We start from the raw sequence: 57,671 nt of genomic DNA, 5'->3' as shown, positions 1-57,671 counted from the left end.
CCGCTGTAAAGGACTTTTAGTCATATCGACAAATCAATGTATTGGATTCTGTGAGGGTCTTGAGTTGTGTAAAGCGACAAGGAGGTTACTATGCGCCTGCACTCAGCTGTCATTATTGGATCACTTATTTTTTCCATGGAGGCCATAGCTGCTGACTATGGTAGTCTAGAAAACCCGTGGGGATTTCGTCCATATATTTCACTGAATGGTGGAGTTAATAGGCTGGAGGTTAAGCAGGATTATCGTACTGTGGGTGTATTTTATGACCCATATTTCTACTACGATTATTTTTACGAATATAGTTACTACAAAACCTCAAGTTCAGGAAGTGAGCCTTGGGGCAGCGTCGATATCGGGATCGACTTCAATGGCTACCCGTTTGAACTTCGCTTTAGCTATGGCAGAACAAATTTAGGGCGATCGATATCGGTAGAAAATATCGATTATATTGATGACGAAGTTACAGTTGTTGAGCGATACCAGGTCAATCAAAAACATCGTTTGGATGTATTTTCAATTACAGGAACTCTGGATTTATCTTGGTATTGCGACAGGTCCTGTATGTATTTGTTGTTGGGCTATAGTTTTGCGCAGCTGGACTGGTCATATACCATGGATGAATTTTACGCTGGTGGTAACTATTATGGGTCAAATGAATTCAGTAAAAGCTATTTCCATGTAGGTCTAGGTGCGCGATACAACTTTAATAACTCTTTCCGTATAAGTGCCGAATACATGCTGCATAATGTTGGTAAGGTGGGGGAGTATTATATAAATGACTTTGACCATATAGAATTTGATTTAAGGAACCTTAATGTGTTGCAAGTTGGTATATCCTTTATATTCTGATTTATACTTCTTGTTCATTTAAAATGAAAGTATGGGTTAAAGCCATACTTTCATGAATATGGGAGCTCAATCTCTCAAATAGTACTAATCGATAAGCTCTAAGAGCTTCCTCTTATCAACTTTCCCGACTGCGGTAACCGGCAGACGAGCTAATACTTTTAGCTGCTCAGGTAGCTTAAAGCTGGCCAGGCCCCTTTCGGTTAAAAAGTCGCGCAACGTTTGCAAGCTTGGCGCTTTATCTGCACATACGATAGTCGCTCCAACTTGCTCTCCCATCTCTTGGTCTGGCAAGGGAATGATAGCTGCTTGTTGAATGCTGGGATGGGCGAGTAGATGCTCTTCAATTTCGTCACATGCAAAAGTTTCCCCGCCCCGATTTACAACATCTTTGAGTCGTCCAGTAACTACAATATTGCCGTTATCTAGAATGCGTACACGATCCCCGCTGCGATAGAAACCATCTGGGGTAAAAGCGCGTCGGTTATGTTCTTCTGCACGGTAATAGCCTCTCAGTGTATAGGGGCCGCGAGTAAGCAGCTCTCCTTCTTCTCCGGCTTTCACTTCCTGTCCGTACTCATCAACCACTTTTAGAGTATCGAGGGAACTCATAGGTCTTCCTTGAGTATTGGTGATGGTTTCATTGTTATCTTCGCGATGGGTGTAACAAATCAACCCTTCGGCCATACCGAATACCTGCTGCAGTGCACCGGGAAAAGCATCTATCGCAGCATAGGCGTCAGTTGGACTCAGCTTTGAGCCACCAACTTGAAGTAAGTGGAGAGAGCTTAAATCAGCATCTTCCCATTCTGTCGCTGCAGTCCAGACTTGAGCCAGTGCTGGGACCAGGGCTGTGGCGGTTACGCCGTAACGCTCTATCAGCTCGAAGCAGTAGTCCGGGCTTGCATCATTGGTAAATATTACCTGCCCACCCATGGATAGCGTGCCCAGAATGCCGGGGCAACCCAATGGAAAATTATGGGCGGCGGGGAGTACTGCCAGATAGATTTCATCTTTTCCTAAATTACAAGCAGCCGTAGCGCAGGTAATGTTGTAGCGATAGTCATTGTGGGAGCGTGGAATAAGTTTCGGAAGTCCTGTAGTGCCACCGGAAACGAGGAATAGAGCTGGGGCGTTGGGGTCTACGGGAACAGGGGTGAAGCCTTGGCATTCTCTTCTGGGCAGGGAGGGGAATGTGTCATTTTCATCAGAACTGTATATGCCTCGCAAAGTCGGAGATTGCGAAGCAATTTGTTCTATCATGCTGTGACGGCTTGCATCACTTTCTGCTCCTGAAGTGATATAGATACTGGCACCCGAGACCTGTGCAAAATGGCATATTTCATTTTGGCGATGTGCTGGCAAAGCTAATACAGGAACCATTCCCGCTCGAAATAAACCGAGCAGGGCTGTGATGAAACTGACTTGATTGCTCCACTGGAGTATTGCCCGCTCCCCAACTTTGTAGCCTTGCTCCACCAGGCCTGCGGCAATGCTATCGGCCTCATTAACCAATTCGGCATAAGTTAATTGATCCGATAGGTCCCGAACTGCGCATTGATTGGGAAAGTTTTTCGCATTACGCGTGATCAGCTCCCAAATAGGTTGGTTATCCCAAATTCCTTGTTGCTGATAGAAAGCCTCTAGTTCCTTTGGGTGAGGCGTGTAACCATTAAGTAAATTATTTTCCATGCTGGTCTCCTGAAATGTTTGGGTGGAGCAGGGGAGTGTTTTTTTGAATCTTCTTCAGATTTCTAAATTAAGAATTAACAGCTAGTATTCACGGCTTCAAATTTCTTATTGAGATAAATCTATGTCCGGCGCTTGGCTACAAATCCCTCGCCCTCAACCTAAAGCGGCTATCCGACTTTTGTGTTTGCCTCATGCTGGTGGTACAGCATCACTTTATCGACCCTGGGTGAAATTATTGCCAGATTCCATAGAATTGGTTCTCGTATGTTTACCGGGTAGGGAGCAACGCTGTAATGAAGCTATGCCCGCAGATATGCAAACTTTAATCACTTTGTTAAGTAGGGCTATCAAACCTGTCATCGATAAACCCTGGGCAGTATTTGGGCACAGTATGGGAGCTACAGTTGCTCATGAATTGGCTCTCTCCTTGTATCGCGAAAAATTGTGCGGTCCTGAACACATATTTGTCTCTGCGCGCGAAGCGCCACAATTTCAAAAGAGTGGAAACGTACACCAGTTGAGTGATGAATCTCTGTGCCAACAACTCATTGAGCTTGGTGGCACCTCTCCTGAATTATTGGAAATTCCTGAGTTAAGGGCTCTACTACTTCCTGCTATACGCCAGGATTATCGATTGATCGAAACCAGCAAGATATCCTCGGACCATCTTCTAGATTGCCCCATCACCGCGATGCTAGGACGGGATGATCCTGAGTTGAGCACCGATGAAGCTCGGGGTTGGCAGCAGTGGACCAATGGTGAGTTCCAATTGAAAGAATACGCAGGTAACCATTTTTATCTGTCAGATTGTCCTGATCTGGTGGTTGGCCATATTGTTCAGAAGCTCCGTTTGGCCTAACTGCATGTAAAGTTAAGTTGGCCGTATAAAATCTTTCTGTTTCTTGTAACGCTATCGAAATTAATTGTCGGGAGAATAGGGCTGTTGAGCGGCCCTATATTCTCCATCGTTCAATAGATAGCGGATCTCTGCCTCGATTAATCCGGGATCATTATTTTTGATGATGTTCGAATTATTTCTCTTTAGTAACAAGTAGCACACACTCTCTCCACCCTGACGCCCAAATCCAAAACAAACATCCCGTTGATTTCGAAAATGATATGTTATAACGTTTCATTATCGATGGGAAGATGAACAGCTTAGGTGATGGAGTTTCTATGCAAGCAACGAAGCTACCAATGGAGTGTGAAAATCTGAATGAGATCCGCCAAGGTATCGATTCCATTGATCGTGAGATCATCAGGCTGTTGCAGCGGCGTATGGGGTATGTTTTGTCAGCAGCCCAGTTCAAGCCGGATGAAACGAGTATTCCTGCTCCAGACCGGGTTGCGGAGATGTTGATTGACCGCCGTCGTTGGGCTGAGAAAGAACAACTTTCCGCAGATTATATAGAGCAGCTTTTTACCGGGATTATTCGCTGGTTTATCACTCAGCAAAAGCTGCATTGGCGCGCTGAGCGCGGCTTGCCAGTTGAGGAAGATGTATGAAGGGCCGCTCTAAATATGCTGGCCTGGAAGCCTGTTTGCAGGAAGCCAAGTCCAGGGTAAGCCAGGGACAGCCAGAGGTTCTGGCATCGTTTTCATCTCCATGTCATAGACGCAACCCAATAGGGTTGTTTGCCTCCGGCTATCAGCATGAAAGGTTCGCGTCTCTGTGGGGTGTGCCCTCTAGAGATGAATATGCTGTGACCTTTGGCTCTGCCTGTGAATTTAGTTGTGCCCCAGGGGAATCTTGGTCTGAAATCCAAGCCAATTGGCAAAAATTGATGTCCTCCGCTGTGGTAAGCGGGGGGCATCGGCCGGTTTTGTGTGGTGGGTTTGCTTTTGATAGCCAAAAAGATTCCTCATCCTTGTGGCAAGACTTTCCCGCAGGGGCGCTTACGTTGCCCGAGTTGGCCCTTTACTGTGAAGGGGATCGCAGTTATCTGGTAATGAATTTTATCGTTACCGATCAAACAAAATGCAATCAGACTGCGGAGCGGCTGAAGGCGCGGTGGCAGCATATTTTGTCTCGTAGCTCTGACCTTTCTGCGAATGACAATTTGTTTTCGATGGAGTCTGATTTTAGCCAAAATTATGCAGGCCAAATGGCTTGGCAGCAGCGTGTAGTAGGCGCGGTCGAATCAATCAAGCGCAACGAATTTCAAAAAGTAGTTCTCGCTCGTTCTGAATCACTGAGCGCGGATTGCTGCCCGGGAAGTATTCTCGGATATTTACAAGAATCTTACCCCGATGCCTATTTATTTGCCTTTTCCCGCGGAAAAAGTTGCTTTCTTGGGGCTTCGCCTGAGCGCTTAGCGGCTGGTAAAGACGGGCGTATTAGCACAGTGGCTTTGGCCGGTAGCGCACCTCGGGGAAAAGATCCGGCAATTGATTATAAATTGGGGATATCTCTGCTTGACAGCGATAAGGACCGATTTGAACACGACCTGGTTGTCCAACATCTCCTTTCTATTTTGCGCAAATACTGCCACAGCGTAGCGGAACCAGAACCGCCCCAACTCTGTAAATTAAAACAAATTCAGCATTTGCTGACGCCTCTAGAGGGCTTGGTGAAAGATGGCGTAAATCTGTTGGATATCTTATCGGATTTACACCCCAGTGCTGCGGTGGGAGGCCTGCCGAGGAAAAAAGCACTGAAGTATATCCGTGAAAATGAAGGCCTGGATCGCGGTTGGTATGCCGGACCTGTTGGTTGGCTCAATGCCGAGGGGGAAGGGGAGTTTGCTGTTGCACTGCGTTCTGCACTTATTACTCCGGGCACGGTAACACTATTTGCCGGTTGCGGCCTGGTTGAGGCTTCCCTTCCTACCCACGAGTATCGTGAAAGTTGCATCAAAATGCGTGTTATCCGAGACGCAATAAGGAGCGTATCTCTTGTCGCCGAAGCCGCAGAATAAATTAGAGCCAATCAGCCCGGCCAGCTTGTTAAAGGATTTAGTTTGTCAGGCTATTGATGCCGATATTAATGGTATTCATCCGCAGGCTGACTTAATTGCACTGGGGCTCAACTCAGTACAAATCATGAAGATAGCTGGTCAATTAAGGCAGAAAAAGATCAAAGTAAAATTTGCTGATCTTATTGCAGTGCCTCAATTGGAAGCCTGGCTTTCTCTACCTCAGTTGGCTACTGGAACTGAAGAAAGTACCAGTGAACATTTATCTGTGCCGGGAGCCTTTGATGAAGGCACTCCCTTTGATTTGGCACCGATGCAACATGCCTATTGGATTGGACGAGACCCGAATCAATATTTAGGGGGCGTTGCCGCACATTTTTATCATGAGTTTGATGGTCAGGATGTAGTACCTGATCGATTGGAACAGGCTGTGCGCTCCCTATTCGAGCGGCATGGGATGCTGCGTGTTCAAATCCTCGATGATGGTCGACAGCAGATTCCCGCAGAAGTGAGCTGGCCCGGTTTAAAGGTTCATGATTTCAGGCATCAGGCTGCCGCAGAAGCGAAGCAGAGTCTTATCGCTGTTAGGGAGCAACTCTCCCATCGGCAGCTGGATATATCGCAGGGCGAGGTTTTTGATGTACAGCTCTCAATGTTACCTGCTGAATTAAAAGCTGGCGGCACACGCCTACATATTAATCTGGATATGGTAGCTGCAGATGCCTTTAGTCTGCGCGTGTTACTGAATGACTTGGCCAAGCTCTACCTGGAACCAGAACAGTCTCTGGTTCCGCTTAATTACAGTTATCCGCGCTACCAGGCTGACCGCAGCGCTCTTCACTCAAAGGAAGAGCGCCGAGCTGAGAAGCAGCAGGCCAAAGAACACTGGCAGGATCGCCTGGCAGATTTGACTGGTGCTCCTCAATTACCCACTGCAATAGGTATTGAGTCTAAAGACACTCGTCGCGTTGTTCGTCGCCACTATAGTCTGTCTGCTGATCGGAAAAACCAGCTAGCGGAATTTGCGAGTCGTCACGGTATTACTTTATCCATGACCTTGGCAGCGGCGCTTGCGGAAGTGCTTACGGCCTATAGCGAAGAGTCAGATTTCCTGCTGAATCTCCCCCTGTTCGACCGGGAATCCCTGCACCGGGATGTCAACTCTCTGGTAGGAGACTTTACTTCTTCGATCTTGCTTGCCTGGCAGGGCAGCCAGAGTGGAACCTTTGTTGAGCGTGCACAGCGTTTACAACACAACTTCCGTCAGGATGTAGCGCACGGGAGTTATTCCGGCGTAGAGGTGCTGCGTGACCTCAGCAGGCAACAGGGACAAACGGTGTTTGCGCCGGTTGTTTTTACCAGTGCGCTTGGGTTGGGAGAATTATTTGGCGAGTCAGTTCGGAGTGCCTTTGGAGATGTCAATTGGATTATCTCCCAAGGGCCACAAGTGTGGCTGGACGTACAGGTTATGGAACTCAAAGGTGGCCTGTCCGTAAACTGGGATGCGCGGGAAGCTGCTTTTGCTCCCGGCGTCCTGGATGGCATGTTTGCCGCCTTTACGCAGTTACTGGAATGCCTGATCGGCAGCCCGGAATTCTGGGCCCAGCCGATACCATCGCTGCTGCCAGCGGAACAAAAGCAGCAGCGCCAGCAGGTAAATTCCACAGCCAAGCCATACCAGCCTCACCAATTACACGAACATTTTTTTAGCAATGCCAAAAACTGCCCAGAAGCAGTGGCTCTCTATTGGAGCGGTGATCAAATCCGTTACGGGGAGTTGGCCCACAGTGCTTTGGCGATGGCCGCGTATTTACAGCTTCAAGGCGTTGAGCCCGGTGATTTGGTCGGTATTTTATTACCCAAGGGACCGGAGCAGATTATTGCAGCCTTGGGCGTATTAGCGGCAGGAGCGGCATATCTGCCGCTGGGTATAGACCAGCCACCGCTACGTAGAGAGCGCGTGATAAAGCTTGCTGGAGCCAAGCTGGTTATAGATAACTTGTCTGTGCTCTCCGGTGTCGCGCCTTTATCCAAGCCTGTCGTGGGAGAGGCCAAAGGTCTCGCCTATACCATTTTCACCTCCGGCTCTACCGGTGAACCCAAGGGCGTAGAAATTAGTCACGGGAGTGCCTGGAACACAATAGCGGACATTAACACGCGCTTTTCGGTTAACGAAAATGATCGAGTGCTCGCCGTATCAGCATTGGATTTCGACCTTTCCGTTTACGATATTTTTGGGCTCTTGTCCGCCGGCGGTGCATTGGTATTGGTTGAAGAGGAATCCCGGCGGGATGCTGAGCGCTGGCATCAGCTGGTGTGCCAGCATGGCGTTACTGTGTGGAATACGGTGCCGGCGCTTTTGGATATGCTGCTGACCACGGGTGGTAATACCCCAGCTGGGGAGCTGCGCCTGGTATTAAATTCTGGCGACTGGATCAGCCTTGACCTGCCGGAACGATTAAAGCGCGTAAACCCAGGTTGCCGCTTTATCGCTTTGGGCGGGGCCACCGAAGCTTCTATTTGGTCGAACAATTTTGAAGTCAAAGAAGTTGATTCCTCTTGGCGATCTATTCCCTATGGTTACCCTTTGGCCAACCAGCAATTCAGAGTGGTGGATGCCCAGGGGCGTGATTGCCCTGACTGGGTGACAGGGGAGTTATGGATCGGTGGTGCTGGCGTTGCTTTGGGGTATCGCGGTGCTCCCGATATCACCGCAGCCCGTTTTGTGACAGACGAAGGCGAGCGCTGGTACCGCACCGGAGACTTGGGCCGCTATTGGCCGAACGGGTGCCTGGAGTTTTTGGGCCGCGCCGATAATCAGGTCAAGGTGCGCGGACACCGCATTGAACTCGGCGAGATTGAAGCGGCACTGACTGCGCACAAAGGGATTGCGCAAGCGGTCGCACTGCTGACTCAGCGAGGTGTGGTTGCGGTTGTCGTTCTGGAATCCAAATTATCGCAAGGGAATATAAATCCAGAAAAGTGCTTTGTTGATTTGCAGCAGTTGCAGGAACCTTTGAACGATTTGCGGGAGTTCCTGAGTCAACGATTGACCAGCGCCATGTTGCCCAGTGAGCTTTGGTGTCTCACTGAAATACCGCTTACCGCCAATGGCAAAGTTGATCGCGGCGGTTTACAGCAGTTTGCCGATGAATCCCTGTCGCAGTACCAGACAAAGCAGAACCCACCGCAAGGTAAATTAGAGCAGCAGGTGGCTGCCGCCTGGTGCAAATTCCTCGATGTTAATGATATAGCCCGGGACGATAACTTCTTCGCACTTGGAGGTGACTCCCTGTTAGCAACCCGTGTTGTGCGAGATCTGCGCGAGTCTGGCTTTGAAGGTGTCACACTGTCGGAATTATTTAGCCAGCCCAGCTTGGCCGACTTTGCTGCGACATTAGTTCAAGATCCAACTGAGAACCCACAGCGAAATAAAGACACTACCGAAATTACTGTTACACCCTGGCAATCGGATAAGGCCAATCGGTACGCCGCTTTTGAACCTACCGATGTCCAGCGGGCCTATTGGCTGGGAAGGGACCCGGAATTTGTTTTGGGTGGTATCGGTTGTCATTTTTATCGCGAATACGACGTTGTTGATCTCGATCTGGAGCGTTTGGAGTCTGCACTAAATGCGATGATTGCCCGCCATGAAATGCTGCGGGCTGTATTCGACAGTGAAGGTCGTCAGCGCATCCTTGCCGATGTGCCGAGATTTTCCATTGATGTTACAGAGGTAGACCGCGATCCAGCTTCTGCTTTTGCTCAACTGCGACAGGAGTGCGCTGAGCAGGTGTTTGAGCCCAGCCGGTGGCCACTGTTTGATGTCCGTGCTGTGCGCTGTGGGCGCAATACCCGATTGGCTATCGGTTTGGATAATTTGATTCTCGATGCCTTCAGTATTCTGCTGTTTTATCGTGAGTTAAATATTCTTTATCAAAGCCCTGAAACCCATCTACCTTCTATCGAACTCTCTTTCCGCGACTATGTGCGCAATGTATTGCCGCAAACTACCGCAGTATTTGATAGTGATCTTGCCGAAGGTCCCCTGGCTGCCGCAAAAACATTTTGGCAACACAAATTATCGGAGCTGCCTCCCGCGCCTCAGCTGCCCATAGTGCGGGAGCCGGCATCCATTGAGCGCCCGCACTTTGTGCGCCATCAACAGCATATTGATAAGCGGACCTGGCAAAACCTGGTTGCGCGCGCGGCTGAGCAGGGAATCACTCCATCAAGTCTGCTTCTAACAGCTTTTGCCGAGGTGCTTAGTCGTTGGAGCAGTCGCCCTGACCTGAGTTTGAACCTTACCCTGTTTGATCGCCGTGAAGTTCATCCAGATATCTATCGGGTAATGGGGGATTTCACCTCCCTGACCCTGGTGGGTTACCGACCTGAGGCCGGTGACAGCTGGTTGGTGCGAGCGAAAAAAATACAAGGGGAAGTTGGCGCGGCCCTGGAACATCGCGATATTTCCAGTGTTAGCCTGATGCGGGAATTAGCCCGCCGACAGAGCGACGCGGAAGCCACAATGCCCGTGGTCTTCACCAGTGCACTGGGTATTCCCGGTGGCACAGCGGCACCGGAGGATGGGCCTCTGCGGGAACCCATCTGGGCCCTGACACAAACGCCGCAAGTCTGGTTGGATCACCAGGTGGTCGAAGTCGAGGGAGGCGTTTTCTTAAATTGGGATGTGGTCGAAGCGCTTTTCCCTGAGGGGATGTGCGCGGAAATGTTCCAGGCCTATATCGGCTTGCTCCAATGGACGGGTGACGCTGAATGGGATTCCACACCGCCTGATTTATTACCCAAGTCTCAACGGGAATTGAGAACCCAGCTTGAAAAGCGTACCGCAATTGACCCAACAGATAATTTGTCGCAGCGATTTTTCCAGCAAGCAAAAGCGAATCCCGACAATATCGCCTTATATTGGGGTGACGATAATTCCCTGAGTTATGGCGTCCTGGCAGAGCGTGCTTTGCGTATCGCTGCCTGGTTATTGGAAAGTCAGGTTTCATCTGCCGAGGTGGTGGCCGTTAACCTGCCGAAAGGACCCGACCAGATTGCCGCTGTTTTGGGGGTACTCGCAGCGGGAGCTGCTTATTTGCCTGTTGGTATCGATCAACCGAAGGCCAGGCGCGAGTCAATGTTGCGCCGTGCCGATGTAAAAGTGGTACTCGACCAAAGTGCAATTCATCAGGCCGAACAGTTCACTCCTATTGGTGAACCGATTTCTGAGCCTATTGCAACAGAACCTGAGCAACTGGCTTATATCATTTTCACTTCCGGCTCCACGGGCGAACCCAAGGGCGTCGAAGTCAGTCACAGTGCCGCCTGGAATACCATTGCGGATATCAACGAACGTTTCTCTGTTGATGAAAATGATCGTGTACTGGCCATTTCAGCCCTGGATTTTGACCTCTCTGTTTTCGATATTTTCGGACTGCTATCTGTCGGTGGTGCGCTGGTATTGATTGATGAAGAGGACCGGCGGGATGCCGAGTGCTGGCATCAACGGGTATGTCACTACGGCATCACCATCTGGAATACGGTACCGGCGCTACTGGATATGTTACTCACTGTCGGTGCAGGTACACCGCCTGGCAAATTGCGTTTGGTATTAAATTCCGGCGATTGGATTGGCCTGGATTTACCCCAGCGCTTAAAACAAGTACAGCCCGAATGCCGTTTTATCGCACTGGGTGGCGCCACGGAAGCTTCTATTTGGTCCAACAGTTTTGAAGTTATAGACGTTGCCCCAAGCTGGCACTCGATCCCGTACGGATACCCCCTGGCTAACCAGAAATTCAGGGTGGTGGATGCCCAGGGGCGCGACTGCCCTGACTGGACAACGGGTGAGCTGTGGATCGGTGGTGATGGTGTCGCCATGGGCTATCGCGCGGCTCCCGAGTTGACCGAAGCGCGCTTTGTTACGGTCGATGGTGAGCGCTGGTATCGCACAGGGGATCTTGGACGCTACTGGCCGAATGGATGCTTGGAATTTTTGGGGCGCGCCGATAGCCAGGTGAAGGTCCGTGGCCATCGCATAGAGCTGGGTGAAATCGAAACCGTATTTAATCGTCAGATGTTTGTGCAGCGCGCGCTGGTGCTAACCACAGAAGAACAACAGCTGGTCGCTGCCGTTGTGCTCGCACCCGAATGCCCACCAACTTTTAGTACTGATGACTTGCGCGAGTACCTTCGCCACCATCTTCCGTCTTATATGGTCCCGGATTTCATTGTGACCTTGCCGGAAATGCCCTTGAGTGCAAACGGCAAATTGGATCGGGCTTCAGTATTAAAGCTCGTGCATGCGGTGGAAAAACCGCAACAGGAAAAAGCGGCTGAGCTGGCAACAGATAACGAGCGCCTGGTCGCACTGATCTGGCAGGAACTTCTTAACCTGCCAGCGATAAACCGCGATCAAAATTTCTTTGAATTGGGTGGCGATAGTTTATTGGCCACCCGGTTTATCGACCGCTTAAAACAGCAACACCGCTTGCTGCTTCCCCTCAGACGTTTATTCGCCTCTCCGAGACTGGCAGATGTTGCCGGTGCCCTAAGTGCAATGAAACCGCTAGTGGATGTTGATCCCGGTACGGTGGAAGAGGGTGTGATATGAGCTTGTTGGCAATTTTATTTTTCAGCGATTGGACGGAGTTTTAACCCCATGACGGCTATGGAACTGATCGACGAATTACAAGGGCTTGGGGTGGAACTCTGGACCGAGTCTGAACAACTGCGCTTTCGCGCGGCCAAAGGCCTGCTGTCGGAGCAGCACAAGCAGAGGCTGCGGGAACACAAGTTACAAATTATCGAAATACTGAGCGCTGCTCAAACAGCCGCTGGCAACGACCAGGATCTGGGAGTGGTGGTTGAGGCCGATAGGGAAAATCGGCATGAACCATTCCCTTTAAGCGATGTGCAGACCGCCTACCTGTTGGGTCGACAAAATGCATTTGGCTACGGCGGCGTTGCTTGTCACGGTTACCTGGAGCTGGAGTACCCGGGATTAAATCCAAAAGGTTTACAGGAAGCCTGGAACCAACTCATTGAACGTCACCCGATGTTGCGGGCGGTTATCGAGCAGGAGGGATACCAGCGGGTTCTCCCCCAAGTGCCGCACTACGAAATGAAAAGCCAAGACCTTACCGGTTTGGACGAGGACGCCCTGGAGCTTGCCTTGGAATCGGTGAGAGATGAACTGGGCCACCGCAACTACCCCATTGGTGAGTGGCCCATGTTCGAGCTGCGCCATAGCCGCACAGATAAGGGCCATATAGTGCATTTCTCTATGGATGCACTGATCGCAGACTGGGCCAGTGCAGGCATTTTATTTAATGAGCTCGATCTCCTGCTGTCTCACCCCGGTGCAGCCCTGCCGCCAATGGAAATTGATTTTCGTGATTACCTACTGGCCGAACGAAGTTTATTGGATAGCCAGGGTTACCAAAATGATCGTCGCTATTGGTTGGATCGCCTTGAGCAATTGCCGCCTGCACCTGAGTTACCGGTTTTGCCGCCAGCCTCAGAAGTCGAATCTGTGCGCTTTAATCGCCATCACTACCGCCTGGATATTACCCATTGGCAGAAACTGAAGCAGCGAGCTGGTGCTGCTGGACTGACCGCATCAGTTGCCGTACTGGCTGCCTACGCCGCGGTATTGCAGCGTTGGAGTCGTCAGCCACGCTTCAGCCTGAGTCTTACATTATTGAATCGATTGCCCTTACACCCTCAGGTTAACCAGCTGATTGGTGATTTTACTTCGGTCAGTGTGTTGGCGATTGGTGATTCCAATGGAAAAACCTTTCGCGATTGGGCGGCAGGCATTGGCGAACAGTTGTTCAGTGATATTGATCACCGCTTGTTCTCCGGTGTGGAAGTACTGCGGGAAATGTCACGTGCGCGAGGACCCGAGGCCGCATTGATGCCGGTGGTATTTACCAGTGCTATTGGTCTGGGAGATACCGAAAAACCCGCTAGCGGTAGAAAGTCCGGCAGGGGAATTACCCAGACACCGCAAGTCACCCTGGATTGCCAGGTAAGGGACGATGCCGATGGTCTGGAAATTAACTGGGACGTGCGCCAGGGTGTTTTTCCATCGGGCCTGGTGGAGGATATGTTCGCGGTCTTTACCGGCTTATTGAATGAGCTTGCCGCTGGCGGCGACGGGCAATGGCTTAGTAAATCTCCAGTTTCTTTACCCGAGTGGCAGCAACAGGAGAGGCATCAGGTCAATCAAACCGATGGACCAGTTCCTTCAGAGTTATTGCACCAGGGCGTATTTGCCCAGGCAGCGGCAACGCCGGAAGCTACTGCCATTATTGATAGCAATGGCAGTGTGAGTTATGGGGATCTAGCGAAAAAAGCGGCGGGTATCGCCAAATCGCTGAGAAAAGAAGGTTTCCAGCTGGGTGGTCGCGTAGCCATTGCAATGCCCAAAGGGCGAGAGCAGATAGCGGCGACCCTCGGTGTGCTCCTGGCTGGTGGTATCTATTTGCCACTGGACGCGGCACAACCGGAAATACGCCTCAATAAATTGTTGCTCAGTGCAGAGGCGGAATATGTCCTGACACTCAGTGACCTCGCCAACCAAATTAAGTGGCCGTCAGAAGTGCAGGTGATCAGTGTCGATAGCCTAGCTCCTGAAACTGAAATTCCGGTGGCCAGCAACGGCGACCCGGAGCAGCTCGCTTACGTTATCTATACGTCCGGTTCTACCGGCGATCCCAAAGGGGTGATGATTAATCATCGGGCCGCTTTGAATACGGTGCTGGATATTAATCGCCGTTTCGAGGTGGGCTCGAGCGATCGTATCTTGGGTTTGGCTCAACTCAGTTTTGATTTGTCGGTCTACGATATTTTCGGCCCCTTGGCAGTGGGTGCGACTTTGGTATTGACCGATCCGGCCCGTGGCGCAGACCCTTCGCACTGGGCGGAGGTCATGGATGAGCACCGGGTGACATTGTGGAACTCTGTTCCTGCGCAGTTACAAATGCTGGCTACCTATTTGGATACAGAACCTCGTCCATTGTCTGATTGGCGATTGGCAATGCTGTCGGGAGACTGGATTCCGGTTACTTTACCGGAACATATCCGGCGCCATGTGCCAGCACTCGACCTGATCGGTATGGGTGGGGCTACAGAAGCTGCGATTTGGTCCAATTATCACCGTATTGATCGGGTCGACTCTGCTTGGACCAGTATTCCCTATGGCGTGCCGCTGACGAACCAGGGCTTCAGGGTATTGGATAGCCAATTGCGCGATGCCCCTGTGTGGGTAGCGGGTGAGCTGATGATTACTGGCCTCGGATTGGCCGATGGTTACCTCGGTGATGCGGCCCTCTCTGAACAGAAATTCTTCTATCACCCGACGGATGGCCAGCGCCTTTACCGCACTGGTGACTTGGGCCGCTATTTACCCGGTGGTGAACTCGAATTCCTGGGCCGTGAAGACGGACAGGTAAAAATTCGCGGACACCGTATTGAGCTGGGAGAAGTGGAGTCTGCATTGCTGGCCCACCCCGCAGTGTCAACAGCGGCGACGGTGATTGAAAAGAAAGAGGGAGACTCGCGAGCGGATTTAAATCTGTTGGGTTTTGTGGAAAGCCGTCGCTTAGATGATGCAGAACCGGCGACTATTGATCCCGAGCTGGTGAATTCAGTGCGTCAGTTTGCGCACTATCAGGCTGGTGAGCCAGAAGCTGTCAGTGTCGGCGATTATGTGCAGGCACTTGAAAATGCATCCCTGTTATCGATACTTCACGGTCTGGTGGAATTAGGGGCGTTTACAAATTGTGGGCAGGGATATAGTTCAGAAGAAGTTCTCTCCTTAGCCAAAGTACATGAAAAGCATCACTGGTTAGTGCGTCGTTGGTTGGACCTTCTCGTTAACGCAAAGCTGCTCAGCTTATCCACTGCCAGCTCCAGTACTGAGGAAAAATACACGCGAACCCAAGAAGTTGATGCTTCCGCAGTTGATGCTGTGTGGAAGCGAGTTGAGCAGGGGATTGAAAGCGGCTTTTGTAATCGGGAATTCCTGCAATATCACCGGGATCATATCGAGTTATTACCGCAGTTATTAGCGAATCAACAAAACCCATTTGAGTTGTTGTTCCCCCAAGGCGACCAGCAGGTGGCTTTGGCTCTCTATCGAGATGATCTTATCGCCCGCTATAACAATGCCGCCGCTGCCGCATTAATTAACCGTATTGCCGCCCAGAGCGATAGAGGGTTAAGGGTTCTTGAGCTGGGTGCGGGCACAGGGGCTACCAGTGCTTCTGTTATTCCTATGTTGGATGGATATGACGTCGATTATCTATTCACTGACATGACCGCATTTTTCCTGACTGAGGCTCGCCGCCAATTTAAAGAGTGGCCTTGGGTGCGCTTTGGATTAATGGATCTCAATACCGACTATCGCGCCCAGGGTTTGGCTCCTAATAGCGCAGATGTCATTTTATGTGCAGGTATGCTCAACAGCACCCGAGATCCAGAGGCGGCTATTGCCAATGTTGTGGAGTTACTGGCACCCGGAGGCTGGTTAATCCTGACTGAGCCAACGGTGGATCACGCCCATATCTTACTTACCCAGGGCTTTATGATGGACCCGGCGGGTGATGATCGCGCTTGTGGTGCGACCAAGTTCCTTTCTATCGGGAAATGGCAGTCGCTGTTGAAAGCCAATGGAGCCGGACAGATTCTTTCCCTGCCTGAAGATGACCATCCTTTGTCTGCCTTCGGCATGAATCTACTGGCCGCGCAGATGAAAACTGACAGACAGGATTTGAGTGCCAGGACACTGCGGGACTTTTTAGCGAATCGGTTGCCCGCACATATGGTGCCCGCACATTTGCAAGTTCTCGATCAGCTACCGCTCACCGCTAATGGCAAGATCGATCGCAAAAAGCTGGCTGGTTGGCGTCCAGCAACGGGGGATACGCAAGAGGCTGCGAACTCAGAGCAAATGGACCCACTGGAAACTGCCCTGTGCAAACTCTGGGCGAATGCGTTGGGTCTCGATAATGTCGGCCGCCAGGATAGCTTTTTCGATCTCGGTGGTGATTCGCTGATTATGGCGCGGGTTGCAGGGCGATTGCTGGAAGAAATTCCGGAAGCGAAACCTTTCACTTACGACGCCTTGTTGCGCCACATGCTCAACGGACCAACGGTTGCTGCATTGGCCAGAGCCCTGAGAGTTGAGCCGGATGCTGTTGCCGAGGGGCAGGAAGATACTGAGAGCGACACTTTGGTTGCCACTACCCGCGAGGGCAGCAATTCCTTGATGGTTCCTTTCAGTCATATAGGCGAGGGTAAAGGGGCATCTAAAGAAGGGGCGCCGGTACGGATTATGTTCCATGCGGCCCTGGGTACCCTGGATTATTTCCAGCACTTGGGCAAAGCGCTTGCGGCTCAAGATCTGGGTCCAGTATTTGGGATTGCGGTAGCGAATACGGAAGAGTATTTGTCGATCGATGCAAAAGAATTAATCGAACGCACCGCCGACGATTACGCCCAGCGAATAATTGCCGAGGGCTACCAGCGCTGCCAGTTAATTGGTTACTGCCTGGGTGGTCTGCTGGCGACGGAAGTTTCGCGGAGATTGCTGGAGCGCGGTGTCGATGTGATTGACCTGAGCCTGATCGACAGTATCCCAATGTTTGTCGATACCGATGAAGAGCTGGCTTTCGAAGCGATTTTTGCCCCCAACCTAAATCTCGACCCAGTAAAAGCGGTATTTGGTGAGCATATCGAGAGCGAAGATATTTCCCGCGCGATCGAGACCTTAATGCAGAAACACAACGGTCGTGTTCCTGCGGGTGCGATGGCAGAACTCAATGGTGATGCGGGGCTGGAAGCGGTAGCCGAAGCCGTGCGACAACGCTCTGAACTCACTCAGGAACAGCGCCTGGCCAGTTATACCGAAATGGCCTCTGCCCAAGCGGGTGTGCCGGTCGAAGCCGCGATGATACCGGGGCTTTTCCGGGTGTGCCGACACAGTATGCGCGCCGCCTGTTTTGACCTTCCTCCCTATATTGGCGATATGACGTATTTGCGCTGCCAGGAAGAGCAATCCTTCGGTGTCACCGCCGGCGTAGGGCATATGGCTGCGCCTTATTGGCAGGAAGTTTGTCTGGGTGATTTTGAGTTAATCGATGTGCCGGGCAATCACTTTAGCGTTATGGAACCGCCGCAGGTTGCCACTGTAGTTGAGCACTTGGCAAAACCACTACAGTGCGGTAAAGCGGACAAATAGATGGCTGAGCAAATTTTGCCAAAGTCCGACCTGCGGGAACTGATGCGCCCATTTCGTGGCCTCGTGTGGCTGGGGGTGGCGCTCGGTGCCTGTGGTGCGCTCACTTCACTGATTCCTTTTATCGGTATCGTTGAGCTGGCTCGCCTGCTCCTTGCGCCGGATATCAGTGATATTGCCGAGGCGATTATTCCTGTTGTGTTGGCGATAGTTGCCGGGCTGGCGATGGGCTGGATTTGCACCGTAATCGGTTTGTGGTTAACCCATATTGCGGATCAGCGTATGCAGGCGGAACTGCGGCGGGCCCTGGTGCGGAAATTGGGACAGGTGCCCCTGGGTTGGTACAGCGAGCACACTTCCGGGGCGGTGCGCAAAGCGGTACAAGACGACCTTGATGATCTTCACCATATGATTGCGCACCATCAGGTGGAGTTGGCCGCTGCGTTTGTACTGCCACTGGCGGGCCTGGGTTACTTAACCTGGCTCGACTGGCGCTTGGCCCTGTTAGCGGTAGTTACCCTGCCAATTTACCTCGTGTCCTACGCCTGGATGATGCGTGGTTTCGGGGAAAAAATGCAGCAGCTGGATAAGGACTTTGGCCGGGTCAGTGCTGCGATTGTTGAATTTGTCCACGGCATTGCGGTGGTCAAGGTTTTCTCGCAAACCGGTCGCGCCCACAGAAATTACCAACAGGCCGTGGAAGATTTTAGTCGCCGTTATACAAGCTGGGTTACACCGCTTGTCCGTTTGGAGGCCGTAACCTCCCTGGCCTTGTCGGTGCCAGTCATTATGTTGGTGAGTCTGGCCGGAGGCGCTTGGCTGGTGGTGAATACAGGCATTCAGCCGATTGATGTTCTCGCAACAACGCTGATCGCTGTGATGATTCCCCAGACGATTCTCACCTTGAGTCAGGGGCTGACCGCCCAGCAAAAAGCCAAAGCTGCCGCAGGCAGGATCGATCAATTGTTGGAGGTTGAGCCTCTGGCTGTTACCTCTGAACCCAAAGAGCCCAAAGATGCAGGGCTGCTCTTTAAGCAGGTCAGCTTTGTCTATACCCAGGATCGGCCGGTATTAAGCGATATTACTTTGCGCTGTCACCCCGGCTCGATCACAGCTTTGGTGGGGAGCTCCGGTGCCGGGAAATCCACCTTGGCCAAACTAGTTCCCCGTTTTTATGACGTGGCCCAAGGTGCTGTGCTTCTGGGAGACGTCGATGTCCGTGATATAGATCCGGACAATTTATATCGACATGTTGGCTTTGTACTTCAAGAGACTCAGCTATTGGCTGGCACTGTGGCAGATAACCTGCGCCTTGGGCGCCCGGATGCCAGTGACCAGGAGTTGGTAGATGCAGCGCGCAGTGCCTGCATCCATGAAAAAATTTTAAGTTTCCCCCAAGGTTACCAGGCGGTTATTGGCAAGGATGCCTTTTTTTCTGGTGGAGAAGCGCAGCGTTTAAGTATCGCGCGGACGCTTTTAGCAGATGCCCCTGTGTTGATTTTGGATGAGGCCACAGCTCACGCCGATCCGGAATCCGAAGCCCAAATTCAGCAGGCATTGTCCTGCCTGGTGCGCAATCGCACGGTACTGGTGATTGCCCATAAGCTGCACACCATCACCGAAGTCGATCAGATTGCGGTCCTGGACGGCGGCCGCTTGGTTGAATGCGGAAGTCACCGACAACTGTTGGCTGAGAGCAAGCACTACGCGGAACTATGGCGTTTGTACAACAGTGCCGAACAGAGTGAAAAAGCAATGAGTGGTGAGGCTCAGGTTATTAGCGGGGTCTCATCATGATTCGCAGTTTGCTCGCCATTCTCGGACCCGCGCATCGCCGTGAAGTTGGCATTTACGCGGTATGGCTTCTCGCCTATGGGGTTTTGCAGGGAATCGCGGTGACACTTCTGGTGCCCCTGCTCAGCTCACTGTTGGCCTCTGAGATGGAGGCGGTTGGGTACTGGTTGCTTTCCCTGTTATCGGTAGTTGTGATTGCTTGTATTGCTCGTTACCAGCAAACCGTAAAAGGGGCTGCACTGGCCATCCTGGTATTGAAAACCCTGCACAATCGTTTGGGTGAACACCTCTCTCAACTTCCCCTCGGTTGGTTCAGTGCAGAAAAAGTCGGTCGTTTGTCCCGCAGTGCAACCGGGGGCACCTTGATGGTGACTAACGTTTTTGCCCACCTGTTGCCCCCCACTGTCAGCGGTGTTGTCACTCCGCTGACAGTGGGGGTGGCAATGTTGTGGTTTGACTGGCGACTGGGGCTGACCGCTTTGTTGTTTGTGCCCTTGATTTATATTGGCCATCGCTGGTCCGCCCAGTGGATAGGCGCCATGGAAACGGAAGTGGATGCTGCCGGTGCTCGCGCCAGTAGCCGGGTGGTGGAGTTTGCCCGCAACCAAGCGGTACTCAGGTCTTTTGGCAAAAATGTCAGCGGTTATCTCCCACTGGAAGAGGCGATTGCCGGGCAAAGCGGAGCGGCGGGTTCCATGTTGCGGCAGACCTTCCCCCGCTTGTTTGCCAGTGGATTTATGGTGCAACTCGCCTTTGCCGCAGTGATTGCCGTGGGTGTTTGGCTCACGCTCAATCAACAACTTCCCCCTATTGAATTGGTGGCTTTGCTAGCTTTGGCGGCCAGATTTACCGGTCCTCTGGCGGAACTCGCCGGGCGCAGTGGTCTGCTGCGCATGGCCGGTAATGATTTACGCAGACTGGCCGCTATTCTTTTTGAGCAGCCGCTACCTCAGCCATCCAAATCTCAGCCATTTACCGAGCAGATCGGATGGGTTGAATTTTCAAACGTAAATTTTAGCTACGAGCGGGGGCAACCAGTATTGAAGGATCTTTCCTTTAGGGTTTCTCCGGGTACAACTACAGCGATAGTCGGAGCATCAGGCTCCGGTAAAACCACTATTACCCGTTTGTTGCTGCGTTTTTTTGATACCGATCAGGGCCAGGTAAAAGTGGGCGGGGTGGATGTGGGGCAACTGCGTACAGAAGACCTGATGCGGCAAGTCTCTATCGTTATGCAGGACGTGTACCTGTTCAGCGACACCCTGGAAGCGAATATTCGCTTGAGCTCTCCCGAAGCCAGTCAGGAAGAACTGGAACGTGTGGCGAAACTGGCTGGAGTGGATGAGATTATCGAGCGCTTGCCGCAGGGGTGGCAGACCCAGGTGGGTGAGGGAGGTGCTGCACTTTCCGGCGGCGAACGCCAGCGGGTTTCCATTGCCCGCGCCCTATTAAAAGCCACACCGATCGTTGTGCTGGATGAAGCGACAGCGGCACTGGACCCGCGCAATGAAAAATACCTGAACAGCTCCCTGAGGCAGTTACAACAGGGCTCCACTCTTATTGTGATTGCCCATCAATTGTCCACGGTGATGAATGCGGATCAAATCATCGTGCTTGATGCAGGTACTGTGGCCGAGATTGGAAATCACCGTGAATTGTTATCCCAGCAAGGCCTTTACGCACATTTTTGGCATCAGCGCAGCCGTGCAACTGGCTGGCAACTGGTTGAGACCGATACGGAGGTGAGCTTGTGACAATCGCGATTTTAGGTGGCTACGGCGATGTGGGCGCAGCCGTTACCGGTTATTTACAGTCCCTGGAAGTGGGCCCTTTGCGTATCGGTGGTCGCAATGCACATAAACAGCCGCTATCCAGTAATTCAGTTATTTCCTATCAGACCGTGGACTACCTGGATACAGCCTCACTGGATCAGTTTGTATCCGGTTGTAAGGTTCTGATCAATTGCGCAGGACCTTCACATTTAATTGGCGACAGGGTTGCCAAGGCTGCGGCACAAGCGGGAGCAGCCTATATCGATGTCGCTGGTGATGAGGCTCTCTCTAAGCAACTCGATTCATCCTATTATCAGAGCAGTGGATTGATCGCAGTTTTATCAGCCGGATTACAGCCGGGGCTGAGCAGCTTGCTACCACGCTGGCTGGCAGAGCAGGAGTTTTCGCAGGTAGAGAGCCTGACCAGTTATTTCGGTCTGCGCGATCGGTTTACCGATGTCGCTGCCGATGATTATTTGCAAGACGCTAACGAACAGCACAGCAAGCCCTTGGCGGCCTGGCGTAATGGTCGCCGTTTGAACGGTGTACTGAAACGCCGCTCCGATGTGGAGCTGCCGTTTTTCCCAGACACAGCCACGGTTCTCCCCTATTTAAACAGTGAAAGCGAGCGTTTGGCCCGGGACTTATCCCTCTCTGAAGGCGATTGGTATAACGCGATTACCGGCTCTCATATCTTGTCGGCATTTAATAGCGCCCATGGTTTGAGCCGCGACGAAGCGCGGGCAGCGCTGTGTCGGGCCAGTGCGCTGGATCTGGCGGGGCGCCATCCTTATGTGGTCATGCTTTTGCAGCTTACCGGTAAATACAGCGGGCAAGAGCGCACTCGCACGGCGGCGTTGCGGGGTACCGGTAATGCCGATCTAACAGCAGCAGTAGCCGCAGTTACCACTTTGGCTGTACTTCGCGATGAAATCCCAGCGGGTTGTCACTACTGCGCCCAAATATTGCCGCCGGCATCAGCGATGGAGCGTATGTCGGAGATTGGGGCATTCAGTTTTTTAACCACCCTGGAAACAAGTATTGAAGATATGGAGTACCTTGAGGAGGGAGCCATTTGAAAAACCTAACACCTCCAACTGCCAATACCGCCCATGAGGCTGGGCTGGCAGCTCTACCCGCTGAGCTGACGGTAGACAGTGGTTTGGCGCAACTGCCTGCTGCAATGCAGAGGCTGGAATTCATCAGCCTGCGGGCGATTATGGAGTTGCTTTCTTCCAGCGGCACGTTGACCGCCGAAAATGCCAGGCGCAGCAGTGATGAAATTATTAATACGCTGGGTGCCGCCTGCCGACATCACTGGCTGGTTCGCCGCTATCTGGTGGCCTTGGTTGAACGAGAGTTTTTGAAGCTCAGTGATGGCTACTACTCCTGGGAGCAAATTCCCGAGAGTGCAGCTGGTGCAGATAAATTACCGGAGGCCTACGATGCGTTGGGATTTCCCCCGGAAATGGCTCAGTCTCACCAAAAGCTTTTGGCACATTTGGCTGAACTGATTCGTGATGAAGCCTCCATAAATCAACTGCTGTTCGAGAATGGAGAAATACTAACCGCATTGGCCGCCTACCAGAACAACTGGTTTACGACTTATCTCAATTATGCGGCGGCAAGCATTGTAAAACAGGCTGTTAAACCCGGCCCTATGTTAAGAGTGCTCGAATTAGGCGGTGGAGCGGGTCTAACCACTGCTGCAATTTTAGATACTCTGGCTGGCAGGCCGATTAATTATCGTTTTACGGATATATCGCCTCTTTTCACCACTGCTGCCCAGAAGAAATTCCGCAATCACATCGGTTTGCGTTGCAGCCTGCTCGATATCAATGCGGATTTCACTGCGCAGTCAATCCCTGCAGCCAGCACCGACATTGTTGTGGCTGGCAATGTTTTGCACAACGCCGCTCATATTGGCCAGACCTTACAGCGTATTCGTCGTTCTCTGGTCACCGGTGGCTGGCTGTTGTTTAGCGAATCCACTCGGGAAAACCATGCCATGTTAACGGCAATGCAGTTTCTTCTTTCTCCCGCAAAATCGGAGCCTCTTCTGGGGAGCGAAGACCGGAGAGGGGGAACCGACCAGGTGTTTATCGACAGCACAGCATGGCAGGAAGAACTGGTTAAGGCCGGCTTTGAGGTTAAGTGCTTCTTACCTGCATCGACATCGCCATTATCGGTCGCGGGTCAAACTCTATTTTTTGCGATAGCTGTTTAAGGAGCTGTAATGAAAAATGAAGTAATAACAGCGGAAATCTTAAGTGGATTAGAGCAGTTGGGAGAAGCGCCTGCATTATCCCTTGATGGTCATGAGTGGAGTGGTAACCAGGTACTGGCCTGGACAAAATTCGTGGCAGAAAACCTGAGTGAGCAGCTGGATATTTTGCAAGGTAAAGCACTGCTATTACCTGCCAATAGTTGCAAAGAAGAAGTTCGACTGCTTTTGCACTTGGTGGCGCTAAAGTTGGGGATCGGGTTTGAAAATGAAGCCCCGACTAATGCAGAGGGTGAGCCCCTGGCAATTAAAGTACAAACCCCAGATTTATTGAAAATTGATCTAGAAGAACTTTCCCTATTGTTAACAGACAAGGGGCTGATAGAGGCTGACACCGCTGAAGCATATTTCACACTGTATAAATCCCAACAAGAGTCGCTAAGGGTTCTTCAGGGCAGTGTAGGGGTATTTTCCGATCTCAATAAATTTTCTCGATTTGCCATTTTTGCAGCATGGAGTTGTGGGCTTGCGGTCTATTTGCAGTCGCCTGAAATCAATCCCGCAAAAGCACTGGTCGTTTTGGAGCGCTTGGGGTTTAGCGGGGTAACACTGCCGGCAACTTTATTAAAGGGGTTGGTCGCACATCCCGCAATTGCCCTGACAAACCTGAAAAATCTGCAATGTCTGCTCTATGAAACTGAAGTATTACTGGCACAACCCCTGTTACAGAATGCTCGGCGCGTATTAGCCAGTGAGATAGCTGGTTGGGTCTGTAGCGAGACAGATATAGAACCTGTTGCAAAGGCGGAGCAGGCGTTGACCCATAAATTTGCGGCCATCACCGAGAGTGTTGCGAAACATCCCGCTGTCGCCAACTCTGCCACTGTGCCCCTAACCGGGGGCGACCGCTGGGCTGTGTTTGCACAAGCTAAGGTACAGGAGAAGATACAGGACAAGCCTGGCATGCCCGATATGGCTGGGTTATTTGAAGGGATCAACACCGAGCTGGATACAGAATTTGCCCACCTTGACTTGGAACATGCGGTAAAGGTTACCGAACAGCTTAACGCTACCGCTTTGCTATCCATGCTGAATGCGTTTAGTCACCTGAGACTGTTTTGTGATCAGCGCTCAGTACACAGTTTGGCAGAGATACTCGAAACCCCACCGGTTGCTCAACAGCACCGAGCTTTGATTAAACGTTGGATCAGGGTTTTGCAGGAACAACAGTTACTTAGTGATGACGGTGACAGCTGGCGTGTCGAGGTTGATCCAGATAGCTACAGTGATACCGCTCTTGCCCAGGCCTGGGATCAACTGGAACAGGATTGGAGAGCACTCTCTGGAGCTAGCAAAACGATCGATTACGCCCGCGCTAATGCGGAGCAATTACCAGATTTGATTCGAGGCAAAGTCCAGGCTGTGCACCTGTTGTTCCCCCGTGGTAGCACTGAATTGGCGAGTGCGCTCTACCGGGAGGGTATCGCTGCCAGGTACCAACAGCGTGCAGTCAGTGCTTTATTGAAGTCCATTTTAAATAACAGGGAAGGGCAGCCACAGCCCTTGAAAATTTTAGAGGTTGGTGCAGGCACTGGCGCGACAACCCAGGCTCTCTTGCCCGTGTTGGACGATGCCAGTGGCCATATTCAGTTTGATTACCAGTTCACGGATATCTCTGCGGCTTTTCTCGATAGCTTTTTCGCACAACATGGTGATCAGGAGCAACGCCCCTGGTTGCGCCGTGGTTTGTTTGATATTGATCGTTCGTTGCGCAGCCAGGGATTTTCTCCCAATAGCTTCGACGTAATTATTGCCGGTGGTGTTTTTAATGCCGCCCATAACACAGATGCCTCACTGCGAAGAGTGGCTGAGTTATTGCGCCCGGGAGGTTGGTTCATAATGACCGAGCCAACCAGTGAGGAGTTCTGGGTAATGGCTTCACAGGCATTTATGTTGGTTGATGCCGTCGACGAGCGTACGGATTCCGGTGCAACATTTCTGTCACTTTCCCAGTGGCACAATGCCCTGGAGGCTGCCGGATTAGAGTTGGCTTTGGATTTGCCAGTATCTGAACACCCCCTATCCAGACAGGGGCATCGCTTCTTTGCCTGTAGAGCCAAACAAAATCAAATGCGCCTGACTGCGGATTGCCTGGCCGAATATATCGATCATTTTGATTCAGATATTTGTATCGAGGTTTTGGACCAATTGCCTTTGACGCTTGACGGTGAGGTAGACAATGTCCAGTTGCAGGAATGGGCTCAGTCCATGGGCAGTCATCAGGGAGATTCGTCCCATGGGAATTGATAAGCGCAAGCGAGTTGTCGTTGCAGGGACAGGCTTTGGCCGTATTTATCTCGAAGCCCTGACTTCCTCCAGATTACCCGGTCGGGATTATTTTGAATTGGCCGGTTTATTGGCTCGGGGTAGTGATTATTCCAGAAATTGTGCCGAGCAATATGGAGTGCCGCTTTACACAGAGGCTGAGCAAATTCCCGATGACATCGACATAGTCTGTGTTGTTGTTCGTTCAGGGGCAACGGGGGGCGAGGGTTCTGAATTGGCCCAATCGCTACTCAAGCGGGGTATTCATGTATTGCAGGAGCACCCGGTCCACACCAAGGAAATTACTGCAAACCTGCTGGCGGCAAAGCAGGGAAATGCGGCTTACGCGGTTAATACACTATATCCAAATTTGCGTCCTACCAGGCAATTTTTGGCGGCGGCCGAATATTTGCGTCGGCACCAGTGCCTGGAGATGGTCGATGCTATCTGCAACAGCCAGATGGCCTATCCGCTGCTGGATGTAATTGGCCGCGCGGTAGGCGGCCTTCGCCCCTGGTCTTTTAGCGAGCCGGTGCAAGCGGAAGGGCACCCTTTCCAGAGTTTATCGGCCACTCTTGGTGGGGTGCCCTTGACGTTGCGCATACAAAATCAGGTGCACCCACAAGACCCGGACAATCACTCCCTGTTACTGCATCGACTTGCCATAGGTAGTGAAGGGGGTGTTCTAACCCTGGCCGATACCCACGGCCCCGTGCTGTGGAATCCAAGGCTGCATTCACCACGGGATCAAACAGGCAGGCTGATACTGAGCGGTGAGGGTACCGAGCGATTGGCGGTTCCCAACATGGTAACCCTGGGTGATACGGACATGCGCAGTTACCACGATATTTTTGCCCTCACTTGGCCTGAGGCCGTTATCCAGGCTCTGCATTCCCTTTGCGCCGATATCGCGCAACCCGAAAGACGCAAGCAGAGCGGCCAGTGGGCATTGAGTGTGTCGATGGTATGGAGTGATTTAACTGCGCGTATCGGTATGCCGGCATTAATCCAGCCCGGGGAACCGGAGCCAGTATCAGTGCAGGCGCTTACCGATATTGTTAGCCAGGCTTGCGACTAAAAGACAACGCAAATAGCAAAAAAAGTGATTACGGAATTTTTACTTATAAATGGGGTTAGGAGGAGAGATGCAAAAGCAATCAGGGTTGATCGTTGAAGGGCTCTTTAAGACTTATAAAAACGGGGTAAAAGCGCTAAACGGTGTTGATTTGGAAGTTGGCCCCGGAATGTATGGGTTGCTCGGGCCTAATGGCGCGGGGAAAAGTAGTTTGATGCGCACTTTGGCAACCCTGCAAACACCAGATAGTGGCCGGATTATTCTTGATGGAGTGGATGTTCTGGCAGATCCGGATTTTATGCGCAGTAAATTGGGTTATTTACCGCAACATATTGGTGCTTACCCCGGGATTGCCGCGCGGACATTACTGGATCGTTTCGCCTGGCTGAAAGGTTTCACCCAAACGAGTGCAAGGCGCCGCGAAGTGGACAGGCTTTTGGAGCAGGTCAATTTGGCCGATGTAGCCGATCGAGCCGTATCAACCTATTCCGGCGGTATGCTGCGTCGTTTTGGTATTGCCATTGCATTGATTGGCGAGCCGCGCCTGATCATCGTTGACGAGCCAACCGCTGGCCTGGACCCGGCTGAACGCAATCGCTTTCACTGTGTTTTGGCGGATGTCGCGGCGGATGCCATTGTATTGCTTTCTACCCATATCGTTGAAGATATCGAAAACCTGTGTCAGCGCCTGGCGATATTGGCCTCAGGGCGCATTGTCGTTGAGGGGACAGCCCCGGACGTGACTGCGCCCCATAAAGACAAGATGTGGCAAGCACTGATTCCTCGCGGCGAGCGGTTACCGGAATCCCTGCACAATATCGCCAAGCCTGATGGCACCCAGGTAATTGTGCACGGTGAGAAACCCGAAGACCCTCGCTTTACGGCCCATACCCCGCGCCTGGAAGATATCTATCACCTGGCGATTGAGCAGGTAAAAGACCAGCGGGAGGCTGCATGAACAAGCTGGCGCTTATTGCCCATGAGGCAAAGCTGGAGATAAGAGCCGGATTTAGCAGCGGCATCGTGGCTTTAGCCTTCTGGGGGCTGGTGATCTACCTGCTTCTGAATTTGGTCAATGCCGACTACATGCAAAAAATGGGGGCCACAGATATTCCCCGGAACTCACCATCACTCATTTACCTGATGGGTGCGGGATGTATGTTCTTTCAGTTTTTTGCCTGGGCCTGGGTTTTCTCGCAGCCTATTTTGCGGGACCGCAAAGCCAGTTTGCATGAAGTGATCTATACAACACCGAATTCCCTGAGCGTAATGCTTTGGGGGCGGTTTCTTGGCGCAGCGGTAATAGGAGCTATATTAAGTGCATCTGCGCTGGTAGGGTTTTTGGTCTCGCCGGTATTGGTGTGGATGGGCTTGCTGCCCGAAACAGCGATTGGCCCAGCGCCCTGGAAAGCCCTTGGGTTTGCATGGATCTGGTTACAGATTCCCGCGAGCATCGGTATTGGCGCTCTGTATTTTGTCGCTACGCTGCGAACTCGCAGCCTGGCCGGTCCTTTTGGACTCGCAGCGGCTTTAATGATGTTGTGGATGTTTGCTGTGATCGTTCTTCGGGGTGGCAATATTAATCCGCAGCTGGCTGCGGTAATGGACCCCTCGCTATTTACTTTCGTTTATACGGAGGTTACTTCCTGGACACCTCTGCAAAAATCAACCTCGCTACTGCCGTTTACTTTGGGTTCGGTACTGAATCGAATTCTATGGTGTCTTGTTCCTTTGCTTGCCTTGGCGGCTTGCCTGAAATACTTGCGAAGGGAAACACTGGTACTGGAAGGGGCTGCCAAACCTGCCCGGGCGAAGGCCGCTAAAAAGGCAGCCACTCGCAAGGTTAAAGACTTCTCTCCATCTAAGCCCGATACCGCATCGGTTGGCCGCTCCCTGTGTCAACTCATGTTGGAAGCTCGCTGGAGATTATTTCACGTATGGAGTAGTCGCGCTTGGTGGGTCGGTGTTGCGGTCCTGGTAATAATGGGGGTGGCTAGCTCGTTTACCCAGATCATCTGGCACGCTGAAGGGCCTATGGCACCGCGCTTGGAAATGCTATTGCCGCTTCTCAAGGATGTTATTTTCCTGGTTATTGCTTTTGTAATTGCCGCATTGACTGGCTTGGTGTGCCGCAGGGATCAGGTGCCTGGGTTTGACGACATGCTGTCTGCAACCCCCGCGCCCGACTACACACGATTATTTGGCGTTGCCCTTACCGTATTCGCCATGACGGTGCTGTTGGCCCTGTTGCCGGGTCTATCGGGCATTATTGCTGTGCTTCTCACCGCTCCGGCATCTGTCGATATCGTACAGGCGTTCACTTATCAATTGCTGATAGTGACAGCTCCTTTATTGGAGTTGTCGATGATGGTGCTTTTGGTGCATGCATTGTTCCGCCATGCGGGCTTTGCCTATTCCATGTCAATGTTTGTGACCTTTATTCTGGTCCTCAATCATGAGCTGGAGCTGGTGCATTACCCGCCCTATGAAGTGGGTATCACCGCTCATATTCAACTGTCAGCACTCAGTGGTTGGGAACCCTGGATCGGTTATTTATTGGCCTTGGATGGATTTAAAGTTGCGCTTGCCCTATTGATGATCGGCCTGGCTGCTCTTTTGATTCCCCGTGGACTGGATAGCCGCATGTCTCAGGGTTTTGCCCTGATACGTTCACGCCTTATGGCCCCTCAGGGTGCCCTGGTGGCTTGTTCCGCTTTATTTCTTCTCGGTCTCGGTTCTGTATTGGGAGATAGGCTGGTAGTGCAGGGCGGGTATCAATCACCAGAGCAACTCAAACAAGAAGATGCCCTCTGGGAATCTTATTGGCTGCCGAAAGCGAGTGGGTTTGAGGTGTCCGGTGGTGAATTGAATATCAATATCAACCCGGATAACCAAACAGTAGAAGGTGAGTGGTTATTGCATAAAGTTCATGTCGAAGGGCAGGGCTTGCAGTTTGAATTACCCCACGGATTTGTATTGGTTAAGGCCTTAGTGGGCGGGCGTGAAGTCACACCGGATCAACGTTACGACCATATGTCGCTGCCAATATCAGGCTGCTCTGAACAGAGTTGTAACATCAAACTGTTGTGGCAAATGACGGCGCCGGGGTGGTCCGCAGAGGGAGAGCCCTCAGGGCTGACTGCCAGTGGAGTCTGGTTACAAGCGAGCGATATTGTTCCGCGTATCGGTGTTGACCCCGAGCGTATCTTGCGTGTGTCAGCGGAACGTGAAGCGCTGGGCTTGAACCCTGAGTTCAGCCTGCCGGCTTCACAACTGGCCACAACCCTTGAGGGCGCGGCCCCATCGGGGGACTGGCGTTGGCAGATCCAAATCCAAAGGGATGATAAAAATGTCTTTAGTGAGCAGGGGAGCACTCATGGCCCCTTGGATTTCTCCATTCAATGGGCACCCAATACGAAACTAGCGGCATTCGATGGGTTTGATATTTCCCATGATTCCGATCGTTCAAATATGGTTTCCGCCATTGCTAAAGACGTTGGGCAGATGCAGGCCTGCGTGAGCCAGCGGCTGGGTACTGATATCGAAATTAAACGGATTGCCCAATGGCCAAGAGGACTTGGAGAGACACGGGCCAGCGGTAATTTGCTGCAATTGTCCGAGGGGCCTCATTGGGATATCGCCGATGAAGGTACAGGGCGCTGGCTGCGACGGGTCGATATCGCCCGAGCTTTGGCCCGCCAGCATTTACTGGAAAGTTCGGACATACGACGTATTGCCGGCTCCGCGTGGCTCAGCGATGGAGTTTCTGGAGCGATTGGCCTGCTTTGTGTAGCGGAAATCGACGGCATCGAAGTGCTTGATGATGTGCTGGTTCGATACTCCGATAAGACGACCAGAGACTTGGCTGGCAGTGAGGTACCCGTTGAGCGCTTGAGCACCGCACCGATTTCCGGTTGGACTCGCTACTATGCGCCGGTGGCCGCACTGGACTGGACGCTTCTGCAATCTCCTGAGTCCCTGTCTGCGTTACTCGATGACATCAAGCAGCAGAAGAATATTGAAAATGTACTGAGCGCTTATGTCGGTGAGACACGGACGCAAAATATGCTCGGGGCTCCTCTTTCATCAGCTCTGACGGTCGAGTACCTGGAGTCCGGTCAAATACGCCTGGACGGACAGCGTTGGCGCTGGGAGAAGGGTGGATGGCAACCGGTCGCACAAACGGCCAGCTACCGTTTGCTAGCCGATATCAATGAGTTGGATTCCGAGGTCATCAATGGAAAAACTCTGATTGAGCGTCTGCCCTCGGAGAAAGTTCTAGCGCTGGATATCTGGCCTTCCTATCAGCGGGACCCTGCACAGAATTTACTGGCTGAGAGTTCTGAAGTATCGAATATCAATTAATAGCCTAAGTAATAGAAAGGAAATTCAATTTATGCTCAGCTTAAACCTAGATAAGAAAGTACTTGCGAAACAAGTTTCGCTAATATCGGCAAGTCTGCTATACGCTTCCGGAGCCTACTCTGCGGCGGAAGGAGCGGAAAAGGAGAGTTCTTCCGAAACAGAAATGGAAGTCGTTGAAGTTACTGCCCGGCTTACAAAAGAGAAAGCCAAGGATGTTCCCTTCAGCTTGAGTGTTGTTAGCGAAGAGGATTTGAAAAACCGATTGCTGCTCAATTTTGAAGATGCATTGCGCAGTGCACCTGGAGTAGATGTTTATTCTTCCAGTGGTGCGGTGGATGCAAATATCCGTATTCGCGGGGTTGGTTCACTGACTCAGGTAAATAAGGATGATGGCTCCGTTGTAGTGAACCTTGATGGCGTATCTATGCCTGCGGGAAATGTGTCCCTTGGGACCCTTGATATCGAAAGACTGGAAATATTAAAGGGTCCTCAAGGGACCTTATTCGGGCGCAACAGTGAAGCTGGCGCTATTAATATTACCACTAACAAGCCAACCGAAGAGTTTGAAGCTTACGGACGTGTAGAGCTCGGAGAGGATAACCAGAGTTTATATCAAACTGTGATCAGCGGCCCATTCTCTGAATCACTCCGTGGCCGAGTAGCCATCCGACATATCAGTGAGGACCATTGGGTTGAGAATACGACTAACGGCGATCCAATGACTGAACCCAAAGACCTGGCTTTCAGAGGTAGCCTGGAATGGGATTTAGGTGCGAAAACATCAGCCTTATTTATTGCTGAGAAGCAACAACAGGAAGGCTTTCTGAACCTTCAGTTATTACAACCTTTCGGTGATGACCCTGGCAGTGAACACACACCAGGAGCTTTTGACGATAATGAAAAAACCGTTGAGCGATTTTCCACTGAAATTAATCACCAATGGGCTAATACTCAACTGACTTCTATCACTGCATTGGTCAACACGGATTTTAGTTACCTAACCGGTTTTGACCAAGAGACTGCCCAAGCAGTGTTCAATTTCCCAATGGAGTATCTTCGTGGCGATAGCCAGGACGAGCAGACCATCAGCCAGGATCTACGCTTGTCCTCATTGCCTGAGGCATCTACATTCTGGGTGATTGGACTCAATCTACAAGAAGGTGAAAGAAGTTTTGACTCAATTGATTTGGTGTCCTTCGCCAATCAATACCGGGATTACGATACTGATAGCCAGGCTATTTACGGTGAGACTACATTACCTGTAACTGACTCCCTGAATTTTACAGCTGGATTACGTTACACCCAAGAGAGTAAGAAGTACGCCGGTGAGTATTCCAGCTACGGTACGGATGGCAATCTCTACGTTTCTCAAGATCAAAGAGATTTGGACGATAGTTATACAACTGGCCGATTGGCTCTTGGTTATTCGCTGTCCAATTCTACAAATATCTATGCAGTTGCCGCACGAGGCTATAAATCCGGTGGGTTCAATGACTTTGCTTTGCAGTCTGCCGATAGCGTTGCTTACAAGCCCGCAACTGTCGACACCTTCGAGCTAGGCATTAAAAATGAGTCAGACAGTCTGAATATCAGTGGTGCTGTATTCTTTAGCTCAGTGGAAGATGATCATTTGTTAGGCTTTGATTTTGCTTCCTATTCCTCTGCTGCAGTAAATGCAGATACGGAGACATTTGGTGCAGAGCTTGAGGCCGATTGGTTTATTACCGAGCAGTTTAGTATTGCCGGTGGCTTGAGCCTCCTCGATACGGAAATTACCAAAGATGTGTACGGTGTTTCCGGTGGTGATGTTATGGCGGGTAATGAAGTACCTGATGTACCCAGCTGGAGTGCAAGTTTGGCATTAAACTACTATCAGCCGTTACCAGACTTTATGGGGTTAAGCGCACCGGCTCTCAATACTAACCTGACTGTACGCCATGTAGATGAGCGCCCGGCAGATGCACAAAACCACTTTAACCTGGATGCTTACAGCAAGGTGGACCTTCGTGTAGCACTGCAAACGGACTCTATGGAGCTTTATCTGTTTGCTGACAATCTGCTTGATGAGCAGTATCAGTTATATGGCTACACCAATGCGATATTTGCCCCTGATGCCAGAATAGGGGCGCCGGCAAAAGGACGTCGTGCGGGAGTTGGAGTTCTATACCGTCTGTAATGAGATTTCGACAGTTTAGTTAACGACTGTTTTATCTATCTTGATGGTGAGTGGATCAATCTCTGTAGAGATTGATCCACTAAATAGCTCAGAGGCTCCTTAGCTTGCTGGGTTAATTGTACTCCCATGCAATAGAGTCGGGTCTAAATTTTCTCTCAGTCCACTAACCTCTATACCCGTAACTTTGGTTGTAGGCCCGGGTTTGATATTAAATATGGAATCTTTATCGATTAAACGTTGTACAGTTTTCCAGTCCTGTTCACTGACTTCCATGTGCACTTTACTCAGGCCAGTAGCACCATTTTTATGGTTTGTTTCTTGAGGGTACTGAGGTGGGTTATATGGACTTACAATAAATGGCAGTCGCTCAGAGCGAGGATAAACAAAGCGGAAGCTGGTTTTTTGTCCGTTTGGCTTGGTTCGTTGCCAGGGAATCACTCGCCCGGTTTGAACACCCTCACGCTTCATCGCTGAAAGATCATTATCAAAATCGTCACTGACTAAGGCAACATCACAAAAACCTTCCCCTTCTTGCGACCAACGTATCATCCTACGTCCTGCGCCCCGGCCGGCAAAGAGGTCAATAATCCATTTGAAGTATTGAGCATTGGATGGTGATGTTAGTAACTCAATAATCGCTCCCTCACGAAACCAAATATGTGCGTGCTGAGCACTTTTTTCTTTCGTTGCATAATCTACGGTAAAACCCAGCTGGCGAAAATCCTGTACGGCTTGATGAATATCCTCCACCCAGAGTAAAACGTGGCTACAGCGTGTTCTCATAAGAGTGCCTTTTGTCTAAAAATAGTGTTGCTTGTTTGGTTTTTATTTTTTAGGCGGCAGTTGTTAGTTAATCATTTCTTGTGGTTGATTTAACCATACCAGAAATTACGATAAGGGTGATTTAACTTTTTCCGAAATTTTAACAATTATGAAAGTAATAGAATCTACTTGGTGATTCTTTCAGGAATTGTATGGGCCGCTAAACAGTGTAGGGGTCAACGCTCCGTAGTGAGAATCGGGTGTCTACTTCTAAAAACACAAAAGATTGATGTGGCTTGGACCGAGCAGAAATTACTCTGAAACCTCAGGTTTGATCCCCACGCAATATTTGGCGGGAACCTCATCTAAGCTAAATGCCTTCATCAGTTTTCTGCTTGCTCCCACATAGGACTCTGCCGTTGCACCTGACCAGTAACCCGTATCACAACTCAGGGAAACACAATCGCCTCCAAAAGTTACAAAAGACTTATCCCGTACAATCTTGCATGTGCATATGGCTTTAAGTGGATTCATCGGGTCGACAATGCAGGGTTGATCCAGGCAATCAGTCCACGGTTTACCTTCGGGGCAGGAAAGTACAGGCTTGGTGGGAGCCTGCGCGAAAGAAAATGTCGATAAGGCTTTTTTGACGTCGTTTGAGTCAGTCACAGGAGTTCGGTTTTTACATTCAGAAAACCCGAAGTTCAACCCCTTATTAACGTCACATCTGCAAACTGCATTTGAATCTGGATTACTGGGATCTGGAATGCATGGGGCAGATGTGCATAGAACATACTCATTATTACAAATGATGCCCTCACTATTCTTGATTGAGTTATGACTATTCTCTTCTGCTGCCGTTTTAGCTCCCATAAAAGCAAGGGAAATCAAAATTATTGTGAATAGAAGTGACAGTTTCATCATGAGCAGCTCTTTTATACGTTAATCGCCAAAATAGAATGTAAGCTGATATTTCTCAGATGAAGACGATTGAAGTGTCGTTTTTTCGATTGGACTTGACTTCATCCCGCTCGATATCTCATGGACTATAAGCCCGTTTACGGTGCCTCTGTTCTATTCGACAAGGGATCTTTGGAGTTAAAAGATACACTGGGGCCGCCGTGGGAGTATGGTTGGGAGGCTGAAGGTTTTAGCGGTAAAATTTGGGATCGAACCCTGGCTCCATCCTTGGGGCCACAAAAGAAGTGGGTAGCGGCTAGGTCAATGACATATAGATAAAATTCAAGTTAGCTTGCGGTGGTTTTGGCCAATTTCAATAATCCAGCTTTCAGAGACACCGGAGGCTTCAGCGAACTGCTCCCAATTTGCTACCGCACTTGCGACCTGATCAATTATCTCCATTGGGCGCTTAATACTGATGGATTCCCCTAATGTTATTAAGTCATCTAAATTGAAGTGATCACGCTTTCCGTTAATACTTATCTGGTGTTGACTTGTCCAAGCTCCGCCAGGATTGTGGGCATAAGTCAGGTCAAAGGCTGGTGAAAGAGACCATTCTCCGGCTGGGTCCATAAGAAATGCAATATTCTTTGTATGATCATCTTGATTCCTGGCCAATACGTTGAAGACCATACGGCGATATTGCTGAACGGCTTCATTTTTAGGCAGATATAGTTCACGCATTATGCTGAATACTTGCTCATAGGAGTGTGCGCCTGCCATGTTGAAATCCAAGTGCGCAATACCACATAGAGACTGCATATGAAGCTTTTGCCCGTTTACCCGATCAAAGCGCCGCGTCATAAAATGCGCTCGGCCATTTTCCTCCAGTAGCCCGCACTCCGCCATATTGATACCCGCTTCGCGAGCCATATGATAATAGGCGTATTCAACCCGCCCATAGCCATCGCTTGCCCTGAATTCAAGATCTCCCGCGCCGTCAAATTTTAAAAGCCAGTAGTCATAGCCTTTAGGGGCGGGGACCTGACCAGAGCGAATATCCCCCTTATCATTCATGGCAATAACTGCTTTTGCTCGAGCGCCTCCGGCACTGGTGCCAACGCGCAAAATGTCCAGCAAGGAGCCTGATTTTTCAGTATCACTATGTCCAAATTGCGTATTGAGATCCGTCTGCCTATTGGTAATTGCGGCAGCTAGATTGACTAATTCTTCAACGTTCAGGTCGACAGAGTCTTTGAAGGTGCCGTCCACCGCCGGTTGAAATTCAAGCGCTCCCATGCCACGAGTACCGGTGTAACAGAGTCGCTCAATAGGGTTGAAGCTGTCTGGAGTTCGCCCTTGGCGTGCGAGCCAGGCATCAATCACCGCATTGCCGAATTTGTCAGGCAGGCAATCGGCGAGGAGTCCCGGTAATCCTTTAAATGTTTCCCTACCGAGGCCGCGAAATGTATATGGCTCTTGTGAAGTTTCAATTGGCATGGTTATCGGAGCAATATCCAGCCCTCGACGCAAGAACTCTGGTGCATACTCGAATGAACCATAACCACTGTCACCCCAGTGGACAGCGCCTACCAACTCGCCCCACAAGTGAACTGTTGCGGCATTTGTCTGGTTTACCATTCAGGCTTACTCCTTTTCTTATTGTTGTTCAAGGGCTGGGTGTCGCGCTGATTCTGTGAGCTACGGCTGGCTCTCTGCCGTTGTTTGCCTTGTGTAGCAATTTGCATCGGACTTACTGCCAGTTCAGGTAAAAAGTTATCCAATGAATCAAGTTGGCGAAGTACCCTTAGTGCAGCAACAAGGCTATCAAGCCTGCCACGACCAGCCTCTAGCCCTTTAATGGTGGAGGTGGATAGGCCTGCACGCTCAGCCATGTCATCCTGAGTAAGGTTCATTCGTAAGCGGTAGTTTTTGAGACGATTGCCCAGCGACTCAAGTATTTGCTTATCTGATTGACCGTGAAATCCCATAATAGTTGCCTTTCCACCCTTTGATTAGGTTTTGTCGAGCTAAAGGGTGCTTTTTGGGCTATTATAGTCTACAAAGGTTAAAAGTGTTAATAGATGGAGTTGCAGCTATTAATGCTTAAATTGATCGTTTACAGGTGTTATTCAGGCTATTATTTGTATTAATCCTATTATTGATGGAGGCCGCCTCTACCGGAAGCTCAACTTCTGCTGGCGATAAGAGAAACACCTGTTCTACATAAGATTTGATGCCATAGGCGGGCGACTACTTTCCCCGCAGATGATTAGGCTCCACTGCTGCTATTAGATTTCTTGCCATTGCCAAATGGAAACAACTAAAAGGTTTCTATGGAGATTTACATTAGATACTGCCATGAACAGTGGCTCGCAAATTAACTAGAAGCCATTTGTTTCCTTGTATTACTCTATGGGTAAATCAACAGTAGCTGACCGTTACAAAATTTACCCCTGTTAATTTCAAGTTAGTACGAAAGCTAATTTATAAGCCTACTTGTAGTTTGCGGGGAAGGTTTGGTCATGATTAACTTTTTATAAATCTGAATACCAGTTTTAGTATAGAGAGTGTCAGCTCTTCTAAATCTTATATCTTCTGCTATTTACGTTGTCTTAGGTTCTTAGTTAATGGACTATCGTACAAAAAATATCGGGATAGCTCGCATTGTGACTCCATATTGGACTTTCGAGTGAAAAACGCCTTTACTAAGCTCCTCGTACAAGCAGGTATTGAGTTAATTGGGTTTGCAGTCTAGTTTCACTGGTGCGCATCCATTTCGTATTTGAAAGCCACTCTAAGTATTGTAGAAAAGTAGATAATGAAGAAAAAAATTGATGCGGCTATATCAATAGTATTAGTGATTTGTTCATTGTTGGCCGTAGGCAAGGTTTGGGCAAGGGAAGAAGTTGCTACGTCTCCCATACCAGATTGGGTTACAAAGGTAGTAGTTCCTGAAGTAAATGAGCGGCCTGTGGATAAGATCCAGGATGGGGTTCACTATCTTCTGCTGGACTCCCAGATCAAAGCAGGGGATGAGCCAGGATTTGAATACTTCTTTCGAATGGCTGAATACATTATTAACCCTGAAGGGGTTGATGAAAGCTCACAGATAAGTATTGATTATGACCCAGAGTATCAAAAGGTTACATTACATACTCTTAATGTGATCCGCGATGGACAGGTTTTAAATAAACTCAATACTGCGCGAATAGATCATATTCGGCGCGAAGAGGAGATGGATGAGTCAGTCTACCATGGTCAATTAACACTCAATATTTTGTTAGACGATATCAGGGTGGGTGATGTTGTAGAGTATAGCTACACGCGTTCGGGGGTGAATCCTGTTTATCAGGGGATATTTGCATATAGCTCCAGTCTGAATTGGTCTGTCCCACTTGAGAGACTCTATTTGCGTATATTGTGGGAGAAGCAAACACCTCTCTATAGTTCAATTTTAAATAGCGATTTGGAACTCAAACAAAAAGATCTGGGTGGTGCCAGAGAGTATGTCATCGAGGACAATAAACTTGATCCAGTTAAATCTGACGATGGGACTCCTTCCTGGTTTAGTCCTTGGGGCGCTATTTACTTTAGTGAACAGGCAACCTGGGAAGCTGTTGGTGTCTGGGGGTTAGGGTTATATCAAGGAGTTTTTAATGTTGATGCGGAGATAGCTAAATTAGTCGCTGACATCAAGTTAAATCACAAAGATAAGAGTTCCCAAATCTCTGCCGCACTTCGGTTTGTCCAGGAGGAGATACGTTACTTAGGAATAGAGTTGGGGGAAAACTCACACAAGCCCAGACCAGCCAGCACGACTTTGCGGTATAGATATGGAGATTGTAAAGATAAAACTGTACTGTTTTTAACTCTATTGAAAGAACTTGGAGTTGATGGCTACCCGGCTCTAGTGAATACCGAAACAAGACTTAAAGATAGAATCCCCAGCGTACGGTCATTTGACCATGTTATCAGCTATTTTGAATTTGAAGACAAAGAGTATTGGGTAGATCCAACGCGTAGCTATCAGCATGGTGACTTGAGCAGTATTTTTCAGCCAGATTATGGAAAAGCACTAATACTCAGGCCGGGCATTGATGACTTGGTAAATATGGAGCCAGATGTCGCAAAGTATGGAGTATTTGTAAAAGATGAGTTCACAGTACTGGATGACGGCCCTGCAACCTTTACAACCACTACTGTAAATTATGGTAAGGACGCTGAAAGGCAGAGACAGCGTTTAGCCAGCAATGGGCGAGATCAAATACAGACAGAATACTTGGAGTTCTTTGAGGATTATTATTCCGGGATTGAAGTCGCTGCTCTAATTGAGCTCGAAGATAACCCAGAGCGAAATATATTCACCTCTCATGAGCAATATAAGCTGGAAAATTTCTGGGAAGATAAACCAGATAGAAAGCGCCAGGAGGTTGATTTTTATGCAAACATTGTTAGCCCATGGGTATCTGAGCCGGATGATCAGGATAGGCACCATCCCTTGGCTTTATCGTATCCAGAGCATATAGAGCAGGTTATTGAAATTCACTTCGAAGGAGACGATTGGTTTTTTGATAGTGAGTATTTTGAGGAAGATAACAGCTTTTTCTATTTCAAAAATGAGGTTTCCTATCAGGAAACCAGTAAGACACTTTCACTGAAATACATATACCGCAGTAAAGTTGATCATGTTAAGCCGAGTGAATATCAAGCCTACGTAGAAGCTATTAACAAACTCAAGAATCAACTGAGTTACGGTATCTATCAGTCTTATGCAAATACCTCAGGAGATACTGAGAGTGGTTTCTTATCACAGTTATCGCTCGCCACGTATATCTATATCTATGCCGCCATGTATGTCTTCCTGGTCTTTATGTGGCGCTTTGATAGATGGAAGAACCCTGTAAAGGAAGATACGATTTTTTACCCTGTCTCCCTGGGTAAGCTGACGGCGATGTGGGTTTTTACATTCGGAATTTTTGGTGTTTATTGGTTTTATAGAAACTTCAAATATATCCGGGAGCAGGAACGTAGTGCGATCATGCCGCTCGCTAGAGGTATTTTTAACAAGTTCTGGTACTTCACCCTTTGGAATAAACTCCGTGAAGATAGTGAAAATCGATATGGTAAATCATATTTGCCAAACAAAGGATTTGCAGTTGTATTGGCCATTACCTTTTTGATCTCACCAGTCTTGGGTAGATATACGGGCTACCCCCTGGTGTTCCAGCTTCTAACCGTGCTAACAGTATTGCCATTGGCAAACTATTTACTGTTTGTGAATGGTGATAAGTCACCAGCGGTAATTGAGGGTTCCAAATGGCATGCTAGGCATGCTTTGTTAGTGGTGTTGAGCTTGCCGGTGTGTGGGCTGGTGGTCGGTGGAGAGTTTGGTATTTTAGCTAGCGACAAGGTTGTTGAAGGAAGTGAGATATCAGATAGGGACCTCAAGTTTATGCAGAGAAAGGGGATCCTAAAGGCTACTGATGAGGTAGCATATTTCTATAGTGACGCGCTTCTATTCGTGAGTGAAGATGGCAATGGTTTTACACAACGCCATGTATTTTCCTATTGGAAAGATGGGGATATTTTGGAAAAGGAAATGGCATCTTACGAGGATATTGAGGATCTACAGGTAGACTGGTCCAGTTCTTTAGGCGATACCACTACGGTAACGGTTGTCAGAAAAGATGGTAGTGATTTTATACTTTATGTTTCCAATCTTGGGGGGAAGGATAAGGTGTTTATATCCTCCCTTAAAGAGCGATTGAAAGCTGTTCTATAGGTAGGTTGGGAGCTGCTGGAGCTTAAATTTATAAAATTGCTCCAGCTGTCCTACCTTGAATTTTTTAGACTTGGGATAAGGTAAAATTCATAAATACCTCTTGTACTTTTTCAGTCTTCAGGTTTCATACCTAAAGACTGAAAAAGCCTCTGATGTTGTTCAGGTTCCATTTCTTCAAACTTATGGTGCTATGCGAGCGTTGAGGCTTCATCAATCCCTTCGGCTCTAATGATTTCTACCCATTGGCTCTTTGTGACCATTATTCAATAGAGAGTTGTCCGCTTTCTTTCCTACGCACCCAGCTTGCTGCCAGTAAAAATTGCTGATAGATTCTAAATGTGATCACATTTCAGCTGGGCAAAAATGTAAATAAGTTAAAGGGAAGGGATAGTTTATGGTGAGTCCGATTGTAAGGGCCGGGGTGGAGCAGAGTAATGAAGTCGCAGGAATGGTAACAAAATTGCTGCAAGCCCTTGTCGGTCATAAGCGCAACATCGATCCAGAGGTGATGGCAGTAACGGCTAAGAAGCTGTTATCACAAGATAATGGATTCCATGCTTTCCTATATCATGTCGATGGAGCTCCTGTAGGAGTTATTACCCTATCCAGATCTGCCGCTATTTATGCCGGAGGCAACTACGGGGTAATCGAGGAGCTGTATGTTGAACCAGGGTTCCGCTCGCAGTTTATTGGCAAGGCTCTTTTGGCTGAGGCGATCAGCTTTGCGAAGGAGGAGGGCTGGCCACGGTTGGAAGTTAGTACTCCAGAAAGAGAAAACTGGCAACGAACAATTGATTTTTACCTCCGAGAAGGTTTCCTCGAGAATTCGGTCGGGGAGAGGTTGAAGCTGGAGCTGTAGCTCTTAACCTGAAAAGGAACAGGCCGCTTTGGAAAATGAAAGTCGTATTGGTTGAGTTTGATCTGACAGGGTAATTCAAAAAGTAGCGCTGTCTGCCAGATCAAGCTTGAGCCAAAGGGCTCAGTGGTGTGTCAAACCAGAGCTGCGACTAGCCTCAAACAAAAACCATGACCGCTTTTCTGCCTGATCAATATACTCTTCCAGCAAGCTTGCGGTAGCAATATCTCTATGCTCATCACAAAGTTCGTGGACTTTACGCATACTTGAGATCATTTCCCGGTTATCTTCGCCTAGCTCTAACAACATATCTTGCGGATCTACATACTCGGCATCATTGTCTGAAGATCGCTGTAGCTTGGCGATATGGCCAATGGAGCGAAGCGTAGTGCCTCCTAGTTTGCGCACGCGCTCCGCCAGGGCATCGGTCATCTCGAATACTTCATCGGCTTGATCATCGAAAAGCAAATGATAGTCCCTGAAGTGGGGGCCGCTAACATGCCAGTGAAAGTTCTTTGTCTTCACATATAGGCTGAAAGTATCTGCCAGCAGGGTATTAACGGCAATAGTAATGCTGGCCCTCGCACTCTCACTTAAATCAGAAGGGGCGGCTAGCCTGGATTGTGTGCCTACCGCTTCTCCAGTTGCTTTTCTCATATCAAACCTCACAAGTTATGACAAAGGGACAGGTGTGGCAGTCGGTGTCTCCATGGCACTAGATTAGACACCTATATGGCGACTAGCCATTCACAAAGGGTTGGAAGCCAGAGAGAACCAGCACATTATTTTTTCATCAGTCTTATACTGGTTGATATATCTCAAGCGTATATGGAGGAGTCTGTTTGAGATATAAAGCGGATCAATCTGATTTGTTCTAAGGCTCTTACGATAGGTAATGTAACTACGGAGAATTTCTAAGTGGTCAGCAGCTTCCGCAAAGACGAGTTATCTAGAGGATTGTGTAACCTTTTAACGGATGCATATCTAAAAGTAAAAGACCTTGGTTATGATGAGATAGCTACTGAGTTTGATAAGGTTGAAAGCATACACTACCCGCTTATTCAAGAATATCCAGATTTAGTGCTTGAAACAAAGCGGCGTATTGCTGAGCAGAAGTTTTTATTGCTCTCTGAGAGAGGCTTATCTTTTGAAGTTATTCAAGGTCTTCACAAGGATGTGCACGACTTGGGGTATTTAAACATTGATAGCGAAGATACTCTGGAAACAATTTTTTGTCGGCACTGCTTAAACCACCAAAAGTATGCTCTTGCCATTGAAGTTGCTACTGCTCTTAAAAAGAGTGTCCTTTCTGAGCTCGATACTTCTCGAGGCAACAAAGAGGCCTATGCCTATAAAGCTATAGCCAGGTGTGATCGTTTAATTTCACTGGCGAAAGAACACCTATAAAGGCCGAGATATAGCAGCTATACAACTCGGAGAAATTAGATTTGCTGCTGATTTATCAAACGGTGAATGGTTAGCTCAAGTAAGAGGCTGATAACTAGCGCCGATTAAAGTAGTAGATTTTTTCTTTTCTTTCATACTCGCAAGAGCGCCCAGCCCTCATTGAATCAACTTACCAGTCATCAAAAGTCATAGTTAAATAAAATATTTTTGATGTGATATAACATTGCTTTATGTTTGAGGGATAAGGCCGTATTTTTTGTCATATGTGATCTGTTAATCCTCTTTGGTTGTATCTCCCGTGAACTATTCCACACTTTTTTGCGGAAAAATATTTATTACTTAAGTTTTTTGTAGAGATTTAAAACTTGTCATCGCAGTCCACATGAGTTTCGAGATCTCCATTGAGGACAACAATTTCCAAGTCGTTATACATTTGTACCAAGCTGAAACAATGGTACCAATTTCGCTCAAGCTAACTAAATGATCCTAAATTCAGCAGTTTTTGGGCTTTCCCTTTATAGAATTTATTTAGCCAAAGCGGGGCGGTTTAGGAGTAACCAATATCGAATGATTTTTTGGTATTGGAATAAATATAACTTCGGAGAAACCACAATAATGAAATTATCTTTAAAATTTCTTTTACAAAAGACGGCTTTAGCAAGTGCATTCTCATTGCTATGCACTGCGCCTTTTGGTGCCTATGCGGAAGAAGCGGATAACAAGCTGCTAACTGATCGCATCATCGTTAAGTACAAAGAAAGCGCTAAAGTTGGACGGGCCGCTACTATGGCTCAGGAAACTGTGGAAAAAGCTTCCCGTCGCGCTGGCCATAAAATGCACCATCTGCGCCGCATAGCTACTGGCGCTCAGGTAATGCGCCTGGAAGGTCGAAAAAATAGAGCTGAAGTAAATGCAATTATCGATCGCCTGAGGCAAGACCCGGATGTGGAGTACGCAGAACCAGATCTGATCTTGAAAGCAGTGGCTGTACCTAATGACCCAAGTTACCTCAATCAGTGGCACTACTATGAATCTACAGGTGGCTTGAACCTTCCATCAGCCTGGGATACCACTGCGGGTAACGGGGCTGTGGTTGCGGTACTCGATACTGGTTATCGACCCCATGCAGACCTGGCAGCCAACATTTTGCCGGGCTACGACATGATCGACGATACCTTCGTTTCCGTAGATGGCGATGGTCGCGATAGCGATGCCACCGATCCGGGTGATTGGTATAGCTCTGGTACTTGTGGAGATAGCTCCTCAAGCAACAGTAGCTGGCACGGTACCCATGTTGCCGGCACTATCGCTGGCGTTACCAACAATAATCTTGGTATCGCAGGTGTTGCCTATGAGGCCAAGATTGTTCCTGTCCGTGTGCTCGGCCGTTGTGGTGGCTATACGTCAGATATTGCTGACGGCATCATTTGGGGTGCTGGTGGTTCTGTCAGTGGACTGCCAGCCAATGCGAATCCCGCCGACGTACTCAATCTCAGCCTTGGCGGCAGCGGAAGCTGTGGTACTACTACACAAAATGCCATCGATACTGCTCGCAGTCTCGGTGCGACGGTTGTTGTAGCTGCTGGCAATAGCAATGCTAATGCAAGCCAATTTACTCCTGCCAGTTGTGATGGGGTGATCTCAGTGGCTGCGACTAATCGCAGTGGCGGTCGTGCTTACTACTCTAACTACGGCAATGTAGTAGATGTTGCAGCGCCGGGCGGAGCACAGAGCTTCGCCAATGACTCCGACGGCGTCCTCTCTACCTATAACAATGGTGCTACTGACCCAGGCAGTGATAGTTACTATTACATCCAGGGCACCAGTATGGCGGCGCCTCATGTGGCCGGTGCCGCAGCATTGCTCTACTCTGTAGACCCTACCTTGACCCCAGATGAAGTTGAATCAATCCTCACCAGTACCGCACGGAGCTTCCCGGCTTCTTGCAGCAGCTGTGGCTCAGGTATTGTCGATGCAGCAGCGGCCGTAGCCTCGGCCAATGGTGGCGGCGGTGGTGGCGGTAACGACGGCGGTGAACTTGAAAATGGTGTTGCTGAGACTGGTATCGAGGGTAACAGTGGTGATGAAATTAACTTCACCCTAGAAGTGCCTAACAACGCTACAGACTTGTCTTTTGTAATGTCCGGTGGAAGCGGCGATGCTGACCTCTACGTTCGCCATGGCAGCGCCCCCACAACCAGTACCTATGACTGCCGCCCCTATACTTCAGGCAATAATGAAACTTGTGATATCGATAACGTACAGGGAGGAACCTATCACGTCATGGTACGTGGATATAGCTCCTTCTCTAACGTAAGTCTCGTGGGCAGCTATACCGCAGGTGGTGGCGGCGGTGGCGGTAGTGACAGCTGGGAAGAGACAAATCTTAGTGGTTCCCGCAACGGCTGGCAGCATTTCACTATTGAGGTTGATAGCGGAGCTTCAACGCTGAGCGCCGTAATGTCTGGTGGCAGTGGGGATGCAGATCTCTACGTCCGTTTCGGCCAAGAGCCCACCCGCACAGCCTACGATTGTCGCCCTTACGAGTGGGGTAATGATGAAAGCTGCAGCATCAGCAATCCAGGCGCAGGTACCTGGTATATCAGTATCCGCGGTTACTCTGACTACTCTGGCGTTTCTCTGAGTGCTAGTACTGAGTAAATGGGCTAACTCCCACTCGACAGGTTCCTGTGGGGTGGGTAGATAGCTGTTCTACTCAAATAATGCCAGTCAGTTAAGCTGACTGGCACTTTCATTTAACACGTTGATCTCTGCAGAATCCTTTCCTAGTGATATTGCCGGCAATATCACCAATTCTGTGATGATCATTTCCACTGTTCGATTAAAGTTCGTTTTATCAGAGTGAATTACCTTCAAGCTCCAGCCTTTTCTTTAAAGTTGATAAATTTTCGAACGGTATTTTGCAGCCTTTCTGTGCACAGTGATTGGAAAGCCCTTAGTTATCTCTATATCGGTGCAAAGACAGATAAATAAGTTTGTTTAGGTGGAGGCTGTCACAAGAATAGAAAGAGGCCGACAATCACCTAAGAAGGATACATCGGTTGCCACTACTATCCCTGTGGGCAAAATTGAAACACTGGTACTAATTTTGTCTCGATATCCAGCCATGACTTGCTCAGGCATATATCTTGCGTAAAGCCTAACGTGCCCTGTCACCACAGGGACAGTGGTACTAATGGTTAGGATGTTACACCCCGTCGGCTAAATCATCATGGAGAGATAACAATAATGAAGTCACTGTTGAAAAAATCCACTCTAGCAGGTGTGTTTTCACTTCTATGTACAGGCTCCTTCGCCACCCAAATGGATAACCTAAGTAGTTCCCCAACAACTGACCGGATCATTGTGAAATACAAGCAGGATTCCACGATCGGACGGTCAGCGAGCATGACTCAGGAAACTGTGGAGAAAGCCTCTCGCCGTGCGGGCCACAACTTGCGCCACTTGCGGCGCATGGCGACGGGTGCACAAGTCATGCACCTGGGGAGCCGAAAAAGCCAAGCCGAGATCAACCTGATAATCAACCGCCTAAAACAAGACCCCAATATTGAGTACGCTGAGCCCGACTTGATGATGCACCCTATGGCGGTCCCTAATGACCCCAGCTATTACGACCAGTGGCACTACTTTGAAGCTGATGGTGGACTGAATTTGCCCGCAGCCTGGGATATAACTCAGGGGGAGGGCGTGGTAGTAGCAGTTATTGATACCGGTTATCTCGCTCACACAGACCTCATGGACAACTTGCTGCCTGGTTACGACATGATTTCGGATTCCGATATCGCTGTAGATGGGGATGGCCGTGATAGTGATGCCAGTGATCCCGGGGATTGGTATACCGATAGTTACTGCGGAAACCCACTGTATCCCGAATTTGATAGCAGCTGGCATGGCACTCATGTGGCCGGCACCATTGCTGCCGTCACCAACAACAATATGGGTATCGCTGGGATAGCCCATAAAGCAAAAGTGCTCCCCGTTCGAGTACTCGGCCGCTGCGGCGGTTACACATCTGATATTGCTGATGGCATTGTCTGGAGCGCTGGCGGCTCGGTTAGTGGTGCACCAGCCAATGAAACTCCGGCTCAAGTGTTGAACTTGAGCCTGGGGGGCTTTGGCCTCTGTGGAAGCACAACTCAAAGTGCCATCAATACAGCCCGTAGCCTGGGCGCCACAGTTGTTGTTGCCGCAGGTAACTCTGGGCGGAATGCCTTCTGGTTTTCGCCGGCTAACTGTTCAGGAGTCATTACAGTATCCGCGACCAACCGCTCCGGAGGACTTGCTTACTACTCCAACTACGGCAATGTGGTCGATGTCGCTGCCCCCGGAGGTGAAACTAACTCGGTGGAATCCGATGGCGTTCTCTCTACATTAAACAGCGGCGCGCGAACTCCCGGTAGTGATAGCTTCGCTTACTACGCCGGCACCAGCATGGCCGCTCCACATGTTGCCGGTACAGCCGCACTTATATATTCAGTCAAGCCCGATGTTACACCAGATGAGGTTGAATCCATTCTCACCAGTACAGCCCGAAGCTTTACGGGCTCATGTCGGCGCTGTGGATCAGGCATTGTTGATGCGGCGGCAGCCGTTGAGGCCGCTATAGAGAATTAAACTGTAGAAAGGAGTAAGTTTGATAAAAGACCGGCACCTCGTCGGTCTTTTACACTTTTCCACTAAAGGATCTAGCTAAGTACAGGGGTGGGGTTAATATTCATCCTTGTTCCCATGCGGGAAATGGATCATTCAATGTCGCCCAGTATTCTTTGCCTCGTAGCACTTCGTCCTCGCTTAGCAGGCAGTCATCAAGCGCTTTTGTCATGCTGGTTTGATTCAAACTCTGGCCAATAAATACTAGTTCTTGCCGCATATCACCAAAGGGTTCTACCCATTGTTTTTCAATGGAGCTGCGATAATTTTCGTCTGTGGGCCAGTTTTCTTTGGGTATAGCTTTCCAGAACATCCCAGCGAAACCATAGTGGGCAATGCCTCCCGCTTGACTCCATTCGCCTGCAAACTCAGGGCGAGACGCCAGCCAAAAATACCCTTTGGAACGAATTAACTTGCCGTGCCTCTCAGTATTGTGCAGAAATTGATGAAATTTTTCTGGATGGAAGGGTCTACGTGCTTCGTAGCTGAAACTGCTAATGCCATACTCTTCAGTTTCAGGAACATGCTCACCTCGCATCTCTTTAAGCCAACCAGGTGCTTGCTGCGCGCGCTCGAAGTCAAATAAGCCGGTACTTAGAACCTCGTCAATATTGACTTGCCCTTGAGAGATCGGAACTATTTTTGCCTGCGTATTTAGAGTTCGCAGAATGGCCTCTAGGCGCTCAACATCAGAAGGGCCAGCTAAATCCGTTTTACTGATCAGAATGACATCTGCGAACTCGACCTGGTCGATCAGCAAATCAGTTACACTGCGTTCGTCGTCTTCGCCTAATGATTCACCAGCATCCTGTAAAAATACTGCCTCGTCATAGTCCTTTAAAAAGTTGACTGCATCGACCACCGTCACCATTGCGTCCAAACTGGCAACATCAGAGAGAGAAACACCATTTTCGTCGGCAAAAGCGAAGGTTTCAGCAACGGGTAAGGGTTCAGAAATCCCTGTTGATTCAATAACGAGATAATCAAACCGTCCTTCCTGCGCAAGCTTAGTGACTTCCTCCAGAAGGTCTTCCCGCAGAGTGCAGCAAATACAGCCATTACTCATTTCAACAAGCTTCTCCTCACTACGGTTAAGAGAAACTTCGCTCTGTACTTTCGTCGAATCAATATTGATTTCACTCATGTCATTGACGATTACAGCAACTTTTTTGCCTTCGCGATTGTTCAGTATGTGGCTAAGTACGGTAGTTTTACCGGCACCTAGAAAACCTGAAAGGACGGTGACTGGGAGTTTGTTTGTATGTGCCATTAGTCTCTCCACACTCTGAGTATTCATCCATGTGTACTAGGTTAATCAGATTGTGCGCAATGATATATCGTATCGTTTATGGGTCAAGCTATTTCATTTACATGAGGGTAGGGCGGTAGTATTACCGCTCCTCCTTTACCCGCTTACTCCGCCCACTTTCATGCCGCTCCCGCATATCGGAATCAATGTAGCGATCGGTCGTAGCCATACTTGCATGGCCCGCATCATCGCGCACATGCTCGCGGGGGCGGTACTTCACATCTTCAGAAATACCCGTATGGCGGAGCCAGTGCACAGTGGCAGCCTTAAGATCTTCAGCATCTTCCCCTAAGCCTTCTTCAACCATCCGTTGGTGGGCAGAATCAAAGCAGTTTTGAACAATCAGGCGAACCTGTCGGGTACTGGTAACCGGTCCCTTGCCACGGGACTTGTGCACCAGAGGTGTCTGCTCATTAATGCTGGGCAGAGCAGGGAGCTGCAAATAATTTCTGTAGCGCTTCAAGGCCTTCAACATTTGGTCGCAAACAGTGATCGCCCGGCCTTTGTTACCTTTGCCCGTAACGTGAAACCACCAGTTTCCGTCGCGATCTTTCTTGAAATCACCCATAACTGGTGCCGATCTTTCATCCGCAACCAACTCAGAGATTCGCAAATACATAGCGAATAGGGCGTTCATAATGAATAAAGTTCGCTCGTGATCAGTTGGTGATGTCTCGGCCATGATCTCAGCAGTCTCCAGGACATAATCCCACTGCAAGTTGCTGATTCGACGTACAACCTGGCTTTGTTGCTCACGTCGAACAAACTTACTTTTCTGGCGAATCAGTGCCACAGGATTGGCTGGAACCAGGCCTTCTTGATAGAGAAAATCGAAGAAAGACGACAATGCAGTAAAGATGCATTTGATCGCTGCCTGGGATGGCCGGAACTCCTTGGGGGAAGCCGTCTTGCCAGCACGAAACTCAACTTTGGATACACTGACTACGAATGGCCGCCAATCGGCATTCACAACGCGCTCGCCATTTTGTGTTTTGAATCTGGCAACATTCTTAGTTCCGATCCAGGCAATTGGCGGCTCAATGCAAAACTGCACAAACTCCTCAATGTGTTCGCGCTTCAGAGTCATTATTGAAGCTTCTTCAATGCGCCACGCCCATTGCAGCAAGCGCTCAAGTTCACGGCGGTAGCTGTTAAACGTTGCCTGGCTACCGTTGTAGCTGTAAAGAAACTTAAGCGTGAACTCCAGATCGGTATTAGCACCAGGAATCTGCTTGCTGAGATAACGGCTAGCTGAAAAGCTGGTGCAGCGGAATGGATTCTCAAGATTGCTCAGGTTGTCGATGATTGGTGCTGGTGGCCGGTTGGAAGCAGACATAGAAATATGGAGTTGTTGTTGGAATGCGGCAAATTATACGGAAAAACGGGCATTTATAAAATATCCGATATTCACAAATATCGGAAATATCGTAACCCCTTGAACCCCCTCAGGTTTTCAATTTTTTCTTGACCGCTATTTCCGATAACCAAGTCTGCCCCTGTTTTCCGAAAGATTGATTGCGGTGCTCGTGTCGAACCGTGATTAAACCAAGCTCTCCGATGATTTCCTGTGTGCTCCCATAACGCTCTCCGTCTCGCGAGGAAGTCGCGGAGCGGCTTAACTTCGTTCTTGCTGCCCAGCGCTGGCGCTTTCCTGGGCAGCAAGTGCGGGCACGCTGCGCGTGCCATTAAAGGCGTTCGCGGTCATAGCGATTCACCTGTCCGTATCTGTCTGTTTTCGGTACTGTTCGGACGACTCTTCGAGATCAGCTTTGACTTCATATAGTATCCGCGCCATAGCAAGTACCCCGTGGGAAAAACCATCGCGCGCCACCGCGGGACTTACAGGCGACGGCTAGCTGTAACGAGCCGGGATTTTGCACCGGCACTGGAATTTCACGCTATCACAGCGGGCAATCTATAATTCTACTCGGCTGATACAAATATTTATCCCCCTCCTCTAGGAGGCCATTAAAGTGGATTAAGGTTTTGGATCTCTACCCATTTAGTTCCGGCACCATCTTCAGGAGAATTTAATTGCACGAGTACAAGCGGACGCTTTACTTCAATAATAATACCAGACCTAAAAAAGCCAATTGAAACCCTATCACCAACCTTTGGATTTTCTCTAATTTGTTTGAGCCTGTAGTTATAAATTGTACGATTTTCCTCTAAAGCCTCTCGATTCAATTTATTTTCTTCTTCTCGATAGTAAGCTATCTTTGATTTTAGGTTTTCCCCATGAATAGAGGTTATATCACACTCCTCACCCCCCCACCCAGAAGGCTCCAAAATGTAACATCCGTGGAGTTTCTACTCTCTATTTTTATCTCGCAGTACATTTCCGCCTTTTGGACCACCCATTTGCTTATATACGTGGCAAACATTTCGCACGTTTTCCATACGCCTACAATTAAATTTTGCAAACGTGTTGTACTTGTTTGCCTCATGGTATGCATCAAGATAAGATGACTGACCCTTTTGAAAACACCCACTTTCATTTTCTATTTCGTAGCATAACCGCCCTCCTTTTTGGGAAAGCTGAATTTCCAAATTATCTGGCCAAGGCTCAACTTGAATACCACCATTTAAAGCATCAAAATTTGAACAACCGTTCAAAGTAGAAAAAAATAATAGACAACCAATCACAGTTCCTTTTATTTTCATATTTCCTCTCCCTGCTGATCATATGAAAGTTGTGAGTTTAATCAGTGTAACTATAATCTCCCATCAAGCATACAACTAAAAGCTAGAGATTTCTGCCCGCTGAAAAAGACTCTGAGTGTGATCTGAATTAAATCGCAGACCAATCCTTTATGTCATTGAAAATTACGTAGGACTCTTTAATATTATCAGGATCATAATAAACTTTGACTTTTTTAGAGCTGCTAACAATGGCAAGCGCCCGATCAGCGCGATCTTCATCTTTATTGTTAATCATGCTAAAAACAGACCTTTCACATATATGTTTTTCTTCGTCAATATAGAATATAACCTTGTGTTCAAGGTTATAATAGTAACGGTTAAAAAAGCCTGCGTCGTGATTAGATAGAACGGTTTTATTTATTTTTCTTAGCGATAAGAGTTGCCCTTTTGTCGAAACATATCTCTCTTCAATATCGTTAAAAAATTCTTGAGCCGGTATTATACCGATTTTATTTGCAATATTTTTCAACTTCCCATCCATGGTATTATTCCTTACGGAATAAGCCATCCAGAAAATAAAATAAGCAAAAAAAATAGCTGGAATAGCGATCAAACCAAATGTATAACTCATTACCAATAGATTTCCACAGTGATTACCTTGGCCTTCATCTTCCAATCCTCAAGTTCGCATTTCTAGTAATTCATCGTATTCACTGCACCTTAGGTCCGAACTGGCAATTCTGTTTGGCCATATCTCTTTTAACTTCATCCAAAAAGACATACCATCGCTTATAACGTGTACAGGTTGAATCAGTTGTGAAGACTGCCCTACGAGCCACTTGATAATAGCTGTCCCTTGCCTCTTCCTTGGTGTTGAAGCCTTGATTTCATGAACTAGCAGAAGGTTCTCATCACACCACAGCTCAGTCACTACCTCACCTATCACCTCTCCCTGGGAAAAAAATGTATATCGAATCATCGTCCCCTGATTTCTTGAACGAAACTGGACTTCACTTTCAGATACTTGTTCTATTATTGGAAAGGTGCTCATAGCTTCTATTAGCGGCTGTTTCGATCTATTTGAAATTGAACCAAAAACCATATTCCCACCTCTATCCGGCAATGAGTTTTAGTAAGTAGACTCCAAGAAAGTGCCCAAACATCCCAAAGAGCAAAGCGGTTATTGAAATTATTAAGAGCTGCTTCTTTCCCTCAGATGCCCGGATACCCGATGCACTGAGAAAGCCACCAGAAGCTCCAGCCATCGTCCAGGCCAAGAGTGTCTGAGGTTTTACCTCGATGGCGCTTGCCAGAGGAATATTTATGACCAGCATTCCCAAAACGATCAGACCGATAACAAGCAAGTCTTTCTGATCCGGTTTCCTAAGCGGTATTCCAAAAACTGTCATATTCCTACCCAGCCTTTAATTTTAAATCCCTTAGTCCGTTAGTGTATCCATCTGACCAAAACTCTGAATGATACTGGCTTAATTCCTTATGAGGATTCATAGATTCAGAAACACCATTTAATGCGGATTGATAACCGTCCCTGTAAATCCTATTTGTAACCGTTTCAGAACACTCAAAGTGATAATGATCAGAGTCAACCGAAATAGATTCATCATCTGGATAGATTGTATCTTTGCACTCAATACAGTAATCCCACATATTCCCACCAATAACCCTTAATTTGTTAACTTGAAATCAGGATCTACAATAGCAAGTAGAATCCATATCAGAAGAGATATACCTGCTACCGACAACGATATCGCGTTATCAGCATAAAACATATCAAATGACTCAGAGTTAAAGCCACTTACTATTGAAATGCCCATGCTTAATGCGCTAATTGAAAATAAAGTTAACCGTATATTTCCGGTTTTTCCTTTAAAAGCTGCCACGTTCCAATCTCCTTATTAACCAGCTGACATTAACCCGGCGAAATATTGAGCCTTTATTTAACTATCAGTTCGCCGGGTCAAAAGACTATTCTTCTTACAGTAGATCTTTAATTATTGCCCCAATGATAAAAGGAGCATTATTTACTACTGTCCCTGACAATCCCTTTTCAGGCTCTAATGTTTCCTGTGATAGTATCATTCCAAATTTTGTTACTGGAGTTTTAGTTATACGAAAGCTTGAAGATCCAGGATTAGTTCTGATACTTACTATACCCAGTAAATCAAATCCTTATATCCCTGCTGCCAACCCAACTTCCAGCTCTCATATCCAGAGCTGCCTTTTCGGTATGGGTTGTCACTTATGAGTAGGCCATTGGTCTGTGCTTCTATGCCCTCACCCCACGCATCATTTCCGGCGTTCTCCATATTCAAACCTTAATCTATAGGCACTAATTTGGTTTCGTAAGAAAGCATCATAGGATGCTTTGGATCACCAGAGGCTGTGAAACCAAAGCAAAGAACCGGCTTGCCCGATGCCAGAAGTAATGACATAACCCTATCCAGATGCTCCCTTAAATGTTTAGGAAGCTTGTCTCTAGAGCCCCAACAAGGAACCAGTACATCAGCCTGGTTAATAATCTTTGAAATGTATTCGTCGTTATCAGGGCCAACCGGATCTTCAGCGCTAGCTAGCTCGTTAACTTCAGTTGCACGATACGCGAATACGTTACCCACGACAAAACGAGAACCGGAATTTTTGGCCGTGAAACTAATCCATTTTTTTACCGTTTGGTCATCAATGGTTTCATCCGCTGTAGATGGGTTCACTCCAAAATAAGCGAATACTTTTCCACCAAAATCATCTACTTTACGTGACAGAATGTACCGATATTTACGGCACTCACTTAATGTAGCCCCCATATTCCCATGATCTCCTTATTGCTTTTTAAACATTTTGACCTTTTTAAAATAGATTTATATTTCTCAGGCAATGCTTACTCTGCCAAAAGGTCGCTCCAGCCAAATGATTGTGAGACATTCATATAACACAACTGAAACCTTCGGCCTGCCTTAAAGGCTAAATCTTTGCGTTGTTCACTTATAAGTCTATATAACTCCATATCTGGCGTTATAAACCCCTTATCAGAATGAGGACTATACACTCTCCGATAGGCTTCCATATCAACCACCCTCATCATACTATCGAATGAGCGCATTTGTTTTCTGCAAGCTTTAAAAACCTCGTCTATTTCACCGGTTTTAGGAACTTCTAAGGCATTTATATCAATCGCAATTGCACTTAATAAACTGTCTTTTATCTCATCAGCACGCTCTTTGATTTCTTGCTGATGTTTAAGATCCGCCTCTTCTTTTGCTTTAAATTTTCCTTTTTTTTCTGCTTCAACCACCCGATCAAAGGAAAATGATTTCTGATGAACTGCGCCATTGCTTCTATATTTTATTTCATCTGGATCGTCAAGTAATTCATTAATAAGCCTTCGATTCCATGTTGGCCTGCTTAAAACCTCGGTTAGTGATATCATTTTCATATTTCTATTCCTGCCATCTTCCAATCTCATTATCAACTTTTTCGGTATGTTAAGTATTCCGATATCACATCATTGATATCTGGCTTACGAAAAATGAGCTTTATACCTGTCCACACAAAATCCAACAGTGCTAAAGACCAAAACAAGGAAAAAACATACCCCTTGATTGCCGCTGTCCAGCCATCAGCAGCAGTTTTATAGCTAGTAACTATGCCATCTAGCACTCCTGTATCTTGAGCAATAACATCAATGCTAATAAGTGAGAGAAGAACTATCCAAATCCATTTCTTGGCCATGAAGTCCATGTCTTAGCCCTTTTCTAATATCCTGACTTTGTTACATCTCTTGTGTCGACTTCACCAAGCTTCATTTTCTTATACTTCTTGGCTTCTTCGACCATAGAGATAATAAGTTTTGCGTCTTTCTCTGAAGACACATAAATAACGCCGGATGGTGTTTCTACTGCTATAGATGGAATAGGACAGTCTTCATCACCACAAGCAGCGAGGAGAAGTGAGAGCGCAATAATAAGGGTCAACTTAATATTCATTTTTTCCTTCCAGTTATCATTTGAATATTCGAAAAAGTAGAAGTCGGATTAAAATCCGGCCTTGGTTACATCTCTCACACCAACAGAGCTGGTATCATTTAGCTTCAGACGTTTAGCCTCAGCCATCGCCTGCCTTTCATACTCAAATCTCCCTTCATTTGGGAATTTTTCCATCTTAGCGAAAGGCCTGGATACATTAAGCCACCACAAAATAGTGCCTCTCACTCGCCACCCAACTAACTACCCCTCAAAGCTATACTCTATTGATTTTTTTTCTACCACAACATGCTTATCGTTTTTTAGTCTTTCAATAGCCATATTGATCCTAGCGCTATCTAAAGTCGGATTAAATAATTCACCTATCTTTCGCGTAAGTGTTTCAAGTTTTCTTGGCCGATTCTTGCCGTGCTTCTTTAACGAATTAACAATTTTTAAGTAATCGGTTTCGGCCAGTGTGTTACTGCCTCCCAGGGGCTTTAATATTGACATATCTGATATATCGACATGGCGCTGGATGAATCTCTTCTTCTCCCGCAGATGTTTTATCAATGGGTCAAAACCTTTATCTTTAGATATGACATGAAAATATGCATCTGGCTCAGTATTTGAAAGCTCTCCAAGGTAATATGCTATATGGAAATCTAAAGAGTTTTTTCCTGATCCCGATATCCGGATATATTCAGCTCGCGAACCAATCTTCTGCATTTCCATTGCTAAATCTAAAGGCACCTTGTTCTGAGTCTTCCCTGCAAAAACTATCACGCGGAAATTTTCATATCTGAGTAGACTCAAGTTATTTGGTACGATATTTTCTAAATCTATCAGCACATAATTTTTCTTCATCTATACCCTTTAAAAAATCCTTTTCGTACACTATCCGATCATAAAGTTCATGTTCGTTACTGGTGCCACCCATCTTCAGTGCAGCAGCAAGTAACCCGGCCAAAGGCGGATTTAAAGCCTGTCCGTCTTTAATCCTTAGCTGCACGTGGCTGAAACCATTCTATCCGCTTACGCTATACTTTTAATGCTGTACTCAATAAGGGGGGCAGGATTTACTATGCCCCCAATTATTCTGTGTGAGATTTACTACTTAGAGTTGCTATGCTTTTATGACAACACAAGACTTAGAAAGCAAACCTACATCAGTTGACCATCCAGCCTTTAATGCAGCCGCACCAACTAGCGAAAGCACACTTTCTTCTTTGATTGCGCTTATAGAATCAATCTCGGAAATCGCCCTGTTGAAGCAATCAACGGCTATAGCTGCATCTTCAGCATGGCCCGCGCCTTTTGAGGTTGAGGTAACAAATGCCTCCCATACGAACACGCTATCTGAATTAAGAAACTCATTCCAATCAAACTGAATGTTTGGTGAATAGCCAAGTATTTCAGTTATACGTGCAAAAACCCAAAGATACTCAACAAGCCCTGTTGCAAGTGCACCTGTACCAGCTCCAGCACTCCAACTTCGGTTGCCCTCTCCTAATCTTGCAGAGTTTACAAGTATTGGATTCTTTCGAGCAGGAACGAACATGGGACACTCAAATCCCAGTGTGACTTTATGACTGCTTGAGATGGACTTTGCAATTAAGTTGGCGAAAACCTCAATATCTGTACCTAATAAGGACTCATGCTCACCTGGTAAAAAGGCAGCCCAACCAAATTTTTGGTTTTTTATTGATCCTACATCGGCACAAAAAATTGCTAAGTTCTCCATAATTCCCCTTGTTTGTAAATTTTAATTTTTAATCAATTGCTAAATTGGCATTAAATATGTGATAGGTATCGGCTGTCCGCTAGGAGCGGTAACGAAATCCTTTACCTTTTATGTTTTTTCAGAATCCCATTCACTTATACGCTGTTTAGAAATCTCTATCGCCTCTTCAGAAAACACATGGGG

General features: G+C 48.4%; 42 protein-coding genes (1 of these 42 cut by a window edge). 20 read left to right on the top strand and 22 right to left on the bottom strand.

The genetic code is table 11. The features are described 5' to 3' along the window. Window positions 1-90: 90 nt before the first annotated feature. The gene (locus ACJJIN_RS06635) at window positions 91-849 is read left to right on the top strand and encodes a putative outer membrane beta-barrel protein (RefSeq protein WP_444897406.1); all 759 of its coding nucleotides are present in this window, start codon (window positions 91-93) and stop codon (window positions 847-849) included. 84 nt (window positions 850-933) lie between these two features. Here the strand turns inward: ACJJIN_RS06635 and ACJJIN_RS06630 are convergent, their stop codons facing one another. Continuing rightward, window positions 934-2,538 carry a (2,3-dihydroxybenzoyl)adenylate synthase gene (locus ACJJIN_RS06630; protein ID WP_444897405.1) on the bottom strand — a complete coding sequence of 535 codons (1,605 nt, stop codon included), beginning with the start codon at window positions 2,536-2,538 and terminating at the stop codon, window positions 934-936. Window positions 2,539-2,659: 121 nt separating this feature from the next. On the opposite strand from ACJJIN_RS06630, the gene ACJJIN_RS06625 reads away from it, so the two are divergent. The 14 genes from ACJJIN_RS06625 (at window position 2,660) to ACJJIN_RS06560 (ending at window position 33,434) form a co-directional block, all read left to right on the top strand. Next, the gene (locus ACJJIN_RS06625; RefSeq protein ID WP_444897404.1) at window positions 2,660-3,397 is read left to right on the top strand and encodes a thioesterase II family protein; all 738 of its coding nucleotides are present in this window, start codon (window positions 2,660-2,662) and stop codon (window positions 3,395-3,397) included. Between the two features lie 317 nt (window positions 3,398-3,714). Then, a complete protein-coding gene (locus tag ACJJIN_RS06620) occupies window positions 3,715-4,044 on the top strand; it encodes an isochorismate lyase (RefSeq protein WP_444897403.1) in 330 nt (109 codons plus the stop codon). After that, window positions 4,041-5,456, top strand: a complete 1,416-nt coding sequence (locus ACJJIN_RS06615; RefSeq protein WP_444897402.1) for an isochorismate synthase — start codon at window positions 4,041-4,043, stop codon at window positions 5,454-5,456. The genes ACJJIN_RS06620 and ACJJIN_RS06615 overlap by 4 nt, the downstream gene beginning before the upstream one ends. Beyond that, the gene (locus ACJJIN_RS06610; protein ID WP_444897401.1) at window positions 5,434-12,072 is read left to right on the top strand and encodes a non-ribosomal peptide synthetase; all 6,639 of its coding nucleotides are present in this window, start codon (window positions 5,434-5,436) and stop codon (window positions 12,070-12,072) included. The genes ACJJIN_RS06615 and ACJJIN_RS06610 overlap by 23 nt, the downstream gene beginning before the upstream one ends. A gap of 48 nt (window positions 12,073-12,120) precedes the next feature. Continuing rightward, the gene (locus tag ACJJIN_RS06605; RefSeq protein WP_444897400.1) at window positions 12,121-17,706 is read left to right on the top strand and encodes a non-ribosomal peptide synthetase; all 5,586 of its coding nucleotides are present in this window, start codon (window positions 12,121-12,123) and stop codon (window positions 17,704-17,706) included. Continuing rightward, on the top strand, window positions 17,707-19,500 hold the full coding sequence (locus ACJJIN_RS06600) for an ABC transporter ATP-binding protein (protein ID WP_444897399.1): 1,794 nt from the start codon (window positions 17,707-17,709) through the stop codon (window positions 19,498-19,500). It begins immediately after the preceding gene. Further along, window positions 19,497-21,251, top strand: a complete 1,755-nt coding sequence (locus ACJJIN_RS06595; protein ID WP_444897398.1) for an ABC transporter ATP-binding protein — start codon at window positions 19,497-19,499, stop codon at window positions 21,249-21,251. The genes ACJJIN_RS06600 and ACJJIN_RS06595 overlap by 4 nt, the downstream gene beginning before the upstream one ends. Further along, window positions 21,248-22,348, top strand: coding sequence for a saccharopine dehydrogenase NADP-binding domain-containing protein (locus tag ACJJIN_RS06590; RefSeq protein WP_444897397.1), 1,101 nt, complete (start codon window positions 21,248-21,250; stop codon window positions 22,346-22,348). Before ACJJIN_RS06595 ends, ACJJIN_RS06590 begins: the two co-directional genes overlap by 4 nt. Then, window positions 22,345-23,496 (top strand): class I SAM-dependent methyltransferase, encoded by a 1,152-nt coding sequence (locus tag ACJJIN_RS06585; RefSeq protein ID WP_444897396.1) that lies wholly within the window; start codon window positions 22,345-22,347, stop codon window positions 23,494-23,496. The genes ACJJIN_RS06590 and ACJJIN_RS06585 overlap by 4 nt, the downstream gene beginning before the upstream one ends. A gap of 9 nt (window positions 23,497-23,505) precedes the next feature. Beyond that, complete coding sequence (locus ACJJIN_RS06580; protein WP_444897395.1) at window positions 23,506-25,800, top strand: class I SAM-dependent methyltransferase; 2,295 nt, start codon at window positions 23,506-23,508, stop codon at window positions 25,798-25,800. Next, complete coding sequence (locus ACJJIN_RS06575) at window positions 25,790-26,896, top strand: Gfo/Idh/MocA family oxidoreductase (protein ID WP_444897394.1); 1,107 nt, start codon at window positions 25,790-25,792, stop codon at window positions 26,894-26,896. Before ACJJIN_RS06580 ends, ACJJIN_RS06575 begins: the two co-directional genes overlap by 11 nt. Window positions 26,897-26,963: 67 nt before the next feature. Next, window positions 26,964-27,851: an ABC transporter ATP-binding protein gene (locus ACJJIN_RS06570; RefSeq protein WP_444897393.1), complete on the top strand. Its 888-nt coding sequence runs from the start codon at window positions 26,964-26,966 to the stop codon at window positions 27,849-27,851. Beyond that, window positions 27,848-31,258 carry an ABC transporter permease gene (locus tag ACJJIN_RS06565; RefSeq protein ID WP_444897392.1) on the top strand — a complete coding sequence of 1,137 codons (3,411 nt, stop codon included), beginning with the start codon at window positions 27,848-27,850 and terminating at the stop codon, window positions 31,256-31,258. Before ACJJIN_RS06570 ends, ACJJIN_RS06565 begins: the two co-directional genes overlap by 4 nt. Before the next feature lie 31 nt (window positions 31,259-31,289). Continuing rightward, window positions 31,290-33,434 carry a TonB-dependent receptor gene (locus ACJJIN_RS06560; RefSeq protein WP_444897391.1) on the top strand — a complete coding sequence of 715 codons (2,145 nt, stop codon included), beginning with the start codon at window positions 31,290-31,292 and terminating at the stop codon, window positions 33,432-33,434. Window positions 33,435-33,533: 99 nt separating this feature from the next. On the opposite strand, the gene ACJJIN_RS06555 is transcribed toward ACJJIN_RS06560, so the two are convergent. The 4 genes from ACJJIN_RS06555 to ACJJIN_RS06540 all read right to left on the bottom strand — a co-directional run bounded on the left by ACJJIN_RS06555 (window position 33,534) and on the right by ACJJIN_RS06540 (window position 37,087). After that, the gene (locus ACJJIN_RS06555) at window positions 33,534-34,217 is read right to left on the bottom strand and encodes a VOC family protein (RefSeq protein WP_444897390.1); all 684 of its coding nucleotides are present in this window, start codon (window positions 34,215-34,217) and stop codon (window positions 33,534-33,536) included. 291 nt (window positions 34,218-34,508) lie between these two features. Then, window positions 34,509-35,120 carry a hypothetical protein gene (locus ACJJIN_RS06550; RefSeq protein ID WP_444897389.1) on the bottom strand — a complete coding sequence of 204 codons (612 nt, stop codon included), beginning with the start codon at window positions 35,118-35,120 and terminating at the stop codon, window positions 34,509-34,511. Between the two features lie 318 nt (window positions 35,121-35,438). Next, window positions 35,439-36,737: a type II toxin-antitoxin system HipA family toxin gene (locus ACJJIN_RS06545; protein ID WP_444897388.1), complete on the bottom strand. Its 1,299-nt coding sequence runs from the start codon at window positions 36,735-36,737 to the stop codon at window positions 35,439-35,441. Beyond that, window positions 36,731-37,087 carry a helix-turn-helix transcriptional regulator gene (locus ACJJIN_RS06540; protein WP_444897387.1) on the bottom strand — a complete coding sequence of 119 codons (357 nt, stop codon included), beginning with the start codon at window positions 37,085-37,087 and terminating at the stop codon, window positions 36,731-36,733. Before ACJJIN_RS06540 ends, ACJJIN_RS06545 begins: the two co-directional genes overlap by 7 nt. An 830-nt stretch (window positions 37,088-37,917) precedes the next feature. Here ACJJIN_RS06540 and ACJJIN_RS06535 point away from each other — a divergent pair. Both ACJJIN_RS06535 and ACJJIN_RS06530 read left to right on the top strand, forming a co-directional pair. Then, window positions 37,918-40,881, top strand: coding sequence for a DUF3857 domain-containing transglutaminase family protein (locus ACJJIN_RS06535; protein ID WP_444897386.1), 2,964 nt, complete (start codon window positions 37,918-37,920; stop codon window positions 40,879-40,881). Window positions 40,882-41,275: 394 nt separating this feature from the next. Further along, window positions 41,276-41,740: a GNAT family N-acetyltransferase gene (locus ACJJIN_RS06530; protein ID WP_444897385.1), complete on the top strand. Its 465-nt coding sequence runs from the start codon at window positions 41,276-41,278 to the stop codon at window positions 41,738-41,740. A 120-nt stretch (window positions 41,741-41,860) separates the two neighbouring features. On the opposite strand, the gene ACJJIN_RS06525 is transcribed toward ACJJIN_RS06530, so the two are convergent. Beyond that, complete coding sequence (locus tag ACJJIN_RS06525; protein WP_444897384.1) at window positions 41,861-42,394, bottom strand: Dps family protein; 534 nt, start codon at window positions 42,392-42,394, stop codon at window positions 41,861-41,863. A gap of 261 nt (window positions 42,395-42,655) precedes the next feature. Between ACJJIN_RS06525 and ACJJIN_RS06520 the strand changes: the two genes are divergently transcribed. The 3 genes from ACJJIN_RS06520 to ACJJIN_RS06510 all read left to right on the top strand — a co-directional run bounded on the left by ACJJIN_RS06520 (window position 42,656) and on the right by ACJJIN_RS06510 (window position 47,779). Then, window positions 42,656-43,144, top strand: a complete 489-nt coding sequence (locus ACJJIN_RS06520) for a hypothetical protein (protein ID WP_444897383.1) — start codon at window positions 42,656-42,658, stop codon at window positions 43,142-43,144. 615 nt (window positions 43,145-43,759) lie between these two features. Further along, window positions 43,760-45,805 carry a S8 family peptidase gene (locus ACJJIN_RS06515; protein WP_444897382.1) on the top strand — a complete coding sequence of 682 codons (2,046 nt, stop codon included), beginning with the start codon at window positions 43,760-43,762 and terminating at the stop codon, window positions 45,803-45,805. A gap of 588 nt (window positions 45,806-46,393) precedes the next feature. Then, window positions 46,394-47,779 carry a S8 family peptidase gene (locus ACJJIN_RS06510; RefSeq protein WP_413662043.1) on the top strand — a complete coding sequence of 462 codons (1,386 nt, stop codon included), beginning with the start codon at window positions 46,394-46,396 and terminating at the stop codon, window positions 47,777-47,779. Between the two features lie 100 nt (window positions 47,780-47,879). On the opposite strand, the gene zigA is transcribed toward ACJJIN_RS06510, so the two are convergent. From zigA to ACJJIN_RS06430, 16 genes are all read right to left on the bottom strand, one after another. Then, window positions 47,880-49,085 carry a zinc metallochaperone GTPase ZigA gene (zigA, locus tag ACJJIN_RS06505; protein ID WP_444897381.1) on the bottom strand — a complete coding sequence of 402 codons (1,206 nt, stop codon included), beginning with the start codon at window positions 49,083-49,085 and terminating at the stop codon, window positions 47,880-47,882. A 121-nt stretch (window positions 49,086-49,206) separates the two neighbouring features. Next, complete coding sequence (locus ACJJIN_RS06500; RefSeq protein ID WP_444897380.1) at window positions 49,207-50,460, bottom strand: tyrosine-type recombinase/integrase; 1,254 nt, start codon at window positions 50,458-50,460, stop codon at window positions 49,207-49,209. Between the two features lie 632 nt (window positions 50,461-51,092). Further along, window positions 51,093-51,413 carry a hypothetical protein gene (locus tag ACJJIN_RS06495; RefSeq protein WP_444897379.1) on the bottom strand — a complete coding sequence of 107 codons (321 nt, stop codon included), beginning with the start codon at window positions 51,411-51,413 and terminating at the stop codon, window positions 51,093-51,095. A gap of 21 nt (window positions 51,414-51,434) precedes the next feature. Further along, window positions 51,435-51,788: a hypothetical protein gene (locus ACJJIN_RS06490; protein ID WP_444897378.1), complete on the bottom strand. Its 354-nt coding sequence runs from the start codon at window positions 51,786-51,788 to the stop codon at window positions 51,435-51,437. Window positions 51,789-51,915: 127 nt separating this feature from the next. Further along, on the bottom strand, window positions 51,916-52,443 hold the full coding sequence (locus ACJJIN_RS06485) for a hypothetical protein (RefSeq protein ID WP_444897377.1): 528 nt from the start codon (window positions 52,441-52,443) through the stop codon (window positions 51,916-51,918). 436 nt (window positions 52,444-52,879) lie between these two features. Next, window positions 52,880-53,176 (bottom strand): hypothetical protein, encoded by a 297-nt coding sequence (locus ACJJIN_RS06480; protein ID WP_444897376.1) that lies wholly within the window; start codon window positions 53,174-53,176, stop codon window positions 52,880-52,882. A gap of 276 nt (window positions 53,177-53,452) precedes the next feature. Beyond that, window positions 53,453-53,668 carry a hypothetical protein gene (locus tag ACJJIN_RS06475; RefSeq protein WP_444897375.1) on the bottom strand — a complete coding sequence of 72 codons (216 nt, stop codon included), beginning with the start codon at window positions 53,666-53,668 and terminating at the stop codon, window positions 53,453-53,455. Between the two features lie 267 nt (window positions 53,669-53,935). Next, on the bottom strand, window positions 53,936-54,094 hold the full coding sequence (locus ACJJIN_RS06470; RefSeq protein WP_444897374.1) for a hypothetical protein: 159 nt from the start codon (window positions 54,092-54,094) through the stop codon (window positions 53,936-53,938). Between the two features lie 9 nt (window positions 54,095-54,103). Then, window positions 54,104-54,589 (bottom strand): DUF1643 domain-containing protein, encoded by a 486-nt coding sequence (locus ACJJIN_RS06465; RefSeq protein ID WP_444897373.1) that lies wholly within the window; start codon window positions 54,587-54,589, stop codon window positions 54,104-54,106. Between the two features lie 74 nt (window positions 54,590-54,663). Beyond that, window positions 54,664-55,218, bottom strand: coding sequence for a hypothetical protein (locus ACJJIN_RS06460; RefSeq protein WP_444897372.1), 555 nt, complete (start codon window positions 55,216-55,218; stop codon window positions 54,664-54,666). Between the two features lie 32 nt (window positions 55,219-55,250). Continuing rightward, entirely contained in the window at window positions 55,251-55,514 is a 264-nt protein-coding gene (locus ACJJIN_RS06455) for a TrbL/VirB6 family protein (protein ID WP_444897371.1), read from the bottom strand. 23 nt (window positions 55,515-55,537) lie between these two features. Further along, window positions 55,538-55,768 (bottom strand): hypothetical protein, encoded by a 231-nt coding sequence (locus tag ACJJIN_RS06450; RefSeq protein WP_444897370.1) that lies wholly within the window; start codon window positions 55,766-55,768, stop codon window positions 55,538-55,540. Between the two features lie 48 nt (window positions 55,769-55,816). Beyond that, window positions 55,817-55,942, bottom strand: a complete 126-nt coding sequence (locus ACJJIN_RS06445) for a hypothetical protein (RefSeq protein ID WP_444897369.1) — start codon at window positions 55,940-55,942, stop codon at window positions 55,817-55,819. Between the two features lie 66 nt (window positions 55,943-56,008). Further along, on the bottom strand, window positions 56,009-56,611 hold the full coding sequence (locus tag ACJJIN_RS06440) for a PIN domain-containing protein (RefSeq protein ID WP_444897368.1): 603 nt from the start codon (window positions 56,609-56,611) through the stop codon (window positions 56,009-56,011). Between the two features lie 259 nt (window positions 56,612-56,870). Continuing rightward, window positions 56,871-57,488 carry a hypothetical protein gene (locus ACJJIN_RS06435; RefSeq protein WP_444897367.1) on the bottom strand — a complete coding sequence of 206 codons (618 nt, stop codon included), beginning with the start codon at window positions 57,486-57,488 and terminating at the stop codon, window positions 56,871-56,873. A 108-nt stretch (window positions 57,489-57,596) separates the two neighbouring features. After that, on the bottom strand, window positions 57,597-57,671 hold the 3' end of the coding sequence (locus ACJJIN_RS06430) for a hypothetical protein (protein WP_444897366.1). The gene runs 375 nt beyond the window's last position; the window shows 75 of its 450 coding nt (coding positions 376-450); the start codon falls outside the window, past its right edge — the gene reads right to left on this strand; it ends in the stop codon at window positions 57,597-57,599.

The organism is Microbulbifer maximicatervae (SeqCode) (genome assembly GCF_052467505.1).
This window is presented reverse-complemented; position numbering and strand designations above follow the sequence as displayed.

Coding starts and splice junctions, on each gene's coding strand:
- ACJJIN_RS06635 (WP_444897406.1), top strand. CDS start 91: ATGCGCCTGCACTCAGCTGTCATTATTGGATCACTTATTTTTTCCATG.
- ACJJIN_RS06630 (WP_444897405.1), bottom strand. CDS start 2,538: ATGGAAAATAATTTACTTAATGGTTACACGCCTCACCCAAAGGAACTA.
- ACJJIN_RS06625 (WP_444897404.1), top strand. CDS start 2,660: ATGTCCGGCGCTTGGCTACAAATCCCTCGCCCTCAACCTAAAGCGGCT.
- ACJJIN_RS06620 (WP_444897403.1), top strand. CDS start 3,715: ATGCAAGCAACGAAGCTACCAATGGAGTGTGAAAATCTGAATGAGATC.
- ACJJIN_RS06615 (WP_444897402.1), top strand. CDS start 4,041: ATGAAGGGCCGCTCTAAATATGCTGGCCTGGAAGCCTGTTTGCAGGAA.
- ACJJIN_RS06605 (WP_444897400.1), top strand. CDS start 12,121: ATGACGGCTATGGAACTGATCGACGAATTACAAGGGCTTGGGGTGGAA.
- ACJJIN_RS06600 (WP_444897399.1), top strand. CDS start 17,707: ATGGCTGAGCAAATTTTGCCAAAGTCCGACCTGCGGGAACTGATGCGC.
- ACJJIN_RS06595 (WP_444897398.1), top strand. CDS start 19,497: ATGATTCGCAGTTTGCTCGCCATTCTCGGACCCGCGCATCGCCGTGAA.
- ACJJIN_RS06580 (WP_444897395.1), top strand. CDS start 23,506: ATGAAAAATGAAGTAATAACAGCGGAAATCTTAAGTGGATTAGAGCAG.
- ACJJIN_RS06575 (WP_444897394.1), top strand. CDS start 25,790: ATGGGAATTGATAAGCGCAAGCGAGTTGTCGTTGCAGGGACAGGCTTT.
- ACJJIN_RS06570 (WP_444897393.1), top strand. CDS start 26,964: ATGCAAAAGCAATCAGGGTTGATCGTTGAAGGGCTCTTTAAGACTTAT.
- ACJJIN_RS06565 (WP_444897392.1), top strand. CDS start 27,848: ATGAACAAGCTGGCGCTTATTGCCCATGAGGCAAAGCTGGAGATAAGA.
- ACJJIN_RS06560 (WP_444897391.1), top strand. CDS start 31,290: ATGCTCAGCTTAAACCTAGATAAGAAAGTACTTGCGAAACAAGTTTCG.
- ACJJIN_RS06555 (WP_444897390.1), bottom strand. CDS start 34,217: ATGAGAACACGCTGTAGCCACGTTTTACTCTGGGTGGAGGATATTCAT.
- ACJJIN_RS06550 (WP_444897389.1), bottom strand. CDS start 35,120: ATGATGAAACTGTCACTTCTATTCACAATAATTTTGATTTCCCTTGCT.
- ACJJIN_RS06545 (WP_444897388.1), bottom strand. CDS start 36,737: ATGGTAAACCAGACAAATGCCGCAACAGTTCACTTGTGGGGCGAGTTG.
- ACJJIN_RS06540 (WP_444897387.1), bottom strand. CDS start 37,087: ATGGGATTTCACGGTCAATCAGATAAGCAAATACTTGAGTCGCTGGGC.
- ACJJIN_RS06535 (WP_444897386.1), top strand. CDS start 37,918: ATGAAGAAAAAAATTGATGCGGCTATATCAATAGTATTAGTGATTTGT.
- ACJJIN_RS06530 (WP_444897385.1), top strand. CDS start 41,276: ATGGTGAGTCCGATTGTAAGGGCCGGGGTGGAGCAGAGTAATGAAGTC.
- ACJJIN_RS06525 (WP_444897384.1), bottom strand. CDS start 42,394: ATGAGAAAAGCAACTGGAGAAGCGGTAGGCACACAATCCAGGCTAGCC.
- ACJJIN_RS06515 (WP_444897382.1), top strand. CDS start 43,760: ATGAAATTATCTTTAAAATTTCTTTTACAAAAGACGGCTTTAGCAAGT.
- ACJJIN_RS06510 (WP_413662043.1), top strand. CDS start 46,394: ATGAAGTCACTGTTGAAAAAATCCACTCTAGCAGGTGTGTTTTCACTT.
- zigA (WP_444897381.1), bottom strand. CDS start 49,085: ATGGCACATACAAACAAACTCCCAGTCACCGTCCTTTCAGGTTTTCTA.
- ACJJIN_RS06500 (WP_444897380.1), bottom strand. CDS start 50,460: ATGTCTGCTTCCAACCGGCCACCAGCACCAATCATCGACAACCTGAGC.
- ACJJIN_RS06490 (WP_444897378.1), bottom strand. CDS start 51,788: ATGAAAATAAAAGGAACTGTGATTGGTTGTCTATTATTTTTTTCTACT.
- ACJJIN_RS06480 (WP_444897376.1), bottom strand. CDS start 53,176: ATGACAGTTTTTGGAATACCGCTTAGGAAACCGGATCAGAAAGACTTG.
- ACJJIN_RS06470 (WP_444897374.1), bottom strand. CDS start 54,094: ATGGAGAACGCCGGAAATGATGCGTGGGGTGAGGGCATAGAAGCACAG.
- ACJJIN_RS06465 (WP_444897373.1), bottom strand. CDS start 54,589: ATGGGGGCTACATTAAGTGAGTGCCGTAAATATCGGTACATTCTGTCA.
- ACJJIN_RS06460 (WP_444897372.1), bottom strand. CDS start 55,218: ATGAAAATGATATCACTAACCGAGGTTTTAAGCAGGCCAACATGGAAT.
- ACJJIN_RS06455 (WP_444897371.1), bottom strand. CDS start 55,514: ATGGCCAAGAAATGGATTTGGATAGTTCTTCTCTCACTTATTAGCATT.
- ACJJIN_RS06450 (WP_444897370.1), bottom strand. CDS start 55,768: ATGAATATTAAGTTGACCCTTATTATTGCGCTCTCACTTCTCCTCGCT.
- ACJJIN_RS06445 (WP_444897369.1), bottom strand. CDS start 55,942: ATGGAAAAATTCCCAAATGAAGGGAGATTTGAGTATGAAAGGCAGGCG.
- ACJJIN_RS06440 (WP_444897368.1), bottom strand. CDS start 56,611: ATGAAGAAAAATTATGTGCTGATAGATTTAGAAAATATCGTACCAAAT.
- ACJJIN_RS06435 (WP_444897367.1), bottom strand. CDS start 57,488: ATGGAGAACTTAGCAATTTTTTGTGCCGATGTAGGATCAATAAAAAAC.